This window comes from Streptomyces sp. NRRL F-5122 (assembly GCF_001507435.1).
GTDB classification, from domain to species: Bacteria; Actinomycetota; Actinomycetes; order Streptomycetales; family Streptomycetaceae; genus Streptomyces; species Streptomyces lannensis.
The window spans coordinates 115,344-173,014 of record NZ_LMWH01000302.1 but is presented as its reverse complement, the minus strand read 5'-3'; the positions used below and the strand labels follow the sequence as shown (position 1 = coordinate 173,014).

Annotated in this window: 43 protein-coding genes, 1 tRNA gene and 1 pseudogene (2 of these 45 cut by a window edge); 15 read left to right on the top strand and 30 right to left on the bottom strand. The window is 71.4% G+C overall.

The annotated features are described in order from the left end of the window. Together ADL25_RS44265 and ADL25_RS44260 are read right to left on the bottom strand one after the other, a co-directional pair. Positions 1–2,942, bottom strand: the 5' portion of a protein-coding gene (locus tag ADL25_RS44265) for an AfsR/SARP family transcriptional regulator (protein WP_059133625.1). The gene continues 172 nt to the left of window position 1, outside the view; only the first 2,942 of its 3,114 coding nucleotides appear in the window; it begins with the start codon at positions 2,940–2,942; its stop codon lies beyond the left edge, outside the window. A 474-nt stretch (positions 2,943–3,416) separates the two neighbouring features. Next, complete coding sequence (locus ADL25_RS44260) at positions 3,417–4,328, bottom strand: glycosyltransferase family 2 protein (protein ID WP_079051036.1); 912 nt, start codon at positions 4,326–4,328, stop codon at positions 3,417–3,419. Positions 4,329–4,951: 623 nt separating this feature from the next. On the opposite strand from ADL25_RS44260, the gene ADL25_RS44255 reads away from it, so the two are divergent. Then, entirely contained in the window at positions 4,952–5,782 is an 831-nt protein-coding gene (locus tag ADL25_RS44255; RefSeq protein WP_059133624.1) for a TrmH family RNA methyltransferase, read from the top strand. A 411-nt stretch (positions 5,783–6,193) separates the two neighbouring features. Next, positions 6,194–7,285 (top strand): lipase/acyltransferase domain-containing protein, encoded by a 1,092-nt coding sequence (locus ADL25_RS44250; RefSeq protein WP_059133623.1) that lies wholly within the window; start codon positions 6,194–6,196, stop codon positions 7,283–7,285. A gap of 192 nt (positions 7,286–7,477) precedes the next feature. On the opposite strand, the gene ADL25_RS44245 is transcribed toward ADL25_RS44250, so the two are convergent. Then, positions 7,478–9,691, bottom strand: a complete 2,214-nt coding sequence (locus tag ADL25_RS44245) for a PQQ-binding-like beta-propeller repeat protein (protein ID WP_059133622.1) — start codon at positions 9,689–9,691, stop codon at positions 7,478–7,480. Between the two features lie 280 nt (positions 9,692–9,971). Between ADL25_RS44245 and ADL25_RS44240 the strand changes: the two genes are divergently transcribed. Continuing rightward, positions 9,972–10,769 (top strand): SMI1/KNR4 family protein, encoded by a 798-nt coding sequence (locus ADL25_RS44240; protein WP_234381307.1) that lies wholly within the window; start codon positions 9,972–9,974, stop codon positions 10,767–10,769. 277 nt (positions 10,770–11,046) lie between these two features. On the opposite strand, the gene ADL25_RS44235 is transcribed toward ADL25_RS44240, so the two are convergent. The 11 genes from ADL25_RS44235 to bldG all read right to left on the bottom strand — a co-directional run bounded on the left by ADL25_RS44235 (position 11,047) and on the right by bldG (position 27,530). Next, a tRNA-Thr gene (locus tag ADL25_RS44235) sits at positions 11,047–11,123 on the bottom strand. Between the two features lie 107 nt (positions 11,124–11,230). Continuing rightward, positions 11,231–12,853 carry an alpha/beta hydrolase gene (locus ADL25_RS44230; protein ID WP_059133620.1) on the bottom strand — a complete coding sequence of 541 codons (1,623 nt, stop codon included), beginning with the start codon at positions 12,851–12,853 and terminating at the stop codon, positions 11,231–11,233. 199 nt (positions 12,854–13,052) lie between these two features. Next, complete coding sequence (locus ADL25_RS44225; protein ID WP_059133619.1) at positions 13,053–14,258, bottom strand: DNA polymerase III subunit delta'; 1,206 nt, start codon at positions 14,256–14,258, stop codon at positions 13,053–13,055. 155 nt (positions 14,259–14,413) lie between these two features. Further along, positions 14,414–17,617: a dTMP kinase gene (tmk, locus tag ADL25_RS44220; RefSeq protein ID WP_059133618.1), complete on the bottom strand. Its 3,204-nt coding sequence runs from the start codon at positions 17,615–17,617 to the stop codon at positions 14,414–14,416. A gap of 170 nt (positions 17,618–17,787) precedes the next feature. Continuing rightward, positions 17,788–20,628 (bottom strand): type I DNA topoisomerase, encoded by a 2,841-nt coding sequence (topA, locus tag ADL25_RS44215; RefSeq protein ID WP_059133617.1) that lies wholly within the window; start codon positions 20,626–20,628, stop codon positions 17,788–17,790. A 379-nt stretch (positions 20,629–21,007) separates the two neighbouring features. Beyond that, positions 21,008–21,205, bottom strand: coding sequence for a hypothetical protein (locus tag ADL25_RS44210; RefSeq protein ID WP_059133616.1), 198 nt, complete (start codon positions 21,203–21,205; stop codon positions 21,008–21,010). A 357-nt stretch (positions 21,206–21,562) separates the two neighbouring features. Then, complete coding sequence (locus tag ADL25_RS44205) at positions 21,563–23,083, bottom strand: DUF7059 domain-containing protein (protein WP_059133615.1); 1,521 nt, start codon at positions 23,081–23,083, stop codon at positions 21,563–21,565. A gap of 38 nt (positions 23,084–23,121) precedes the next feature. After that, positions 23,122–23,718: a hypothetical protein gene (locus ADL25_RS44200; RefSeq protein ID WP_059133614.1), complete on the bottom strand. Its 597-nt coding sequence runs from the start codon at positions 23,716–23,718 to the stop codon at positions 23,122–23,124. A 217-nt stretch (positions 23,719–23,935) separates the two neighbouring features. Next, positions 23,936–26,338: a sodium-translocating pyrophosphatase gene (locus ADL25_RS44195; protein WP_059133613.1), complete on the bottom strand. Its 2,403-nt coding sequence runs from the start codon at positions 26,336–26,338 to the stop codon at positions 23,936–23,938. Between the two features lie 312 nt (positions 26,339–26,650). Further along, complete coding sequence (locus tag ADL25_RS44190) at positions 26,651–27,082, bottom strand: ATP-binding protein (RefSeq protein ID WP_059133612.1); 432 nt, start codon at positions 27,080–27,082, stop codon at positions 26,651–26,653. Between the two features lie 106 nt (positions 27,083–27,188). Further along, complete coding sequence (gene bldG, locus ADL25_RS44185) at positions 27,189–27,530, bottom strand: anti-sigma factor antagonist BldG (RefSeq protein ID WP_010986038.1); 342 nt, start codon at positions 27,528–27,530, stop codon at positions 27,189–27,191. A 79-nt stretch (positions 27,531–27,609) separates the two neighbouring features. On the opposite strand from bldG, the gene ADL25_RS44180 reads away from it, so the two are divergent. After that, positions 27,610–30,153, top strand: coding sequence for a DEAD/DEAH box helicase (locus tag ADL25_RS44180; RefSeq protein WP_234381306.1), 2,544 nt, complete (start codon positions 27,610–27,612; stop codon positions 30,151–30,153). Between the two features lie 40 nt (positions 30,154–30,193). Here ADL25_RS44180 and ADL25_RS52555 read toward each other — a convergent pair. From ADL25_RS52555 to ssd, 7 genes and pseudogenes are all read right to left on the bottom strand, one after another. Then, positions 30,194–30,391: pseudogene (locus ADL25_RS52555) on the bottom strand (Rv3654c family TadE-like protein); the annotation flags it as partial. Between the two features lie 125 nt (positions 30,392–30,516). Continuing rightward, positions 30,517–30,909 (bottom strand): TadE family type IV pilus minor pilin, encoded by a 393-nt coding sequence (locus ADL25_RS44175; protein ID WP_059133611.1) that lies wholly within the window; start codon positions 30,907–30,909, stop codon positions 30,517–30,519. Continuing rightward, on the bottom strand, positions 30,896–31,114 hold the full coding sequence (locus tag ADL25_RS47660; protein WP_079051033.1) for a DUF4244 domain-containing protein: 219 nt from the start codon (positions 31,112–31,114) through the stop codon (positions 30,896–30,898). Before ADL25_RS47660 ends, ADL25_RS44175 begins: the two co-directional genes overlap by 14 nt. Before the next feature lie 159 nt (positions 31,115–31,273). Beyond that, entirely contained in the window at positions 31,274–32,188 is a 915-nt protein-coding gene (locus ADL25_RS44170) for a type II secretion system F family protein (RefSeq protein ID WP_059133610.1), read from the bottom strand. Continuing rightward, entirely contained in the window at positions 32,185–33,039 is an 855-nt protein-coding gene (locus ADL25_RS44165; RefSeq protein WP_199839316.1) for a type II secretion system F family protein, read from the bottom strand. Before ADL25_RS44165 ends, ADL25_RS44170 begins: the two co-directional genes overlap by 4 nt. 2 nt (positions 33,040–33,041) lie before the next feature. Continuing rightward, positions 33,042–34,322 (bottom strand): TadA family conjugal transfer-associated ATPase, encoded by a 1,281-nt coding sequence (locus ADL25_RS44160; protein WP_416070634.1) that lies wholly within the window; start codon positions 34,320–34,322, stop codon positions 33,042–33,044. Positions 34,323–34,325: 3 nt separating this feature from the next. After that, positions 34,326–35,417, bottom strand: a complete 1,092-nt coding sequence (gene ssd / locus ADL25_RS44155; protein ID WP_059133689.1) for a septum site-determining protein Ssd — start codon at positions 35,415–35,417, stop codon at positions 34,326–34,328. A 582-nt stretch (positions 35,418–35,999) separates the two neighbouring features. On the opposite strand from ssd, the gene ADL25_RS44150 reads away from it, so the two are divergent. Beyond that, complete coding sequence (locus tag ADL25_RS44150) at positions 36,000–36,824, top strand: HAD family hydrolase (RefSeq protein WP_059133608.1); 825 nt, start codon at positions 36,000–36,002, stop codon at positions 36,822–36,824. Between the two features lie 397 nt (positions 36,825–37,221). Here the strand turns inward: ADL25_RS44150 and ADL25_RS44145 are convergent, their stop codons facing one another. Next, positions 37,222–38,046 carry a hypothetical protein gene (locus ADL25_RS44145; RefSeq protein WP_059133607.1) on the bottom strand — a complete coding sequence of 275 codons (825 nt, stop codon included), beginning with the start codon at positions 38,044–38,046 and terminating at the stop codon, positions 37,222–37,224. 101 nt (positions 38,047–38,147) lie between these two features. Between ADL25_RS44145 and ADL25_RS44140 the strand changes: the two genes are divergently transcribed. Further along, a complete protein-coding gene (locus ADL25_RS44140) occupies positions 38,148–39,128 on the top strand; it encodes an ATP-binding protein (RefSeq protein ID WP_059133606.1) in 981 nt (326 codons plus the stop codon). A gap of 19 nt (positions 39,129–39,147) precedes the next feature. Here the strand turns inward: ADL25_RS44140 and ADL25_RS44135 are convergent, their stop codons facing one another. Next, the gene (locus ADL25_RS44135; protein WP_059133605.1) at positions 39,148–40,410 is read right to left on the bottom strand and encodes a hypothetical protein; all 1,263 of its coding nucleotides are present in this window, start codon (positions 40,408–40,410) and stop codon (positions 39,148–39,150) included. 328 nt (positions 40,411–40,738) lie between these two features. On the opposite strand from ADL25_RS44135, the gene ADL25_RS44130 reads away from it, so the two are divergent. From ADL25_RS44130 to ADL25_RS51430, 6 genes are all read left to right on the top strand, one after another. Next, positions 40,739–43,120: a SulP family inorganic anion transporter gene (locus ADL25_RS44130; protein ID WP_059133604.1), complete on the top strand. Its 2,382-nt coding sequence runs from the start codon at positions 40,739–40,741 to the stop codon at positions 43,118–43,120. Positions 43,121–43,406: 286 nt separating this feature from the next. Continuing rightward, complete coding sequence (gene acs / locus ADL25_RS44125) at positions 43,407–45,404, top strand: acetate--CoA ligase (RefSeq protein WP_181923122.1); 1,998 nt, start codon at positions 43,407–43,409, stop codon at positions 45,402–45,404. Positions 45,405–45,681: 277 nt separating this feature from the next. Then, the gene (gene nhaA, locus ADL25_RS44120; RefSeq protein WP_079051032.1) at positions 45,682–47,154 is read left to right on the top strand and encodes a Na+/H+ antiporter NhaA; all 1,473 of its coding nucleotides are present in this window, start codon (positions 45,682–45,684) and stop codon (positions 47,152–47,154) included. A gap of 124 nt (positions 47,155–47,278) precedes the next feature. After that, a complete protein-coding gene (locus tag ADL25_RS44115) occupies positions 47,279–47,758 on the top strand; it encodes a phage holin family protein (protein ID WP_059133602.1) in 480 nt (159 codons plus the stop codon). Beyond that, positions 47,755–48,693, top strand: a complete 939-nt coding sequence (locus ADL25_RS44110) for an alpha/beta fold hydrolase (protein ID WP_059133601.1) — start codon at positions 47,755–47,757, stop codon at positions 48,691–48,693. Before ADL25_RS44115 ends, ADL25_RS44110 begins: the two co-directional genes overlap by 4 nt. A gap of 189 nt (positions 48,694–48,882) precedes the next feature. Continuing rightward, positions 48,883–49,062, top strand: coding sequence for a hypothetical protein (locus ADL25_RS51430; RefSeq protein ID WP_079051031.1), 180 nt, complete (start codon positions 48,883–48,885; stop codon positions 49,060–49,062). Positions 49,063–49,111: 49 nt separating this feature from the next. On the opposite strand, the gene ADL25_RS44105 is transcribed toward ADL25_RS51430, so the two are convergent. The 3 genes from ADL25_RS44105 to nth all read right to left on the bottom strand — a co-directional run bounded on the left by ADL25_RS44105 (position 49,112) and on the right by nth (position 52,477). After that, complete coding sequence (locus ADL25_RS44105) at positions 49,112–50,311, bottom strand: MarP family serine protease (protein WP_059133688.1); 1,200 nt, start codon at positions 50,309–50,311, stop codon at positions 49,112–49,114. Positions 50,312–50,431: 120 nt separating this feature from the next. After that, positions 50,432–51,139 (bottom strand): NUDIX hydrolase, encoded by a 708-nt coding sequence (locus ADL25_RS44100; protein ID WP_181923121.1) that lies wholly within the window; start codon positions 51,137–51,139, stop codon positions 50,432–50,434. 135 nt (positions 51,140–51,274) lie between these two features. Continuing rightward, a complete protein-coding gene (nth, locus tag ADL25_RS44095) occupies positions 51,275–52,477 on the bottom strand; it encodes an endonuclease III (protein WP_079051030.1) in 1,203 nt (400 codons plus the stop codon). Between the two features lie 275 nt (positions 52,478–52,752). On the opposite strand from nth, the gene ADL25_RS44090 reads away from it, so the two are divergent. Next, the gene (locus ADL25_RS44090) at positions 52,753–53,427 is read left to right on the top strand and encodes a Crp/Fnr family transcriptional regulator (protein ID WP_030573597.1); all 675 of its coding nucleotides are present in this window, start codon (positions 52,753–52,755) and stop codon (positions 53,425–53,427) included. A 272-nt stretch (positions 53,428–53,699) separates the two neighbouring features. Here the strand turns inward: ADL25_RS44090 and ADL25_RS44085 are convergent, their stop codons facing one another. The 4 genes from ADL25_RS44085 to ADL25_RS48745 all read right to left on the bottom strand — a co-directional run bounded on the left by ADL25_RS44085 (position 53,700) and on the right by ADL25_RS48745 (position 56,200). Next, complete coding sequence (locus ADL25_RS44085; RefSeq protein ID WP_059133599.1) at positions 53,700–54,530, bottom strand: MBL fold metallo-hydrolase; 831 nt, start codon at positions 54,528–54,530, stop codon at positions 53,700–53,702. 25 nt (positions 54,531–54,555) lie between these two features. Beyond that, positions 54,556–55,428: an NUDIX hydrolase gene (locus tag ADL25_RS44080; RefSeq protein ID WP_059133598.1), complete on the bottom strand. Its 873-nt coding sequence runs from the start codon at positions 55,426–55,428 to the stop codon at positions 54,556–54,558. 146 nt (positions 55,429–55,574) lie between these two features. Continuing rightward, entirely contained in the window at positions 55,575–56,042 is a 468-nt protein-coding gene (locus tag ADL25_RS44075; protein ID WP_059133597.1) for a RidA family protein, read from the bottom strand. Continuing rightward, positions 56,039–56,200, bottom strand: coding sequence for a DUF4177 domain-containing protein (locus tag ADL25_RS48745; RefSeq protein WP_003975360.1), 162 nt, complete (start codon positions 56,198–56,200; stop codon positions 56,039–56,041). The genes ADL25_RS44075 and ADL25_RS48745 overlap by 4 nt, the downstream gene beginning before the upstream one ends. Before the next feature lie 139 nt (positions 56,201–56,339). Between ADL25_RS48745 and ADL25_RS44070 the strand changes: the two genes are divergently transcribed. Continuing rightward, positions 56,340–57,317: an ArsA family ATPase gene (locus ADL25_RS44070; protein WP_059133596.1), complete on the top strand. Its 978-nt coding sequence runs from the start codon at positions 56,340–56,342 to the stop codon at positions 57,315–57,317. Further along, positions 57,314–57,671, top strand: partial view of an ArsA family ATPase gene (locus tag ADL25_RS44065; protein WP_059133595.1) — the beginning only. The gene runs 1,031 nt beyond the window's last position; the window shows 358 of its 1,389 coding nt (coding positions 1–358); it begins with the start codon at positions 57,314–57,316; the stop codon falls past the right edge of the window. Before ADL25_RS44070 ends, ADL25_RS44065 begins: the two co-directional genes overlap by 4 nt.

The window sequence follows — 57,671 nt, the reverse complement described above, 5'->3', positions numbered from 1 at the left end:
CGGGCGGCGAGTGCCAGCAGCGCCTCGCACTCGTGCGTGGCCCGGTCCGCCTCCCCCCGCCCGCGCAGCGCCCGCACCAGCCCGAGCCGCGTCTGCGACTCGCCCTGCCAGTGCCCGTGCCCGCCGAGCACACGCAGACTCTCCTCGAAGTGCGGCAGGGCGGCGTCCGGTTCACCGAGGGTGAGATGGGCGAAACCGATGTTGCAGTGCGCGGAGTGGCGGACGACGACGTGCCCGATCCGCTCACCGATCTCCAGGCTCCGGCGGTGATGGCCGATGGCGGCCCGCGGATCCGTGTGTTCGTAGAGGTTGCCGAGATTGCTGTAGGTGATGGCCTCCTGCATCGGGTCGTTCAGCACACGTGTGTACTCCAGGCACTGGCGCAGTGCCTCGCCGGTCTCCTCGTACCGGCCGAGGCTCTCCAGGAGCAGCGCCCGGTTGTTGAGGCCGCGGCACAGGCAGGACAGGTGGTCGAGCCGCCGCCAGATCTCGAGCGCCTCGTCCAGCAGGGCCAGTGCGTCGTTCCCGTGGCCCTTCAGGAAGTGCAGCCCCGCCAGGTCCACCAGCGCGTAGGCCTCCGCGGGCGCGTCCACCAGCCGGCGCGCTCCGCGCAGCGCGGCACGCACCAGAACCTCCAGCTCCGTCACCCGTCCGCGGCGTTGGAGGTGCGAGGCAAGCCTGCGGACGAGCAGGGGCACGTGCGCGGAGGTGTCGGCGTGGCGCTCCACGAGCGCCACCATGTTCTCCAGCTCCAGGCCGAGCCAGTCGGTGGCGGCCTGCGCGGAGCCGAAGGCCGCGACGGCGGCCACGTCCGCGCGGTGCGTCCCGGGCTGTGACGGTGTCTCCCGGAGCCGGTCCTCGCGCTCCGCGCCCGGTGCGACGACGGCCTCGAAAGCCCGTGCGGCCACGGCGCTGTACCAGCGCAGGGCAAGATCGGCGGCGACGCGGTCGGTCTCCGCTGCGCCCTCACGCCTCGCGGTCTCACGGGCGAAGTCCCGGACGAGGTCGTGCGGCGTGTACCGCCCGTACGCGGTCTCCTCCAGCAGCGCGACGTCGACGAGCCGGTCGAGGGCGGCCTCGGCACGGCGTTCGTCCGTACCGAGAACGTGCGCGAGCAGGGGTGCCCCGTAGCCGGGGAGGTCGAGGACGCCGATACGGCCGAGGGCACGTGCCGCGTCCCGGTCGGCCTCCCGGTCGGAGGCGCGCAGTGCGTCGTGGGCGACGGCGAGCGACCTGCGGACGCTCAGGTCGTCGTACTCCAGGTGGTGCAGCCGCCCTTCCGTGGCGGCGAGTTGACCGGCCAGGACGTCCGGGGTGAGCGCGCGACGGGCGGCGAGGCGTGCCGCGACGACACGGAGGGCGAGCGGAAGCCGGCCCGTGAGTTCGACGAGCGGATGCCCGGCGTGCAGCCCGTCCCGGCCCGACACCGCGCGGAGGAGGGCGGCGCTTTCCTCGTCGGACAGCGGCGTGAGCGGAAACCGGTGGGCACCGTCGAGCGCGGTGAGCGGGGAGCGGCCGGTGACGATCACCGCGCAGCCCGGGCCGCCGGGCAGCAGCGGACGCACCTGGGCGGCGTTCGCGGCGTCGTCCAGGACCATCAGGGTGCGGGTGGGCGCGAGAAGCGAGCGGAGCAGCGCCGCTGCGGCGTCGGGGTGTTCGGGGATACGGCGGGGCTCGACTCCGAGGTCACGCAGCAGTGCCGTGAGTGCCTGCTCCGGGGTGAGCGGAACCCTGCCGGGCGTCGCGCCATGCAGATTGACGTAGAGCTGACCGTCGATGAAACGTTCCCGCAGGCCATGCGCGACATACAGGGCGAGTGCGCTCTTCCCGACTCCGGCCATACCGCTGAGCACGGCGACCCGGGGCGCGCCGCGTTCCAACCCGAGGAGTCGCAGGAGTTCCTCGGCCAGGGCGCCGCGCCCGATGAAATGGGCCGGCGGGCACGGAAGTTGGGCGGGGCGGGGCACGGGCGGGACGGGCCGGGCGTTCGCGGGACGGGTACCCGGTCCGCGATCGCCGTCCGCATCGTCCCCGGTTCCGGCGTCCGCAGCGCCCCCGGTCCCGTCGAGCGCGGTCGTTGCGCCCTCCGCCGCGCGGCCCGCGTCGCCCACCTCCGTGTGCTCCCGCCGTGCGCCGCCGGATCGCGTACCCTCGGCGGCCCCGCTTCGGCTTCGGGCTCCGCCACCGTCGTCCCGGAGTATCTCGAGATGGGCCTCGCGCACCGCGGCGCCCGGCTCGACACCCAGCTCCTCGATGAGACGTCCGCGCAGGTCCCGGTGGACGGCCAGCGCCTCGGCCGGGCGGCCCGTGCGATGCAGGACGAGCATCAGCAGGCGGTGGAAACCCTCCCGCAGCGGATGCTCGGCGACCAGAGCGGTCAACACCGGTACCAGACCGCCGAGTCGGGCGCCCCCGACGTGCAACTCGGCCTCACAGCGCCATTCCAGGGCGAGCAGCCGCGCCTCCGTCAGGCGCCGCACCAAAGCGCGCCCCCCGGCCTCCAGCGGCAGGCCGCAGAGCGGGGCCCCGCGCCAGAGCGCGAGCGCGGCCGTCGCCTCACGGACGGTGCGTTCCCAGTCGCCCTCGGCGTGTGCGGTGCGCGCCGCGGCGATGTGGTCCTCGAAGACGCGGACGTCCAACTCTCCGTCCTCGACCCGCAGACGGTAACCGGGGGCCACGGCGCGCAGACGCTCGGTGCCGTCGTCGCCGAGGAGGCGGCGCAGCCGGGTGACGTGGTTCTGCAGGGAGGCCTGCGCCGAGGCCGGCGGCGTCCCGCCCCACAGCGCGTCCTTGAGCGCGTCGACCGAGACGACCCGGCCCGGTTCCAGCAGCAACGCCACCAGAAGAGCCCGGGCCTTGGCACTGCCGATCGGCCGGACCCCACCGTCGGCCTCGTACACGACAGGCGGACCCAGCAGCCCGAACCGGAGCTCGTACCGCATAGCCGCTCCGCTGCCCTTCCGCGCGGCCGGAGCGCCGCGCCTGCGTCACCTTGCGGCACGACCGCCGCGTGCCGCCTCTTCACGCGGCCAGACGGCCGCGGCCCGTCGTCGACTTCACGGACTTCACATCCGCATACGACGGGTTCCAGCCGTCCGGCACGCGTCTCCTGCGGAAACCGTCCGGCTCACGGCCCCTCAGCAGCCGTTGGGCACATGTTAGCGATCCGTTGGCGTGGCCTGATGTGATCCCTTCAACGGATCTGGCCCGACGGTGCGCGCGTTGACGCGTAGCTCGGGGGAGTGTCGCCGCCGTGGCCGGATCCGGGACCACGCAGGGGCCCGGTCGGCGGAGGTGACGACCGGGCTCTTCGGCGTCCCGCGCCCGCTCGCCGGCCAGGGTCTGCCGTGGGGATCAGATCGGCCGGGAGAGACCGCGCCTTACGGTCGACGCCGGCATGATCCCGACGACGGGCCCTAGATCACCGGCGGCCGGCCGAGCCTGGTGAGCCGCCACACCGTGCGCCACCGCATGGGGCGCCGCTCCCCCGCCGAAGCCCGCACACCCTCCACGAATCCGCCGAACCACGCCTTCAGCCCGGCGACGGACCGCGTCCTCAGCAGGGTCACCGCGATCCACACACCGAGGTGGACGGGGACGAGCGGGAGGGGCAACCGCCGGCGCACGAGCCAGACTCGGTTGCGTGCCGTCACCCGGTAGTAGATGGCATGCCGCGCGGGCGAGGTCTTCGGGTGCTGGAGCAGCAGTTCGGGCGCGTACAACACCGTCCAGCCGCCGTCGACGGCCCGCCATGCGAGGTCCGTCTCCTCGTGTGCGAAGAAGAACTCCGCGGGCCAGTCGCCGGTCTCCGCGAGCATCGCCATCGACAGGGCGTGGCCACCGCCGAGGAAGCCGGTCACCGGGCCGCCGCGCAGCGGGTCGGCGGCCCCCACCCGCGGCACGTGCCGTCGCTGGGTCTCACCGTGCTCGTCGGCGATGCGGAACCCGACGATGCCGAGCCTCGGCTCGGCGGCGTACAGATCCCGTACACGGCGCAGCACGTCGGCGTCGACGAGCAGCCCGTCGTCGTCGAGTTCCACCACGACGTCGACGTCCCCGAACTCCCGCAGCCGGGCGAGGGCCACGTTGCGGCCGCCCGGGCAGCCGAGATTCTCGTCCACCTCCACACAGGTGACCTCACCGGGCAGGCCGAGGCGATCGGCGAACTCGGGAAGAGGACAGCCGTTGCCGACGACAACGATGCGGGAGGGGGCGAGGTCCTGCTTGGCCACGGACGTGAGGAGGGCGTCGACCTCGGTGGGCCTGTTGCCCATGGTCACGACGGCGACCGCGACACGAGGTCCCGGCTCCCGCTCCGCCTGCGACACGACACCCTCCCCATCCCGGCCGACGACTGTGGCGCGATGCTAACCGTTAACCAAGAGGACGTCTCAAAGACGCCGGTTCTCCTCGCCCTGGATGATTTTCAGGTACGAGTACGGGTTCGCGCCATCCCTGTCACCACGGAACACGCCCGTCTTTCGCCGCGCGCACCGCTGCGCCCCCGTCAGCCCACCCCGGCCTACCGGCGGTTCCAGTGCGGAGGGCGGACCGAGGCGCCTGTGCAGGGTGCCGGCAGGTGGCGGTCCGAAGCGTCCGAGACGGGGGCCGGCGCGCGGCCGCAGCGGTCCGCATTCCCGTCCCGCCACCGTCTCCACAGGCCCCGCATTCCACCCCTCTTCCCGTCCGCCGTCCGGAACGGGAATCGATGAATTCCCCGGCGAATGCAACTCGCCCCGGTACGCGAGCCCGGCCCGCGGAATTCGCCCCGGGCCGGACCGCCTTGCGGCCGCGCCCGGCGCAAGCGGCCGGGCCGGAAGGCCGGTTGACGGGCGCGGAGCAGGCCTCCGACGGGTCCGGTACCCTGGCCACGACCGCGCGCAGCACACAGGAAACACGAGAAAGGGGGCGGAGGATCGGGGCCGGAAAGGCGCCGTGATTCCCACCGCCGATGCCGTCCATCCCGAGGGTTGGTTCGCCCAAGGAAATCTCCAGCCCGAGCAACCCTCATGTAAAGGAACTCGCCGCCCTCCGCCGCCGGCGGAACAGGCAGAATTCCGGAGTGACCCTCGTGGAGGGTTATGAGGAACTGGATCTCGCCCTGCGGGCCGGCGTCCGTCCCCGTGAGCTGTACTACTGCCCCGCACTGACCGGCGGGTCCGACCCGCGCGACGTCGTGGCCCGGGCCGCCGAGCGCGGATCAGCCCTGTTCAGCCTCAGCCGGCAGGCCTTCGACAAGGCCGCCTACCGGGAGGGTCCGGACGGCTGGCTCGCCGTCGTACCGGACATCGAGACCGATCTGTCCCGTATCGAGGTCGACGACCGGGCCCTCTTCCTCATCTGCGAGAGCGTCGAGAAGCCGGGCAATCTCGGCTCGATGCTGCGCACCGCGGACGCGGCGGGCGTGACCGCCGTCATCTCGGCCAATCCCGTGACGGACTGGGGCAATCCCAACGTGATCCGGGCCAGCAAGGGCACCGTCTTCGCCGTCCCGATCGCCTCGGCCGAGTCGGTGGACGTCGTGCGCTGGCTCGCAGAGCACTCGGTGAACGTCGTCGCCACGACCCCCGACACGGACCTCATGATGGCGGACGTCGACATGACCGGGCCCACGGCGATCCTCGTCGGCAGCGAGAAGTACGGCCTGTCGGACCAGTGGCTGGCGGGCCGCCACACCAAGGCGAAGATCCCGATGTTCGGTCAGGTGGACTCGCTCAACGTGGCGGTGTCGGCCGCCCTCTTCACCTACGAGGCCGTGCGCCAGCGCATGGCGTCCCGGTAGCGCCGGGGCAGGTGCGGACAAGCACCGGTGTCACCGCCCGGGGCCCACGGGCCCGGATGGCGATCGGCCGGGGCGGAGGTCACACTGGCGTGACGGCCGGCCACGGTGGGTGACCGCCCGTACGTCCGGATGGGTCGGGCCTGCTCTCCCACCGGTCGCCACACGGAGGGGATCCCTGTCCGCGTGTGCCGCAGTGCCTCCGCGAGGAGCGGCGACCGCAACCACGATGGGACGGTGTCGGATGCGTGAGGCGTCCTGGCTTCGCATCGTGCTCGCCGCGCTGGTCGTACTGACCCTGTTTCCCGGCACGGCCGGTGCGTCCCCGCCGGGCAGGACACCTGTCGTGCTGTTTCCCGCGTTCCATCTGACCAAGCTCCAGGTCGTCGTCGATCACCAGACGGCGGCGCCGGGATGCCCGCGGTCGGCAGCTTCGAGGACTGGTACCGCAACGATCACCCGAGCCGGACATTCAGCCAGCTCTGCCAGGACAGGCTGCTGACACTGCGGTGCGACGCGAACCCCTCGAAACCGATGGCCTCACGCTTCTCGAACGCGCCCGGGGTCGACGTACGGCTCCTCGCCTACGGCAGGACGGACAGCGCATCCTTCTACGAGCCGCTCTACCGGGCACTGGAGGCCCACGGCTACCGCCGGAACACCGACATCCGCGTCGCCGGCTACGACTCCCGGCTCACCCCGGACATGGGCGGCTTCCTCGAGCGGACCCGGGAACTCATCGAGAAGACCTACCAGGACAACGGCAACCGGCCGGTCCACCTGGTCGGCCACTCGAACGGCCCGCTCTACGCGCAGTACCTGCTCACCCATATGCCGCGCGCCTGGCGGGACACGTACATCCAGGGGTTCACTCCGATCGCGGGCAACTTCCCCGGACAGGGCCTGCTGTACCCGGTCCTGTTCACCGGCCTCGACATCCAGGACTTCGGTTATCCGACGACCAAGGAGAACGCCGAGAGCAGCGCGCGTCTGTACCGGAGCGCGCCGTCGAGCTACATGAGTGCGTCCGACCCCAGGATCTTCAAGAACCGTGAGGTCGTCGTCCAGGACACCTCGACCGGCCGCAGCTACACACCGCGCGACTACCCGGAACTGTTCGCCGACGCGGGGATGCCGACGGCCAGGGAGATCACCGACCACTACATCGGTTTTGTCCACTTCGCCGACGCGCGGTCCTTCCCCGACGTGGATGTGTACGCGGAGCGGGGATCAGGGCTCCCCACGGTGGTGGGCGCACGCCTGCCGAACCTGTCCGCCGGGCAGATCGCGCAGTCCGGCCGATTCCTGTACCGGGACGGCGACGGCAACCAGGAGGACATCACCAACGAAGCGGTCCTGGCCTGGCGGGCCATGGCCTGCCATCGCTTCGGCCTCACCGACAACCCGGGCGTTGACCACTTCTCGCTACCGGGAGACCGGCACCTGCTCGACCGACTGCTCGCCCATCTGGCGCAGCCGCGCTCGGACTGTCCGGCCGGCGGCTGACGCTCGGCGCACCCGACCGCCGGCCGGTGGTCGGCCGACGGTCGGCTTGCTCCGGCGGGCCGGGCCCACGCCCCCGGGCCCGGTCGGTCGGTCCCTGCGTTCCGCGCGGAGATCCGGTTGATGTGCGTCTTCACCGTGGCCCGGCCTCGTCCCCGGTCGGGCGAGACCGGCTCGCCCGGCGTCCGCGGAGCACTACGGCAGGTCGATGCCTGCCACGATGCCGTTCTGGTCGCCGACGACCAGGATCTCGCCGACGATCGCCGGTGTGCTGAAGGAGTACGCCAGGCTGTGCTGGAGGCGTCCCCGCGGTGTCCCGTCGGTCAGGTCGACTCCGAGCAGCCGACCGTCGACCGACTGGGCCCACGCCGTGGCACCGTTGACCACCACGCCGGCGTTGAAGACGCGTACGGCCAGGTCGGTCCGCCAGCGCTCGGCACCCGTCGCCAGGTCGATCCGGGACATCACGCCCCACTCCGTGGTCAGCAGCGCCGATCCGTCGCCGAGGAGCACGGCCGGCGCGTACATCGCGCTACCGGCAAGCTTCCAGAGCACCGCGCCCGTGGCCGCACTCAGCCCCCAGGAACCGGCGACCGACCCGACGACCACAACACCGCCGTCGACCGCAACAACGTTGTCCCAACCGCTGTAGAGAGCCACGTGGTTCTCGGTGCCCGTCGCCATGGCGAAGGCCCACAGTTCCTCTCCCGTCGTGGCGTCGTGGGCACGCGCGTAGCCGTCGTCCGCGGCCGTGTAGACCCGCAGGCCGTCGGAGGCGGCCCGGCCCGACGAGAATCCTCGGTCCGGCACCGACCAGAGGCGATGTCCGCTCCGCGCGTCCACCGCGAACAGTGACCGCCCCGCGGAGAAAAACACCCTTTCCTCGCCGTCGACTTCAGCGACCAGAGGCGCACTGAGCACCGGTGCTCCCGCCTCGAAGCGCCACTTCTCGTGGCCGTCGGCCGCCCGCAGCGCATAGAGCCGGTGGTCCGACGACGGAACGAAGAGGGTGCGGGCCGCGGCGTCGACCGCGGGCCTCCGGTACACCGGGCCCACCTGCGCGGACCACAGACGGGAGGGAGACCCGTGCCCGTCGGGGCGCAGTGCGACCACCGTGCCGCCGGAGGACCCGGCCACCACCGCACGCCGGGAGCCGGAACCGATCACGGCGATGCCACCCTGAACCGCGCCGGGCAGCCGGTACCGCCACCGTGCTCGGGGGTCGGCGGCGGTGCGGTCCATCTCGAACCGCGCGGTGTCCTCCCACCAGGTTCCGTCCGCGCCGGTGACCTGGAGGCGCAGGCGCTGGCTGCCCGGTGCGAGCGAAGAGACGTCGATCGAGCCGTTCCACTCGTGTCCCTCCCCGGCAGAGAGGTTCTGCCACACCGGCGTGGACGTCCCGCCGAAGACACTCTGCGGATAGAGGTCGACCGCCACTCGGGCGGGCCGGGCCGCCGACTGAACCTTGACCGTGACCGGCAGACGCCCGGCGGCGACCTTGCCGAGGGCGACCTGCTGCGGGCGCTGCGCGCGGCCGGGACCTTCACCGGCGAGCGGCAAGGCCGTCACGGGTACTTCGGTCTCCGTCCCGTCGGCGGCGACGTTGATCCGGCTCACCCGGAGCACCGGCGTACCGTCGGCGGACCGCTGCCGCTCGACCCAGTAGTACAGAGCGCCGTTCTTCACCGCGTTGAGCCCGACCTGGGTGAGGCCGTTGAACCCGGTGACCACTTCCCTGTGGATATGGCCCGCGAAGATGCCACGGACGTTGTGGTCGGCGAGCACGTCCAGCACGGCGGTCTGGTCGTCGGCGTAGTAGAAGGTGTTGCCCAGCGGGAAGTGCTGGAAGAGCACCGCGGGCGTACCCGGCCGCATCCGCCGCAGATCGTCCTCCAGCCAGTTCAGCCCACCCGGACCGTAGTGCCCGGGTTCCTGGAGGACCTGGGTGGGGTCGAAGCCGATGAAGTGGACCCCGCCCGCGTCGAAGGAGTACGGGGCCGGGCCGAAGTGCGAGTGGTACTCCTCCTTGGCGGACGGATCCCAGCGCACGTCGTGGTTCCCGGGTGAGTAGTGCATCTTGCCGTGCAGCTCGGGCGGGAGGATCTCGGCGTAGCGGTCGAACTCGTCGGGCCGCCCGGTGTCGGTGATGTCCCCGCAGTGCAGCACGAGATCCGGGGTACGGGCGGCGATCGAGGCCCATACCTGGGTCAGCCACTGCGTGGTCTGGGGCGAACCCACATTCACGTGTGTGTCCGTCACCAGCGCGAAACGCAGGGGCGAGTCCGGATCGTTCGCAGGAGAGGCATGTGCCGGTGCGGCCGCCGCCGGTGCGGCACCCAAGAGGGAGCCGATCCCGGCCGCAGTCAGCGTGGCACCCGCCGCGAGTCCGAGAAAGTCACGACGCCCCACATGGGCGTGACGGCACTCATCATGAAGGCTGAACAAGATGTCCCCGATCGAACAGGTTCATTGACGGGGCACAGAGTGATCCGACCGGGCGACGGAGCCGTGGATTTGGATGGTCCACGAACGCAACAACCAGTGGCCCCGGCACGATCCACCCGCGGGCTCGGCCCTCCCATCGGGGTCCTCCCGAAGTCCTCGGCGTATGCGCGTACTCGCTGCCGCAGCGCATCAGGCGCGTAGGCCTGCGCGGGGGTTGTCAGTGCGGTGCGCTTCACTGTTCGCTGTGGAGCTCACCCAAACGACCGTCAACGACCTGCTGGCCCGGCTCGGCCCGGGCGACGGCCATATGTACCTGCCGGACGACCTGGACCCGCAGGCTCTGACCGACCTGCTCGACGGCAGGTACGGCGCCCCGCGCACCCTCGTCCTCGACGGTTTCACCGACCCGACGGTCGACGAGTCCAAGGGCGCGGCTCTCCTCGCCCCCTTCGAGGGCCGGGCCGTCAAGATCCGGGCGTGGGCGTACGGGGACCAGTGGGTCGGCACGGGTACGGCGCGGGACACCGGGGGAGTCGAGCGCCCGGTGCTGGTGGTCGCTCACCGGGAGGTGCCGGAACCCCTGGCGGTCGCTCCGGACGAGGACGTCGACTGGATGGAGCGGCTCAAAGGGATCACCGGCTGGACACAGCCCGCCCGGCGGCCGGACATGGACTGGACGGAGGTGGAGTCACGCCTGGGCACTGCGCTGCCGAGCGACTACAAGCGCATGGTCGAAACGTTCGGCGAGGGCGCCTTCGACGGATATCTGGACCTGAACCAGGAGCCGTGGCCGGGTCTCAGGGAGGACGGCCTGCTCATCTGGGCCGGCACTGAGCACGAGGACCTGTACTGCTGGCGGGCCGACGGCGACGACCCCGATCGTTGGCCCGTCGTGGTCCGGTCCTTCGACGGCAAGGACGTCCCCTTCGACTGCCGGGCCGCGGAGTTCGTCTGCCGCATTCTCGTCGACCCGCATCACCGCTTCACGATGGCCCGCTATTTCGACACCCACTGGTTCATGAACTACCGGCAGAGCGACTGACCGGATCCCCGTGGCCAACGGCATCCGCAGCCGACTCGGCCGGAGCCTTCGGGGAACAGGGCAGAAACGCTCGTCCGCCACGACAGACTCGCGGCGATCCACAGCGACGTGAGGCGCCACCGGAGAGCTGCGACAAGAGCATGTCACCCGACCTGAACTAGCTGGGCGTGGACATGCCTACGTTCATACACATCGGCACCGCCCGTGCGCGGCGGCGTCGCCGCATCCGCTGAACGCAAAAACCCCAGCTCAGAGTCACTCTGGGCTGGGGTTTGGGTGGAGCCGCTTTCGGGATTCGAACCCGAGACCTACGCATTACGAGTGCGTTGCTCTGGCCATCTGAGCTAAAGCGGCGCGCTGTCCGCACTATGGTGCGATCAGCAACGTCGGTAAGTCTACACAGTTTCCCAGGGTGCTCCGACCATGCCTCCCGGGCGCCGCACAGCAGTGTGCCACAGCACCTATGAGCAGCGCTTTCCGTCCTCCGGTGGCGTGCCCCGCAGGAGATAGGTGTCGACCGCCGCCTCGATGCACTTGCTGCCGCGGCCGTAGGCCGTATGGCCGTCGCCCTCATAGGTGAGCAGCCTGCCGGAGGAGAGTTGGGCGGCCAGGGACTGCGCCCAGGGGTACGGAGTCGCCGGGTCGCGAGTCGTACCCACCACCAGGATCGGCGCGGCCCCCTTGGCCTCGATGCGGTGTGCCTGTCCGGTCGCCTTGACCGGCCAGTACGCGCAGCTCAGTGACGCCCAGGCCAGCCCTTCCCCGAACACCGGTGACGCCTTCTCGAACGACGGGAGCGCCCGTTCCACGTCCTGCGGGCTCGAGAACGCCGGTGGCAGGTCCAGACAGTTCACGGCCGCGTTCGCGAACATGAGGTTCGCGTACTTGCCGTCCGCGCCCCGCTCGTAGTAGCTGTCCGACAGCAGGAGCAGTCCGGCGCCGTCGTTCTTCTTCATCGCCGAGGTCAGCGCCACCCGCAGTTGGGGCCAGGCCGCCTGGTCGTACATCGCGGCGATCACTCCGGTGGTGGCGATGGCCTCGCTGAGCTTGCGGCCGCTCGTGTCGCCGGTGGGGATGGGGGACGCGTCGAGCTTCTTGAAGAACGCCTTGAGGTTGTCGCCCACCCGCGCGGGCGGGGTGCCCGGTCCGCCCAGCGGGCAGTTCGCCTGCCGTACGCAGTCCTTGGCGAAGGACTGGAACGCCGTCTCGAAGCCCGCCGTCTGGTCCTCGTTGAGCCGGAGCGCCGAGATGGACGGGTCCATCGCGCCGTCGAGCACCAGGCGGCCGACCCGCTCCGGGAACAGCCCCGCGTACGTCGCCCCGAGGAACGTCCCGTACGAGGCTCCGACGTAGTTCAGCTTCTGGTCACCGAGCACCGCCCGCAGGATGTCCATGTCGCGGGCCACCTCGACCGTGGACACATGGCGCAGCAGGTCCGCCGACTGCCGGCCGCAGCCCTCCGCGAACCGCTGGTACGCATCGACCAGCAGGTTCTTCTCCTTCTGGTCGTCGGGGGTCATGTCTGTCTGCGCATAGGCGTCCATGCGGGGCCCGTCGAGGCACTCGATCGGCTCGCTGCGGGCCACACCGCGCGGGTCGAAGGCGACCATGTCGTAGCGGGCCCGGATCTCCGCGGGATAGCCGATCCCGGCGTACTGCTGCAGATAGCCGACCGCCGACCCGCCCGGCCCGCCCGGGTTCACCAGCAGGGAGCCGAGCGGCTTGCCCTGACCCGCGGCCTTCTTGCGGGTGACGGCCAACTTCACGTCCCCGGAGGCGGGTTTGCCGTAGTCGCGGGGGGCCTTCATCGTGGAGCACTCGAAACCGGCCGCTCCGCAGCTGTGCCAGATCAGCTTCTGCGCGTAGTACGGGGCGAGCACCGACGGCGTCGACCGTGGCAGCGCGGCCAGCGCCACCTCCGCCGTGGTGGTCGTCGAACTCCCCGACGAACAGGCCGAGATGAGCAGCGCGGTGGCGGCCAGCAGGGTACCGCGCGTCCGTGTCGGGCGGAACGGGCGCAGGAGCGACAGGAGGCGGGAGGGGTGGGGACGGCGGGACGGTCCGGGAATGCGCCTGATGTGCATCTGGTGAGCGTAACCCTGAGCGATCAATTGGTCACGTTAGGTGGAATAGCCACTTCGTACGAGTGATCGCGTCGGTCTGCGGCGAGCCGTTTCCGCCTGTCCCGGGCTCGCCGCCGTCCTGCCGCCTCCGCTGCCCGGTCGGCTCTCACCGCCACGACCGGGAACGCGCTCCCCGGCGTACCTCTCCGCCCTCGGCGCCTCACCCCGCCCGCAGCGCCATCGTCATCGCCTCCACCGCCAGCAGGGGCGCCACATTGCGGTCCAGGGCGTCCCGGCATGCGGCGATCGCCTCGATACGGCGCAGTGTCGACTCCGGGGTGCTGCCACGGGCCAGTCGGTCCAGGGCGTCCTCGGTGTCCGTGTTCGCCAGGGCCACGCGGGAGCCGAACTGGAGGGCGAGGACGTCGCGGTAGAAGCCCGTGAGATCGCTGAGTGCCTGGTCCAGGCTGTCGCGCTGGGTGCGGGTCCTGCGGCGTTTCTGCTTCTCCTCCAGCTCCTTCATCACACCCGCGGTGCCGCGTGGCATCCGGCCGCCCTGAACCGCGCCGAGTGCCGCCTTCAGCTCCTCGGTCTCCTTGACGTCGATCTCCTCCGCCAGCTCCTTGGAGTCCTCCGTGGCCGCGTCGACCAGCTCCTGAGCGGCTCTGAGGCAGGCTCCGACGTCATCGACCCGCAGCGGGAGTCGCAGTACCTCGGCGCGCCGTGCGCGGGCCCGCTCGTCCGTGGCCAGCCGGCGGGCGCGGTCGACATGGCCCTGGGTGGCGCGGGAGGCGGCCGACGCGATCCCCGGCTCGATGCCGTCGCGCCGCACCAGCGTGTCCGCGACCGCCTCCACGGAGGGAGTGCGCAGATTCAGGTGGCGGCAGCGGGAGCGGATCGTCGGCAGCACATCCTCCAGGGACGGGGCGCACAGCAGCCACACCGTCCGCGGAGCGGGTTCCTCGACGGCCTTCAGGACCGCGTTGGCCGATTTCTCGTTCAGACGCTCGGCGTCCTCGACCAGAATGACCTGCCAGCGGCCGTTCGCCGGCGATGTGAACGACTTGCGTACCGTGTCACGCATGTCGGCGGCGAGGATCTGGGCGCCCACGGCGGCGACGGTCGTCACGTCCGCATGGGTGCCGATCAGGGCGGTGTGGCAGCCGTCGCAGAAGCCGCAGCCCGGAGCGCCTCCGAGCGCACGGTCCGGGCTCACGCACTGGAGCGCCGCGGCGAACGCCCGCGCCGTCTGCGAGCGCCCCGCGCCTGGCGGCCCCGTGAACAGCCAGGCGTGCGTCATCCTCGAGGCCTCGGGCAGCGGCCCGTCGGCGGCGGCCGCGGTGACCAGGGCGTCGGCGTCACGCGCAGCCGCGTCGAGCTGCTCGCTCACCTTCTCCTGGCCCACCAGGTCGTCCCACACCGTCACGGGACACCGCCCTTCCCTCGCACTTCGCCCTTCCGGCGTCCATTGTGCGGCCCGCCACTGACATCACGCGGACGCACCGGCAGGGAGCAGGCCGGCGACATCGCCGGGACGAACGGCGGCGCCGTGCCGTGGCACACGCCGCCGGCGTCTCCGTCTCAGCGGCGCCGTCCGCGCCCCGGGCCGTCGTTCCAGTCCTCGTCCTCCTGCGGGCCGAGCAGCTCGTCCGCCAGGGTCGGAAGGTCGTCCAGCGGCGTCTCCTCCGCCCAGTCCGGACGGGAACGGCGCTGGGGACGGCCGCCCGCGTCCATCTGCGGCAGCTCGCGCGTGCGGTCCTCGGCCCCGTCCGGTCGCGGCGCCGGACGCTCGTCGCGGAAGAAGCCCGGCGGCACCCGGTCCGAAGGATCGGCGGCATCGGCGTCCCGTACGGGCGGCAGCACCGCCGTCTCGTCCGCCGCGCCAGGCACCACGGGCGGCAGCACCGCCGTCTCGTCCGCCGCACCCGGCACCACAGGCGGCTTCGGCAGTTTCGCCGTGGTCTCCGCTTCGGTCTCCCGCGGGCGCACCGGCGGCAGGACGGCGTTCTCGTCCGCCGGCCGGCCCGGAGCGTCGTCCGGCGTCACGATCGGCGTCGGAACCGTGATCTCGCTGTCCGGCGAGGCCTCGGTGGGGGAAGCCGCGCCGGCCTCGGTGGGAGCGGACGAGGCACCCCCCGTTGCGCCGGAGCCGACCGGACCCGACACCGCCGTGGCGGCCGAAGCCGCCGCCTCCGAAGCGGCCCGGCGTGCCTCCTCGGCCCGCAGCAGCGCCTCCTCGGCCCTCCGCTGCTTCTCCAGCCGGCGCGCGTCGGCCTCGGCCCGAAGCCGCGCCTCGTCCTCGGCCTGCTTGCGCCGCCGCTCCTCCTCGGCGCGCCGACGCGCCTCCTCGGCCGCCCGCGCCTGTTCCTCCGCGAGCAGCCGCGCCTGCTCCTCCTCGGCACGCCGACGGGCTTCCTCGGCCCGCAGCCGGGCCTCCTCGGCCTGCCGCTCGGCCTCGCGGCGCTGCGCCTCCTCCAGCTCGTGCCGCTTGCGCTCCTCCTCCTCGGCGCGCAGCCTGGCGAGCTGCTCCTTGCGCTCGCGCTCCAGCCGCTCTTCCTCGGCCTTGCGCTCGGCCTCCTCCTCGGCCCTGCGCAGAGCCTCCTCCTCGGCCTTCCTGCGCGCCTCCTCCTGGGCCGCCACTTCGGCCTCGGACAGCGGAAGCATCTGGTCGAGCCGGTGCCGGATCACGGTGGTGACCGCCTCGGGCTCCTGCCCGGCGTCGACGACCAGATAGCGGCCGGGGTCCGCCGCGGCCAGCGTGAGGAATCCGGAGCGCACACGCGCGTGGAACTCGGCCGGCTCCGACTCCAGCCGGTCGGGAGCCTCCGTGAACCGCTCGCGCGCCGTCTCGGGCGCCACGTCCAGCAGGACGGTCAGATGGGGCACGAGACCGTTGGTCGCCCACCGGTTGATGCGGGCGATCTCCGTCGGGGACAGATCGCGACCCGCCCCTTGGTAGGCCACGGACGAGTCGATGTACCGGTCCGAGACCACGACCGCGCCCCGTTCCAGGGCCGGCCGGACGACCGTGTCCACGTGCTCAGCACGGTCCGCCGCGTACAACAGCGCCTCCGCGCGATGCGACAGACCGGCGCTGGAGACGTCCAGCAGGATCGACCGCAGCCGCTTCCCGACCGGTGTCGCGCCGGGCTCCCGGGTCAGCACCACCTCGTGTCCCTTGCCGCGGATCCATTCGGCGAGCGCCTCGGCCTGGGTGGACTTGCCGGCGCCGTCGCCGCCCTCCAGGGCGATGAAGAATCCGTTCGTGCCCGGCGCCTCCACCGGGTCGTCCCCCCCGCGCAGCGCATCACGCAGGTCGTGCCGAAGCGGCACTCCGGAGCGGTCGTCCGCCTTGGCGAGGACGAACGCGGCCACGGGCAGCAGCAGCGCGCCGACCAGCATCAGCGTGAACGAGGCACCGCCGTGCGCGAAGACGAACCTGCCGTTCTCCAGCCGGTGCGGTCCGATCGCGCCCGCCACGACCGGGGCCACCAGCGCGCCCAGGGCCACGACGACGCGGACGACGGCGTGCAGATGCTCGGTCGTCCGCGTCCGCCGGTGGTCCTCCGCCTCCTGGTCGAGCAGCGTGTGCCCGGTGTTGGCGGCGACACCGGCGCCGACGCCCGCGAGCGCCACGATGAACAGCACGGTGGAGACGTCCGGGACCAGCCCCGCGGCGAGCAGCGCGACGCCGGTGAAGGCGGTCGCCAGCGCGAGCAGCCGGCGCCGCGACAGCGACGGCAGCATGCGGGGCGCCGTACGGATGCCGACCGCGGCGCCGCCGGTCAGCGCGAGAACCAGCAGGCCGTACAGCACCGGGCCGCCGCCCAGGTCCTTGGCCTGCAGGACGCAGACGGCGACGACCGCCGCGACCGCCCCGGCGACGGCGGCGCAGGCGAGCACCAGTAGCGGTATGGCGCCCGTGCGGCCCTTGTCGGCGCCCGTGCCCGTCCGGGGAAGGCGCAGTCCCTCCAGCGGAGACCGCGGGCGCGGAGTGCGGGTGTCGGGCAGTTCGAGGGAGGTGACCACCGAGAGCGAAGCGGCGAACAGACCGGCCGCCACGTACGAGGCGAGGGCCACCTGGTGCTGGTCGAACCAGGCGAGGCCGGTCCCCAGCAGGTTGTTCACCAGCGACACGACGACGAGTCCGGCGGCGGCCAGCGGGACCGCCATGAATCCCGTGCGCAGCGACAGGCGCCGCAGAGCGTCCATGTGGTCCGGCAGCGGGCGCACGGTCGCGCCCTCCAGGGGCGGCGCGGGCAGCAGGGCGGGCGCCGCGCTCTCGCGGCACACGGCCCAGAACCGCTCGGCGACACCCGTCAGGAAGGCCGTGACCAGCAGAACCGGAAGCGCGTTGTCCGGGGTCCAGTCGATCCACAGCGGGGCGACGATCAGCAGGGCCGCCCGCAGTCCGTCCGCTCCGACCATGGTCCAGCGGCGGTCGAGGGGACCCTCCTGGGACGTCAGCGCGCTCAGCGGACCGAGCAGGACGGCTCCGAAGAGCAGGGTGGCGAGGAGTCGCGCGCCGAAGACGGTCGCGATCGCGAACGCCACACCCCGGTAGCCGCCGCCGAAGGAGCCGGCGGCGATGGCCGCCTGAAGAACGAGCGTGACCAGGACGAGCAGGGCGAGGAAGTCGCCGACACCCCCGACGAGCTGGGCACTCCACAACCGCTTCAGCTGCGGCCGGCGCAGCAGAGCACGGACGGCGCGCTCACGGGAGTCGGCGACGAGGGCGTCGTCGGGGGCCGGGTGGTGGGCCGTTGGCTGCTCGGCTCGCGTCATGCTTTCAGCCTATCGGCAGCGGCGGACGACCCGGGGCAGCCGCCCGAACGTACGCCCGCCCCGACACCAAACTGATGCCTGGGCGGGCGTCGTGCGAAGCCCGCGCGACGGCCTCGGCCGCCGGCTGCGGACCAGGTGCCGGGTCCGCAGATCCGGACCGGACGGCGCACTCACTCCTGGCCCGGGTCCTCCGGTGCCGCAGCCCTCGCGACGGCGGTCTTCTTCGACGTCGCCTTCGCGGCCGCCGTCTTCGCCGTCGTCTTCTTCGCGGTGGTCTTCTTGGCCGCCGTCTTCTTCGCCGCGGTCTTCTTGGCCGGTGCCTTCTTGGCTGCGGCCTTCTTCGCCGTCTTCTTGGCGGGCGCCTTGGCACGCTTCTCCGCGAGCAGCTCGAAGCCGCGCTCCGGGGTGATCGCCTCGACGCTGTCGCCGGAGCGCAGGGTCGCGTTGGTCTCGCCGTCGGTGACGTACGGCCCGAAGCGACCGTCCTTGACGACGACGGGCTTGCCGCTGACCGGGTCCTCACCCAGCTCCTTCAGCGGCGGCTTCGCGGCTGCACGGCCACGCTGCTTGGGCTGGGCGTAGATCGCCAGCGCCTCCTCCAGCGTGATCGTGAAGAGCTGGTCCTCGGACTGCAGGGACCGCGAGTCCGTGCCCTTCCTCAGGTACGGCCCGTAGCGCCCGTTCTGCGCGGTGATCTCCACGCCCTCCGCGTCCGCGCCGACGACGCGCGGCAGGGACATCAGCTGGAGCGCCTCCTGCAGGGTCACCGTGTCCAGGGACATGGACTTGAACAGCGAGGCCGTGCGCGGCTTGATCGCGTTCTTGCCCGTCTTGGGCGTGCCCTCGGGCAGGATCTCCGTGACGTACGGGCCGTAGCGGCCGGCCTTGGCCACGATCGGCCGGTCCGTCTCCGGGTCGGTGCCCAGCGGACGCTCCCCGCTCGGCTTGGCGAGCAGTTCCTCGGCCAGTTCGACGGTCAGCTCGTCCGGCGCCAGATCGTCCGGGATGTCGGCGCGCTGGTGCTGCTCGGTGTCCTTCTCGCCGCGCTCGATGTACGGGCCGTAGCGGCCGACCCGCAGCACGATCTCGTGTCCGACGGGGAACGAGGACACCTCGCGCGCGTCGATCGCGCCCAGGTCGGTCACCAGTTCCTTGAGGCCGCCGAGGTGGTCCCCGTCGCCGTTGCCGGCGTCGGCGGCACCGCCCGCGCCGGTGCCCTCACCGAAGTAGAACCGCTTCAGCCACGGCACGGACTGCGCCTCGCCGCGGGCGATGCGGTCGAGGTCGTCCTCCATCCGGGCGGTGAAGTCGTAGTCGACGAGCCGTCCGAAGTGCTTCTCCAGGAGGTTGACCACGGCGAAGGACAGGAAGGACGGCACCAGGGCCGTGCCCTTCTTGAACACGTAACCGCGGTCGAGGATCGTGCCGATGATCGACGCGTACGTCGACGGGCGGCCGATCTCGCGCTCTTCCAGCTCCTTGACCAGCGAGGCCTCGGTGTAACGGGCCGGGGGCTTGGTCGAGTGGCCGTCGGCGGTGATCGCCTCGGCGCTCAGCGCGTCGCCCTCGGCGACCTGCGGCAGCCGGCGCTCGCGGTCGTCCAGCTCGGCGTTCGGGTCGTCGGCGCCCTCGACGTACGCCTTCAGGAAGCCGTGGAAGGTGATGGTCTTGCCGGACGCGCTGAACTCGGCGTCCCGGCCGTCGGCCGCGGTGCCGCCGATCCTCACCGTGACCGAGTTACCGGTCGCGTCCTTCATCTGGGAGGCGACGGTCCGCTTCCAGATCAGCTCGTAGAGCCTGAACTGGTCACCGGTCAGGCCGGTCTCCGCCGGGGTGCGGAAACGATCACCCGAGGGCCGGATCGCCTCGTGCGCCTCCTGCGCGTTCTTGACCTTGGCCGCGTAGGTACGCGGCTGCGCGGGCAGGTAGTCGGCGCCGTACAGCTGTGTGACCTGGGCACGGGCGGCGGTGATCGCCGTGTCCGACAGGGTCGTGGAGTCCGTACGCATGTAGGTGATGAAGCCGTTCTCGTACAGCTTCTGCGCGATCTGCATGGTGGCCTTCGCGCCGAAGCCGAGTTTGCGGCTGGCCTCCTGCTGCAGCGTCGTCGTACGGAACGGCGCGTACGGCGAGCGACGGTACGGCTTGGACTCGACCGACCGGACCGAGAACCGCGTGTTCTCCAGGGCGGCGGCCAGGGCGCGGGCGTTCTGCTCGTCGAGGTGGAGGGTGTTCGCGCTCTTCAGCCGGCCGACCGAGTCGAAGTCACGGCCCTGGGCGACCCGTTTGCCGTCGACCGCCGCGAGCCGTGCCACCAGGGACGACGGGTCGGAGGGGTCGCCGGCGCGGCCGGTGCCGAAGGTGCCGGTCAGATCCCAGTACTCGGCGGAGCGGAACGCCATGCGCTCCCGTTCCCGCTCCACGACGAGCCGGGTCGCGACGGACTGGACGCGACCGGCCGACAGGCGCGGCATGACCTTCTTCCACAGGACCGGCGAGACCTCGTAGCCATAGAGGCGGTCGAGGATGCGACGGGTCTCCTGGGCGTCGACGAGCAGTTGGTTCAGCTCGCGCGGATTGCGCACGGCCTGCTGGATCGCGTCCTTGGTGATCTCGTGGAAGACCATCCGCTTGACCGGGACCTTGGGCTTCAGCACCTCCTGGAGGTGCCATGCGATGGCCTCGCCCTCGCGGTCCTCATCGGTGGCGAGGAAGAGCTCGTCGGAGTCTCGCAGCAGATCCTTGAGCTTCTTGACCTGCGCCTTCTTGTCGGCGTTGACGACATAGATCGGCTGGAAGTCGTGTTCGACGTCCACACCGAGGCGGCGCACCTCACCGGTGTACTTCTCGGGCACCTCCGCGGCGCCGTTCGGAAGGTCGCGGATGTGCCCGACGCTCGCCTCGACGATGTATCCGGGGCCGAGATAGCCCTTGATCGTCTTCGCCTTGGCAGGCGACTCGACGATGACGAGTCGGCGGCCGCCCTGTGCGGTCTCGCTGGTCGGGGACAACTTCGCTCTTCTCTCCGGTCGGCTGTGGCCTCCCCAGGCCTTCTTCCCGGGGTGGGGTCGTTCTTGTCCGGCTCGCTCGCCTCCGGGGGGCTGCGGCCGGTGTCGACAGGGCGACCGCGCCCAGCCCATCGGGGCTGAAGCGCCTTCGCCCTCTCGACACCGGCGCGTCCCTTCGGCTCACTCGCTGGTGACGCTGCGGAGTGTGACGGTACATCCCGCCCCCGTGTCAAACGGGAAAAGCCCGCAACGGCCACTCGAACGGTAACCCGACTACCGGCATTCCTGCCGCCCGGACCGGCGAGCAGGTCTTTCGTCCGTGTCCGGAGGGTGATCCCCCGGTTACCGGGGCCGCGGGCGCCCCGCGGCCCGGAACCTCACGTCACAGGCGCAGGAAGCACCAGGCGCCGGCAGCGAGCGCGGCCACCGCGGCGAGGACCGCGAGGGCGGCGGACGCGACGGGACTCACACCCTCGGCGACGGATTCGCGCCGGCGCACCCGGGTCGCCGTCCAGATCATCAGCCCACCGCCGAACAGGGCGAACACCGTCCCCGCGAAGATCGCCGGTCCGCTCTCCATGTCCCGTTCCTCTCCCATCCCGGGCCACCCGAAGACGGGAGGCTGACATGTCCGGGCGGCCGACGGACGACCCCCGGGTGAACGTGCGGCGCACGGCCCCGTCCGTGCCGGCCGCGCACCGCCTCGCGGACGACGCCTGCGGCCCGCGGTCACGCGCCCGGGGTCCGACGCGGCCGGAACTCGCCGTCGCGCCGCTTCCTCCCCCGCCGATCACGGCAGGCGGATCAACTACGGGACATGACGTACCGCCACTCGTCACGGCGTCCCTTCCCTGGTTGGCGCGGCGCGTGGACGTCCGCGACGTCCGAAGAGGCCCCGGGCCGGAGCGGGCGCCTCGGCCCGGGGCCGGCGCCACGCCTACCGCGCGGGCTCGAGAAAACCCTGCTCGACCAGCAACCGGATCTGAGCAGGCGTCCGGTCACGCAGCAACACCGGGTCCTCGCCGACCAGTTGTGCGATGGCGTCGAGGATCCGTCCCGCGCTCAGCGTGCCGTCGCACACACCGGCGAAGCCCGCGCCGACCGTGTCCACCCTGGTGGCACGGCGCATCCCACGGTTCTGGCGCAGTACGACGTGCTCCGGGTCCTCGGCGCCCGGCAGCCCCACCTGTTCCTGGACGACCTCGGCGGCGAGCCTGAAGTGCCCCGCGAGCAGCGCCGCGTCGTCGTGCGCCCGCAGGTAGTCGATGCGGTCGAAGTGCGCCCGGACCGTGTCACCGAGCGGCTGTTCGACCGGATGCGGCCACTCCTCGACCGTGATGCTGGGCTCGACGGCCTCGGTCCGGTGCAGCGCGATCCAGCCGAAACCGACCGCCCGCACCTTGCGTGCCTCGAACTCGTCCAGCCATGCGTCGTACCGCGCCTGGTACTCCGCGGTGTCGCCGCGGTGGTCACCGGCGTCCCGCAGCCACAACTCCGCGTACTGGGTGATGTCCTGGACCTCGCGCTGCACGATCCAGGCGTCGCAGCCGCGCGGTACCCACGAGCGCAGCCGGTCCTGCCAGTCCTCCCCCTCGACGTGCTGCCAGTTGGCGAGGAACTGCGCGAACCCGCCCCCGTTCAGCCGCTGCCCCGACTGCTGGACGAGCGTGCGGCACAGATCGTCCCCGCCCATGCCACCGTCGCGATAGGTGAGACGGGCGCCGGGGGAGATCACGAAGGGCGGGTTGGAGACGATCAGGTCGAACGTCTCGTCGTCCTCGATCGGCTCGAACAGCGAACCCTGGCGCAGGTCCGCGGCCGGCGCGCCGGACAGCGCCAGTGTGAGCGCGGCGATGTCCAGGGCTCGCGGGTTGACGTCGGTCGCCGTCACCCGCGTGGCGTGCCGGGCGGCGTGCAGCGCCTGGATCCCCGAGCCGGTGCCGAGGTCGAGGGCGGCGCCGACGGGGGCGCGGACGGTGATGCCCGCCAGCGTGGTGGAGGCGCCGCCGACCCCCAGGACGACTCCTTCGTCCCGGCTGCCGATGCCGCCCGCACCGCCGACCGCGCACCCGAGGTCGGAGACGATGAACCAGTCCTCGCCGCCGGGTCCGCCGTACGGCCGGATGTCCACGGTTGCGGCGACCTCGTCCCCACCGGTGCGGACGAGCCAGCCGCCCTCCACGCACACGTCGACGGGCAGCACACCCGTCACGCGGGCGTGCGGCACGGGCTGTTGAAGCAGGAACAGCCGTACGAGCGACTCCAGCGCCGTGTCCCCGCGTGTGGCCCGGAGCGCGGGCACTGTCTCGCTCCGCGCGAGCGCCGCGTACGCGGGCGCCCCGAGCAGATCGAGCAGCCCGTCGGCGGTGAAGGAGGCCGCGAGGAGGGCGTCCCGCAGCCGCAGGGTGACATCGACGCGGGCGGTGGACGGCAGTGTGGCCGGACTGGAGTTACTCACGCCCCCATTGTGGCGCGGGCAGGCGTTCGACGCGCCGCTCAGGCGGCCGTCGGCGAGGCCGAGGCGGACGCGGACTTGCAGCTCGCCTGCTGCGACATCGCCTTCCCGACGTCACCCGCCTCCAGCTCCTTCAGCGCGTCGTTCCCGCTCTGGCTCAGCGTGTCGAGCTTGGTCGCGATCCCCTTGAGGCCGTCGGCGAACTTCGCCTGGTCCTTGGTGTCGAGGCCGTCCACCTGCTTCTGCAGATCGCCGTAGGCGGTGGAGATGTCGTTGAGCTCCTTGACCGCGTTCTTCTGTTTCGTCGCGCCGTTGTCGACGTCCGGCGCGCCCGCCCTCTGGACGGCCGCCCCGATCGCCTTGTAGGCGTCGGCCATGTCCCGGAAGGCCTGGGAGTCGGTCTTCCGGACCTGCTCCGGCGCGCTGTTGTCCGAGGTCTCCTTCTGGATCGCGGAGCTGGCGGCCGCGATCTTCTTGGCCTGCGGCTGCACCGACTCGCACACCTGCTTGGCCCAGGAGCCCAGCTTGTCGTCGACTGCACCGCTGCCGCTGGTGCATCCCGACAGCGCCAGTACCAGTACCGCACCGCCGGACAGTGCGGCCGCGAGCTTCTTGTTCACCGGTTTGGTCCCTTCCATGGCTCTCTCGGCCCCGGAACATACACGCCAACCGGGTGACAGCCGCACGCTGAATATTACTTATCTCTGCTCTTGCGGCCATTTGCACCAAGCGAGAGAAGGCTCACGGAGCGGGCTCGAACACAACAGGGCGGGCGCACGGCGTCGCGAAGAGCACCGTACGCCCGCCCATTGACCCGTACCTGACCAGGTCGAAGTGCGGGTGCTGTGGAAGCGGCTAGGAAACCACCGCCGGATCCGCCGACTTGGACACTCGTTCGGCGTTGTCTTCGTCACCCACCGCGATACCGCGGCGCTTGGAGATGTAGACCGCCACCACGATCACCAGGATCGCCAGCACGGCGATCAGGATCCGCAGGGCGAGACTCTTGTCACTGCCGTACGAGAACTTGATCACCGCGGGTGCGATGAGCAGCGACACCAGGTTCATCACCTTGAGCAGCGGGTTGATCGCCGGCCCCGCGGTGTCCTTGAAGGGGTCGCCGACCGTGTCGCCGATCACCGTCGCGGCATGCGCCTCGCTGCCCTTGCCGCCGTGGTGGCCGTCCTCCACCAGCTTCTTGGCGTTGTCCCAGGCACCACCGGAGTTGGCGAGGAACACCGCCATCAGCGTGCCGGTGCCGATCGCGCCCGCCAGATACGCGCCGAGCGCACCCACACCGAGTGTGAACCCGATGGCGATGGGTGCCATGACGGCGAGCAGGCCGGGTGTGGCCAGCTCCCGGAGGGCGTCCTTGGTGCAGATGTCGACGACCTTGCCGTACTCCGGCGTCTCCGTGTAGTTCATGATCCCGGGCTTCTCCCGGAACTGCCGGCGCACCTCGAAGACCACCGCGCCCGCGGACCGCGACACCGCGTTGATCGCCAGCCCCGAGAAGAGGAAGACGACCGCCGCGCCCACGATGAGGCCGACCAGGTTGTTGGGCTGGGAGATGTCCATGACCAGGTTCAGCGGCCCGCCGTTCCCGACCTTCTCGCCCACGTCCTGTGCGGCCGTGGTGATCGCGTCGCGATACGAGCCGAAGAGCGCCGAGGCCGCGAGGACGGCGGTGGCGATGGCGATGCCCTTGGTGATCGCCTTCGTGGTGTTGCCCACCGCGTCCAGATCGGTCAGCACCTGCGCGCCGGAGCCCACCACGTCGCCGGACATCTCGGCGATGCCCTGCGCGTTGTCGGAGACCGGACCGAAGGTGTCCATGGCGACGATCACGCCGACCGTGGTGAGCAGGCCCGTACCGGCCAGCGCCACCGCGAAGAGGGCGAGCATGATCGACGTACCGCCGAGCAGGAACGCCCCGTACACACCGAGCCCGATCAGCAGCGCGGTGTAGACGGCCGACTCCAGACCCACGGAGATGCCGGCGAGCACCACGGTGGCGGGGCCGGTCAGCGAGGTCTTGCCGATGTCCCGCACCGGACGGCGCGTGGTCTCGGTGAAGTAGCCGGTCAGCTGCTGGATCAGGGCCGCGAGCACGATGCCGATGGCCACCGCCACCAGCGCGAGGATCCGCGGATCCCCGTCGTTGGCCCGGATGGCCGCGTCGGAGATGCCCTTGAGATCGGCGTACGACGACGGCAGATAAATGAACACGGCCGCCGCGACCAGCGCCAGCGAGATCACCGCGGAGACGAAGAATCCGCGGTTGATGGCGGACATACCGCTGCGGTCGGTGCGACGCGGGGCCACCGCGAAGATTCCGATCATCGCGGTCACCACCCCGATCGCAGGCACGATCAGAGGGAACGCCAGTCCCGAGTCGCCGAAGGCCGCCTTGCCGAGGATCAGCGCCGCGACGAGCGTCACGGCGTAGGACTCGAAGAGGTCGGCTGCCATGCCGGCACAGTCGCCGACGTTGTCGCCCACATTGTCGGCGATGGTCGCGGCATTGCGCGGATCATCCTCCGGAATGCCCTGCTCGACCTTGCCGACCAGGTCGGCGCCGACGTCGGCGGCCTTGGTGAAGATGCCGCCACCGACACGCATGAACATGGCGATCAGCGCCGCGCCCAGGCCGAAGCCCTCCAGGACCTTCGGCGCGTCCGCCGCGTACACGAGCACCACACAGGAGGCGCCCAGCAGACCGAGCCCCACGGTGAACATGCCGACGACGCCACCCGTGCGGAAGGCGATCTTCATGGCTTTGTGCGAGACGGCGGTGAGATCCTTTTCCGGCTCACCTTCTGCAGGCGTCGCCTCGCGCGCCGCCGCAGCAACCCGCACATTGCTCCGCACTGCGAGCCACATGCCGATATAGCCGGTGGCTGCCGAGAACAGCGCGCCGATCAGGAAGAACACCGATCGTCCGGCGCGCTGATTCCAGTCGTCCGCGGGCAGCAGCAGGAGCAGGAAGAACACGACCACGGCGAATACGCCGAGCGTGCGAAGCTGCCGGGCCAGATAGGCGTTCGCGCCTTCCTGCACCGCCGCAGCGATCTTCTTCATACTGTCGGTGCCCTCGCCTGCCGCGAGCACCTGACGGACCAGGACCCCGGCGACCGCGAGGGCCGCCAGGGCGACAACCCCGATGACCACCACGATCAGGCGGTTGCTGTCGGTCAGTACTGCGGCTGCGAGGGTTGTGGGGTGATCAAACTGTTGAGGGGTAGAAAGCCCCGCCATTCGTCCTCCTTGACGCTTGGGCTGAGCTCAAGATGTGGACGGATTGTAGGTAGCGGACCCTGATCAAAACAGTGCGCGGTAAACGGAATTGGCCTTCACCTCCTCTTCAGCAAAAGATCGCACGTGCGCCACAGAACCCGAAAGAGGTAATGCCTCAAAACCATTGACTGGATCAGAACTTGATCAAATCATCACGCGATTGATCGTGAAGCGATTCACGAATTCCGGTGCGACTGTACAAAAAGAAGGGCCCTGTACAGGCAGGGCCCTTCAAAAACGTATGAAAAGCACAGAAAGGGGGTGCGAGAAGGATCAGGCAGGGAGCGTGGCGGGCGGCACGGTCGGCCAGCTCATCCTGATCTGTCCGCCGTTCTCCCCGGCGGTGACCTCGACGTCGTCGACAAGACCGCTGATGACCGCGAGGCCCATCTCGTCCTCCTCGGCCTCCGCGTCCGCCTCGTCGGCACCCGGCGTTCTTCCACCGAGCGCCACGTGCGGCGCCTCGTCACCGACCTCGATGGAGAACTGCTTCTCCTCCTCGGTCAGCAGCACCCGCACCGGCGCCGAGATGCCGTTGCTCTGGTGCAGTCCGACGGCCCGGGTGCAGGCCTCACCGACGGCGAGCCTGACCTCGTCGAGCACGGCCTCCTCAACCCCAGCTCGGCGCGCCACGGCCGCCGCCACGAGTCGGGCGGTCCTGACATGTTCTGGCAGCGCGCTGAAGAGGAGTTCAACGGTGGCCATGCATCCCCCTCGGAACTTCGGGCGTGCGGTCGGGGGGCCGGGCCGCAAGGACCCGGCCCCCCGTCTCTTGCTTCTGCCGTCCGGGCACTACGGCCCTGGAACGGAGTCAGTCGGTGGCCGCCACCGCTTCCTCGACCGAGGTGTGAATGGGGAACACCTTGGTGAGGCCGGTGATGCGGAAGATCTTGAGAATGCGCTCCTGGTTGCACACCAGGCGCAGGGACCCTTCATGGGCCCGAACGCGCTTCAAGCCACCCACCAGCACGCCGAGCCCGGTGGAGTCGAGGAAGTCCACGCCCTCCATGTCGACGACGAGGTGGAAATTCCCGTCGTTCACCAGCTCGACCAGCTGCTCGCGCAGCTTGGGCGCGGTATATACGTCGATTTCGCCACCGACCTCGACGACCGTACGATCGCCGACGGTACGGGTCGACAGGGACAGGTCCACGGATCCTCCAGCACCTTGCTATCGAGCGGTCGCCCCTCGGGACACCTCGGCAGACCCCCGGGACGGTTCGCCAGCCGCGATGGCATTCAATCACTTACCGGCAGGCGTGCACGACGCCTTGGACCCATTGTCCGTCACTCCGGTGACACACTCGGTGCCGATGGCCAAGAATCACCGATCCGATCGAACCCTGTCGGGCCCCGTGTCCCGCGTCTCTCCGGGCACGGTCCTGGGCCGGCTCGCCTCGGGACCGAGCCGGGCTGCGCGCATCACTCATACGGAGCACTTGCCCCCGAGAGAGGGCCGCCATGCCGTCTGGCCGGACCGGATCCGCGCCGAGGTCATAGCCGCCGTGCAGGACGCGGGCATCGAGCACCCGTGGGCCCATCAGGCCCTCGCCGCCGAGCACGCGCTGGACGGCGATTCCGTGATCGTCGCCACCGGCACGGCGTCCGGCAAGTCGCTCGCCTATCTCGTGCCGGTGCTCTCCCGCCTGCTGGACGGCGCGGAGGCCCCGAACGGCCGCGGCGGGACCGCCCTGTACCTCGCCCCGACCAAGGCGCTCGCGGCGGATCAGTGCCGATCCGTGAAGAAACTTTCACAACCTCTGGGCACGGCGATCCGCCCCGCGGTGTACGACGGAGACACACCGCCGGAAGAACGCGAATGGGTGCGTCAGTACGCCAACTACGTGCTCACCAACCCCGACATGCTGCATCGCGGCATATTGCCCTCCCACCCGCGCTGGTCCTCCTTCCTGCGCGCCCTGAAGTACGTCGTCATCGACGAGTCCCACACCTACCGGGGCGTCTTCGGCTCCCACGTCGCCCAGGTCCTGCGCCGTCTGCGGCGCCTGTGCGCCCGCTACGGAGCCTCACCCGTGTTCCTGCTGGCCTCCGCGACCGCCGCCGAGCCCTCGGTGGCCGCGCGCCGCCTCACCGGCGTCCCCGTGGTCGAGGTCGCCGACGACGCCTCCCCGCGCGGCGAGCTCGTCTTCGCCCTGTGGGAGCCCCCGCTCACCGAGCTGCACGGCGAGAAGGGCGCACCCGTCCGGCGTACGGCCACCGCCGAGACCGCCGATCTGCTGACCGACCTGGCCGTGCAGGGCGTCCGCTCGGTCGCCTTCGTCCGCTCCCGCCGGGGCGCCGAGCTGATCTCTGTCATCGCCCAGGAGCGGCTGGCCGAGGTCGACCGCTCCCTGGCGCGGCGCGTGGCCGCCTACCGCGGCGGCTACCTCCCCGAGGAGCGCCGCGCCCTGGAACGCGCCCTGCACTCCGGAGAACTGCTCGGCCTCGCCGCCACCACCGCCCTCGAGCTCGGGATCGACGTCTCGGGCCTGGACGCCGTCCTCATCGCGGGCTACCCCGGCACACGGGCGTCGCTGTGGCAGCAGGCGGGCCGCGCCGGCCGCGCGGGTCAGGGCGCCCTCGCGGTGCTGATCGCCCGGGACGACCCACTGGACACGTTCCTCGTCCACCATCCCGAGGCCCTCTTCGACCAGCCGGTTGAGTCCACCGTCCTCGACCCGGACAACCCCTACGTCCTGGCCCCCCATCTGTGCGCGGCGGCGGCGGAGCTCCCGCTGACGGAGGAGGACCTGGAGCTCTTCGGCCCCACCACCGAGGGACTGCTCCCCCAGCTGGAGGCCGCGAAGCTGCTGCGCCGCCGGACCAAGGCCTGGCACTGGACCCGCCGGGAGCGGGCCGCCGACCTCACGGACATCCGCGGGGAGGGCGGGCGGCCCGTCCAGGTCGTGGAGGCCGGCACCGGACGACTGCTGGGCACGGTCGACGCCGGCTCCGCGCACACGACGGTTCACGAGGGCGCGGTCCATCTCCACCAGGGCCGCACGTATCTGGTGCGGACCCTCGACCTGGAGGACTCCGTGGCCCTGGTCGAGGAGGCCAGCCCTCCCTACTCGACGGTCGCCCGCGACACGACGGCCATCTCCGTCCTGGAAACGGACGTCGAGATCCCCTGGGGCGACGGACGGCTGTGCTACGGCTCGGTCGAGGTCACCAACCAGGTCGTCTCCTTTCTGCGTCGGCGTGTCATCACCGGTGAAGTGCTGGGTGAGACGAAACTCGATCTGCCTCCCCGTACGCTGCGCACCCGTGCCGTGTGGTGGACGGTCACCGAGGACCAGCTGGACGAGGCCCGGATCAACCCGGAGATCCTCGGCGGCGCCCTGCACGCCGCCGAACACGCCTCGATCGGCATGCTCCCGCTCTTCGCCACCTGCGACCGCTGGGACATCGGAGGCGTCTCCGTCCCGCTCCACCCGGACACCCTCCTCCCCACGGTCTTCGTCTACGACGGCCACCCGGGCGGCGCGGGCTTCGCGGAACGCGCCTTCCACACGGCCGGCGCCTGGCTGACCGCCACCCGCCAGGCCATCGCGTCCTGCGAGTGCGAGGCGGGGTGCCCGTCCTGCATCCAGTCCCCCAAGTGCGGCAACGGCAACGATCCGCTGCACAAGAGGGGCGCCGTGCGGCTCCTCACGGTGCTGTTGCGCGGGGCGCCGGAGAACGCTGCCGAGGCCGCGGAGCGGAAGGAGAGCGAGGCGGAGGTTCCGGGCGTCCGCCCTGCGCCGCCGGTTCGGCCGGGCCCGCCCTCGCCCTGACCTCGGCGGTGAACGGTCCCGAGGCCGACGCCGCCGTGACGTCGGAGACCTCGCCCACGACCGCGCACCGCACGAGCCGGCTGCCCTGGGCCGCCGCGACACGTCCGGCCGTGTCGCACGCGCTCTCCTCCCCGTCCGCCCAGTGGTCGGCGGCCGCGAGCGCCGCCAGATCGGCCGCGCCGGCCGCACGGTGGCGGGCCAGCACGGCCTCGCCCTGCCCCAGCAGCGCCCCGAACACGGCACACAGGGCACCGATCACACAGACGCACCAGACAGTCGCCGAGCCGCGGTCTCCGGCCGGCCGGCGCCCCGGCCACGTCGCCTTCAGCAGTCGGCGCAACCTCACCGCTCCGCCCCGGTGTCTCACCGGTCCTCCCCCGCGATGTCCTCGGCCGACGCCACTGCCTCGTGGCGCAGTTCGAGCCGAAGTGCGTCGGGGCCCGGTGGGTGGGCGACGACCAGCACATGCACCAGCTCGCCCCGCCGGTTCACCGTCACCCTCGCCCCGTCGGGCGCGGCCTGCCGGACCATCTCCGCGACCACCTCCGGCGGCTCCTGCCGAGCCGCCGCCCGGGCCCCCGCCCGGGCCGCGTCCACGCACTGGATCTGCGCGGACACGGCCAGCAGGGCCCACACAAGGGCCATGGCGAAGAGCACCAGGGCGGGCAGTACGACCGCGGTCTCCGCCGTCACGAACCCGCGGTCGCAGTCCGGGCCCGACCCGCCGCGCCCCGCCGCCCGGTCACATCCGGACATCGAGCGCCCGCCTCACGATGTCCTGCAGCTCCCCGCTGACCTGCCCGCTCGTCACCACCTTGTAGAGGACCGTCGCGAAGGCCACCGCGGCGATGACCCCCATCGCGTACTCGGACGTCACCATGCCCGCCTCTTCGCGCATCGCCGCCCGTACCCGGCGCACCAGCGCACGCGCCCGGACCCGTACTCGTACCGCCTTGCCCATGCCGACCCCCGTGAGGTTCTCGTCCGTCGATCTGTCCGATCCGGTTCGCCGGAATCGGTCTGCTTGTGTTGATCTGCTTTTTTGGTCTGCCTGTATCGGTCTGCTGATGTCGGTCTGCTGATGTCGGTCTCGTTCGTTCGGTTCGTCAGGTCCGGTCCGTCATCGGCCACCTCCTCCCAGCAGCCCTCCCGCGAGCCCGATCACCACGGGAAGCACCCCGACCGCGATGAACGCGGGCAGGAAGCACAGACCCACCGGAGCGGTGACCATGACCCCCGCCCGGCGCGCCCGCGCCGTCGCCGTCCGGCCCCACTCGGCGCGGGCCTCGGCAGCGAGCCGGCCGACCGGCGCGGCCGCCGGCGCGCCGGAGTCACCCGCCCGTTCCAGGAGTCGCGCCAGCGGCGCGGCGCCGGGGAGGGATGCCAGCCGCCGCCATGCGTCGGCCGGTTCTGCCCCGAGCCGCACTTCGGCCGCGCCCCGCGCCAGCCGCTCGCCGACCGGTCCCTCCAGTGCTTCACCCACCGCCTGTGCGGCCGCCACGGGGGTCGCACCGGCCGCGATGCACGCCGCCAGCAGATCGGCCGCCGACGGAAGCCGACGGGCCGCCACGGCGGGGTTGTACTCCTCCGCGAGCCGGTCGGCTTCCTGCCGGTCCCGCCATCGCCTCACACCGAGCCCGACGACCAGACCCGCCACCGGTCCGCCGAATCCGCCGAGCAGCACCCAGCCGGCGCACAGCGCCCCCGCGACGGGCAGCCACCGCCGCGCGGTGTCCCGCGCGTCGCCCCGCCGGCCTGCGGCACCCGGAGCCCCCGTCGACAGTTCCCCCGCCGCGGCACCCGGCGCCCCGGTCCATCGGCCGACCGGCCCGGCACCCGCCGCGCGTCCCCACCCGGCCACCAACAAGGACGCCGGGGTCCGCCGCACCTCGGCCGGGCCGCCCGCCCCCAGCACCGCGGTCAGCCGACGCCGCGCCCGACGCTCACGCCGCGCCGCTGCCATCAGGCGCATCGCCCACCACAGCGCCGCCACCCCACACAGCACCCCCAGCCTGTGGACAAGGCCGACGCTCATGCCGCCTCCGCTCCGCGCACGATCCGCATGGCCCACCACAGCCCCGCCCCTTCCAGAACACCGCCCACCAGGAGACAGCCGAGGCCCGCACCGGTGTGCAGCAGCACATGCAGCGGGCGTGCGCCCAGCAGGGTGCCGAGCAGCAGGCCGAGGACAGGCAGCCCCGCGAGAAGTACCGCCGTCGACCGGGCACCCGCCAACTGGGCACGGAGGTCATCCCGTTGATCACGCTCGGCGCGAAGAGCGCCCTCCAGCCGATCCAGTCCGGCGGCCAGTCCCGCCCCCCGGTCCACGGCCACCCGCCAGCACGCGGCCAGCCCGGACAACCCGTCGGCCCCGGGCTGTCGTGCCGCGGCCGCGAGCGCGCCCGGCACATCGCCGCCGAACCGCGCGGCCGCCAGCACCTGTGCCTGCGCTCCGCCGAGGCCGCCCGCGTCCCGCGCCGCTGACAGCAGTGCCTCGCCCGGCTGACGGCCCGCACGCACCTCCCCGGCGAGCGCCCCGCACAACGCGATCACGGCAGCGCCACGCGCTTCCCGCACCTTCCGTGCCTCGCGTGCCCGCCGCACCCGGCGCAGCAGCGGCACCCCGACCACCCCGGCCGCCAGCGGCAGGGCGGAAGCACCGAGCACCGCGATCAGCACACCCCCGACGACCGACCACCATTCGGCCGGCAACCGGCGCACCCGTGCCAAGGCCCGCTCCCAGTGCGGCGGACCGATCCCCGCCGTCGGACCGCCGTCCGCGAACAGCGATCGGGCACGACGCGCCCGCTTGCCCGAGCCGCTCATCAGCCAGGCCGCCGCCCCGGCACACGCCGGCCCGACGGCGAGTGACATCTGACCGATCATCGTCACCACACCTCATCTCCGTCACTCGAGCCGCTTTCGTCCCTTCCGTGCCGGAGCAGTTCCCTCAGTCGCTCCCAGCCCCGCTCCCGCGTGAATGCCTCCCGGCCCCATCTCAGAGCGGGCACCGTCACCACGAGCCCCGACGCGTCCCGCTCCAGCACATGCACCTCCGCGATACGGCGGCGCCCGCTCCGGTCCCGCACGAGATGGAGGACCACTGACAGCGCGGCCGCCAACTGGCTGTGCAGCGCCGCCCGGTCCAGACCCGCCGCGGTGCCCAGCGCCTCCAGCCGTGCGGGCACCTGGGCCGCCGCGTTCGCGTGGAGAGTGCCGCACCCGCCCTCGTGGCCCGTGTTCAGCGCCGCAAGCAGCGACACCACCTCGGGCCCGCGGACCTCGCCGACGACCAGCCGGTCGGGGCGCATCCGCAGCGCCTGCCGCACCAGGTCCTGGAGCTCCACCAGCCCCACGCCCTCCTGGTTCGCGGGCCGTCCCTCGAGGCGCACCACATGGGGGTGCTCGGGCCGCAGCTCCGCCGAGTCCTCGGCCAACACGATCCGCTCCGACGGCCCCACCACGCCCAGCAGCGCGCTCAGCAGGGTGGTCTTCCCCGTGCCGGTCCCGCCGCTGATCACATAGGAGAGCCGGGAGGCGATCAGCGCCCGCAACACCCGGTCCCCGCCCGGCGGCACCGTCCCCTCCGCCACCAGTTCGTCGAGGGTGAACGCCCGCGGACGCACGACCCTCAGCGACAGGCACGTGCAACCGACGGCGACCGGCGGGAGCACCGCGTGCAGCCGCGTCCCGTCGGGCAGGCGGGCGTCGACCCACGGTCTGGCGTCGTCGAGCCGCCGCCCGGCCACCGCGGCGAGGCGCTGCGCAAGGCGTCGCACCGCCGCGGCGTCCGGAAAGGACACATCCGTCAATTCCAGTCCGCCGCCCCGGTCCACCCACACCCGGTCGGGTGCCGAGACCAGGACGTCGGTAACGGAGGGATCGGCGAGCAACGGCTCCAGAGGGCCGCTGCCGACCAGTTCCGAGCGCAACTGCCGGGCCGCTCCCAGCACTTCCGCGTCGCCGAGCACCCGCCCCTGCTCGCGCAGCGCCTGTGCCACGCGCGCGGGGGTCGGCTCGGCCCCGCTCTCGGCCAGCCACTGGCGCACTCCGTCGAGCAGCCGCGTCCGTTCGCCGAGCACGGCCGCACGCTCGGCGCCCTCAGCCAGCTCCGGACCGAGTACCGTGCCGCGATCCGCCGCGGTCCTCCGGGTCCATCCCGCCTCCATGGATCAGTCACCCGCCTCGGCCGAGGCCCGCTGCCAGAAGGCCGAGCAGAACCGGGCGAGCGGCCCCCGCGCCGCTCCCCCGGGCGGTGCGCAACCATCGCGCGGGGTGTCCTCGGAGGGCACCTCGCCGACCAGCGGCAGTCCCATCAGCCGCGCCACCTCGCGGTCGTCGAGGCCGGGCGCGAACGGCCCCCGTACCGCGATCCGCAGATCGCCCAGGACCATGCCGACGGCCGACGCCACCCGCCGCGCGGCCGCGACGGCGCGCAGTTCGGCCGGGACGACCAGCACCCCGACGTCCACCTGGGCGAGCACTTCGGCGACACCCTCGTCGACGCGGCGGGGCAGGTCGACGACGACCGCTCCGCCGCGCCGTCTGGCCGCGGCGAGGACCGCGCGCACCGCCTGGGGCGGGACCGCCACGGTGTCGCCGCGGTCCCAGCTCAGCACCCGCAGGGCATGCAGCTTCGGCAGGGACTCCTCCAGGGCACCGCCCCCGACGCGGCCCCGCGAGGCGGCGAACGCGGGCCAGCGCAGCCCTTCGGCGGTCTCGCCACCGAGGAGTACGTCGAGTCCGCCGCCCAGGGGATCCGCGTCCACCAGCAGCGTGCGCCTGCCCTCGCGCGCCGAGGTGACGGCCAGGGCGCAGGCGAGCGTGGACGCTCCGGCCCCGCCGCGGCCACCGATCACGCCCACGGTGAGCGCGGGCCGTCCGACGCCCTCGGCGACGTCGGCGATGCGGTCGACGAGCCACTGCTCACCGTCCGGCAGGACCAGGACGTGGTCCGCGCCGATCTCGACGGCGCGCCGCCAGACACCTGGATCGTCCTGATCCCGCCCGACCAGCACCACTCCGCGTCTGCGCGCGGCCCCGCGCACACGGCGTGCCGCGTCGTCGCCGACGAGGACGAGAGGAGCCGCCTCCCAGCTGCCCCGGTGCGCCGGCACCCCCGGATGGACCTCCGGTCTGGCGCCCGCGGCCGCGCACAGGCGCAGCAGGTCGTCGAGGAGTTCGGCGTCCTCGGTGACGATCAGCGGCCCGCTCCGCCGCCCTTCCACGACGGTCGACCCGTCGTGCGCAATGGCTCCCGCCACGATCTCCAGCCCCCTTCGCTGCTTCTTCCGCGCGGTCCGCCGGGCCCACTGCGGCCCCGCGCTTCCCGCTCGTGTGAAGAACCGGCAACCGGTCTCCATATGAACGGCCGATACGAACCGGCCAAACGCGCCCGGCAAACCGAACCGGCCATGAACTCGCCTCCGGTGGACGCGCTGGAATCACGGTGCGGGTGATCCTGGAAATCGTGTGGATCTTGGTCGATAACTGTGGACGACTCAACGGTTGTGAATATCGCCGTCACTCAAACGGACGAGGCCCGGGAAACCTCCTCAGCGCACTCGATCCACTACACGCCGTGACGAATCATGGGCATGGAGAAGCGGAGCCCGCCGCACCGCAGCAGGGGCCCGAGATCACACGGAGAAGGACGAAAAACCCACCCGGACATGCGACGACCCCCGCCGGGGGGGAGAGCGGGGGTCGTCCCCACGGCCGACTCGGGGGGGGAGGAGTCGGACCGGGTTAGCACGGTCGCGAACGATCCGTGACTTCCATGGTGTACCCGAGAGGCCTCTCAGGCAAACCCACGCGCCACACCTTACGCCGAATGGTGGGCGCCTATGCTCGGGCCCGTGGAAAACCACTCCTTGCCCCGCACAGCGGCCTTCTTTGACCTGGACAAGACGGTCATTGCGAAGTCGAGCACACTCACCTTCAGCAAGTCCTTCTACCAAGGGGGGCTGATCAACCGCAGGGCTGCGTTGCGTACCGCATACGCGCAGTTCGTGTTCCTCGCGGGCGGCGCCGACCACGACCAGATGGAGCGGATGCGCGAGTACCTGTCCGCGATGTGCCGCGGCTGGAACGTCCAACAGGTCAAGGAGATCGTCGCCGAGACCCTGCACGACCTGATCGACCCGATCATCTACGACGAGGCCGCCTCCCTCATCGAGGAGCACCACACCGCCGGACGCGACGTCGTGATCGTGTCCACGTCGGGCGCGGAGGTCGTCGAACCGATCGGCGAACTGCTGGGCGCGGACCGCGTGGTGGCCACCCGTATGGTCGTGGGCGCCGACGGCTGCTTCACCGGCGAGGTGGAGTACTACGCGTACGGGCCGACGAAGGCGGAGGCGATCAGAGAGCTCGCCGAGACCGAGCGGTACGACCTCGCGCGCTGTTATGCGTACAGCGACTCGGTGACCGATCTGCCCATGCTGGAGTCGGTCGGCCATCCGCACGCCGTGAATCCGGACCGGACCCTGCGGCGCGAGGCGCTCGCCCGCGGCTGGCCGATTCTGGACTTCCACCGCCCGGTCCGGCTCAAGCAGCGGCTGTCGGTGCCTCCGCGGCCCGCGTTGCTCGCGATGGCGGCCATAGGCGCTGCCGCCGCCACGGCGGGGCTCGTCTGGTACACCAGTCGGCGCCGCGCTTCGGCCGTGTGAATCGGCGGCAGGTGCGTCGACTTCGCATCGGCGCCCGATTCATGCCCATTTGAACGTGAAAGTAAAGAAGTGCAGCCGGGGGTTCCGCATGGCCCGGGGCTGGAGTACAAAAGGATTTAGTGGCCCGCGAGACCAAAGGACATCCGAAGGGATCACCTTTAAGAAACGCAATTGGCCCCACGGACCCAGCATGAACACGGAGCACCCACGCGACGTCGACCCGTCGATTACGGGCCAGCCGCACCAGGTGACGGGCAGAAGTTCCCGACCTGATGGGCGACACTTCGAGGACGCCTGGTAACCCTGTGAGCATGCCAGCGGCGGTACGAGCCTTCGTACCGCCGCAACCATGTGCAGGGGCCGTGCAGGACCGTCGGGGACCGGGTCCTGCACGCCGCTAGGCCGCTCCGCGCTGCAGCGCCTCGCAGACCGCGGTCGACTCGCGCACTCCCAGTTCGACGGCCTTCCCGCAGTGGGCGATCCACGCCGCCATGCCTTGGGGGGTGCCGGACGCATAACCGTCGAGGGCGGCGGCATAGGCCGCGGGCCCGAGTTCGGCGTGGCCGACCTCGGCGGAGCAGATCGCCTTGGGATCGAGACCGCTGCCCACGAGGACGATGCGCTGGGCCGCGCGCGCGACAAGGCCGTTGTGCGATCCGAAGGGGCGCAGGGCGAGCAGCTCGCCGTGCACCACGGCCGCGGTCACCAGGGCCGGGGCCGAGCCTCCGGCGATGATCAGCTCGGTGAGGCCTTCCAGACGGCCGGCGACCTCGGACGCGCCCGGCAGCGGCAGTTCCACGAGCGGCTCGTCGACCGGCTCGCCGTCCTGCCGCGGACGCCCCACTCGGGGGTCGTCCGCCGCGGCCGCCACCAGGTGCAGACGCGCCAGCACCCGCAGCGGCGACTGCCGCCAGATGGAGAGCAGTTGCCCTGCCTCTGCGGTCAGCCGCAGGGCCGCACCGACGGTGCGGGCGCCGTCGTCGCCGCTGAAGTCGGTGCGCCTGCGCACCTCTTCCAGAGCCCAGTCGGCCCCGGACAGGGCCGCCGAGCCACGCGCTCCGCGCAGCGCCGCCTCGGAGGTGACCTCGTTGCTGCGGCGCCGCATGACCCGGTGTCCATAGACCCGGTCCACGGCCTTGCGCACGGATTCCACGGACTCGGCCACCCCGGGCAGTGTCCCCAGGGCCGCTAGCGGATCGGCGGTCGCACCTGTCGTACTCATGAGTACGACACTACGCACCTCCGTGCCCCCTCCTTCGATGGAGTGGTCTTCTTCATAGAGTGCTGCCACTCACAGCAATCATGCGATTACTGTTGGTGAACATGAAAATTGCTTTCGTCGGGAAGGGCGGCAGCGGCAAGACGACCCTGTCCTCCCTCTTCATCCGCCATCTCGCCGCCGCGGGGGCGACCGTCGTCGCCGTCGACGCCGACATCAATCAGCACCTGGGCGCCGCGCTCGGACTCGAGGAGGACGAGGCCGCCGCGCTGCCGGCCATGGGCGACCGGCTGGGGCTGATCAAGGACTATCTGCGCGGCTGCAATCCCCGGATCGCCTCCGCTGACACGATGATCAAGACCACACCGCCCGGCGAGGGCTCACGGCTGCTGCGGGTGCGGGAGGACAACCCGGTGTACGACGCCTGCGCGCGCCCGGTGGAGCTCGGCGGCGGCGCCGTCCGCCTGATGGTCACGGGGCCTTTCACGGACGCCGACCTGGGGGTCGCCTGCTACCACTCCAAGACGGGAGCGGTGGAACTCTGCCTCAACCACCTGGTGGACGGCCAGGACGAGTACGTGGTGGTCGACATGACGGCGGGGTCGGACTCCTTCGCCTCCGGGATGTTCACCCGCTTCGACATGACGTTCCTCGTCGCCGAGCCGACCCGGAAGGGGGTCTCCGTCTACCGCCAGTACAAGGAGTACGCCCGTGACTTCGGGGTCGCCCTGAAGGTCGTGGGAAACAAGGTGCAGGGCCAGGACGACTTCGATTTCCTCCGCACCGAGGTCGGCGACGACCTGCTGGTGACGGTCGGTCATTCGGACTGGGTGCGCTCCATGGAGAAGGGGCGTCCACCGCGGTTCGAACTGCTGGAGGACGCCAACCGCCGTTCCCTGCACACGCTTCGGGCCGCCGCGGACGCCATGTACGAGGTGCGCGACTGGCAGCGCTACACACGGCAGATGGTGCACTTCCACCTGAAGAACGCGGCGAGTTGGGGCAACGAACGCACCGGGACCGATCTGGCGGCGCAGATCGACCCGGGGTTCGTCCTGAACGAGGGTCTGGCGGCCGCCGTGTGAGCGCTGTCCGGTCCGGGGCCTACGGTCGCACCGACGGGGAGTGCGGGGCGCCGCCGGGTGCCGCCGGGACGGGGGAGGCACCCAGGAAGGACCCCCATCCCTCCGCCGGGCCCCGGCCGACCTGGAGTGTGCGGAGCTTCTCCAGGACCCGCGGGTCCTGCGCCTCGAGCCAGTCCACGAGCCGGCGGAAGGAGACACAACGCACCTCGGGCCGGGTGCAGACGCGTTCGACCACCTCCTGGACGGCACGCATATAGGTGCTGCCGTTCCAGGACTCGAAGTGGTTGCCGATGACGAGGGGCGCCCGATTTCCGCCGTACGCCCGCTCGAAGCCCTGCAGCAGACCGTCCCGCAGCTGATCCCCCCACGCGTCGAACTTGTCGGGGTCCCCCTGGCCGCGGGTCCCGGACTGGCCGGTCATGAAGTCGTAGTCCATGGCCAACTGGTCCACGCCGTGCCCGGGAAAGGGCACGAGCTGCATGGGCAGGTCCCACAGGCCGCCCTGCTTCCTGGGCCATAGCTGCCGGCCGATACCGGAGGAGTCGTAGCGGAAGCCCAGCTCCCGGGCGGTCCTCACGAAGTTCTGCCGCCCCTCCAGGCACGGGGTGCGGGCTCCGATGAGCTCCTTGTCGTAGTCGAAGGGCAGCGGAGGCTCCTTCGTCAGGCCGGAATTGGTCTTCCAGGACTTCACGAACGCCTTCGCCTGGGTGACCTCGTCCTTCCAGTCCTCCACCGACCACTGACCGACACCGCCCCTGCCGCGACAGAAGTGGCCGTTGAAATGTGTGCCGATCTCATTGCCGTCCAGCCAGGCCAGCCGCAGCTGCTCGGCGGTCTCCTTGACGCCCTTCCTGTCGTTGAAGCCGATCGCCGAACGGCCCGGCGGGTGTCCCGGCGGCCTGTACAGGACGCGCTTGTCCTGCGGAAGCATGTACACGCCGCTCAGGAAGTAGGTCATCGTCGCGTTGTTGGCCTTGGCCACCTTGCGGAAGTACGAGAACAGCCTCCGGTCGTCCTCTCCCGCCCCGTCCCAGGAGAAGACCACGAACTGCGGGGGCGCGTGGCCGGGCGCGAGCCGGTCGGGCCGCGGCAGATGGGGCTGGGCGCCGGTGTAGGAAGTGGAGCCGTCGCCGATCAGGCGGACCGCACTGCCCGGGGCATGGGCTCCGAGCAGTCTTCGCGCGCCGTCGCCGGGACGGGGTGCGCCGAAGGAGCACCCGGCGAGCGCGGCGCCGGCCCCGGCCAGGGCGACACCCGCCGCGATCCTCCGGGTGGCGGTCATCTCGGCCCACCTTCTTCCTTCAGCCGGGGCCACGCCGATCAGGTGCGGACGAATCACGCAGCGACGCGTGCGGCCCGGCCAAGGTCACACGGGATACTGCCGAAATTTGTATGACAAGCCGATGAGGCTAGTGATTCACCCCACTGGGTGACGTAATGATCTATTTGCTCTCCTATAGAAGAAGTTTTCCTTTACCTCGCATTACGGTTCATTTACCGAGTGTTGAGATCCCGCCGCTGTACGCCGTGACCCACGGCCGCGCCCGACCCGGGTCCCCGCCGGGGACCACCAGTTCCGCGACCGCGCCACACCGGAGGAGACGGGAACCATGCCCGCCTGCGTCCCTGCCCGCGCCGCCGACTCGACTCGGCCGAAGCGTGCGCACCAGCCCCACAGTCCCCCGCCGACCCCACCCCGCCGCTTCCGTATCGCGGGTGCCGACGTGTCGGCCTCGATCGCGGTCTTTCTGATCGCCCTCCCCCTGTCCCTCGGAATCGCCCTCGCCACCGGCGCCCCGCTGCAGTCCGGCCTCGTGGCCGCGGCCGTCGGCGGCATCGTCGTCGGATGGCTCGGCGGCTCCCCGCTCCAGGTCAGCGGGCCCGCCGCCGGTCTCACCGTGGTCACCGCCGACCTCATCCACCGCTACGGATGGCGTACGACATGCGCCATCACGGTCCTCGCCGGACTCGCCCAACTGGGCCTAGGCTGCCTGCGCGTGGCACGTACGGCGCTCGCCGTCAGCCCCGCGATCGTGCACGGCATGCTCGCCGGTATCGGCGTCACCATCGCCGTCGCGCAGCTGCACATCGTGCTCGGCGGTACCCCGCAGAGCGCCGTCCTCGACAATCTCACCGCGCTGCCCGCCCAGTTGGCCCGCCTGCAACCGGCCGCGGTCTCGATGAGCGTGCTGACCCTGACCCTCCTGCTGGCCTGGCCGCGGCTTCCCGGACGTGCGGGACAGCTCCTGCGCAGGATCCCCGCCGCGCTCGTCGCCGTCGCCGGGGCCACCGTGACCGCCTCGTTCGCCGGGCTCACCCTGCCCAAGGTCGAGCTGCCGTCCTGGCGCAGCCACGCGCTTGCCGGACTGCCCGAGGGCCCCGTGCTCGGCATCGCCGCCGCCGTCCTCACCATCACGCTGGTGTGCAGCGTCCAGTCGCTGCTCGGCGCGGTCGCGGTGGACAAGCTGGCGGCCGGGCGCCACCCTCACATGGGCCGTTCCGACCTGGACCGCGAGCTGCTCGGGCAGGGCGCCGCGAACATCGTCTCGGGGACACTGGGCGGGCTGCCGCTCGCGGGCGTGGCCGTCCGGAGTTCGGCCAATGTGCAGGCCGGCGCGATCAGCCGGAACTCCACGATGCTGCACGGCGTCTGGGTGGTGGCGGCCGCACTGGTGATGGTCCCGCTGCTCGAGCTGATCCCTCTCGCCTCGCTCGCCGCCCTGGTGATGGCCGTGGGCATCCAGATGGTGTCCCTGCACCACATCCGCACGGTCACCCGCCACCGAGAGGTACTGGTCTACGTCGTCACCACGCTCGGCGTCGTCTTCCTGGGCGTTCTGCAGGGCGTGGCGCTGGGGGTCGCCGCCGCCGTGGGCGTCGCCCTGCACCGACTCGCCCGCACCCGTATCACGAACGAGGAGCGTAGTGGGGTTCATCTCGTACGCGTCCGGGGCCAGTTGACGTTCCTCGCGGTGCCCCGGCTCACCCGTGCCCTGCACCTGGTGCCCGCATGGGCGGACGCCGTCGTGGAGCTCGACGGGTCGTTCATGGACCACGCCGCGTACGAGACGCTGCAGGACTGGCAGCGCACACATCGCGCGCGCGGTGGCACGATCGCCCTCACCGGCCGAGCGGGAACGCCCATCACGATGCCGTCGCCGGACTCCCCCGCGCGCACCGGGAACCGAGGACCGACGGAGGCGTCCACCTGTCGGTGCAGGCCCTGGACACCGTGGCGCAACCACCAGTGCGAGCAGCCGGCGGCGGCGCCGCCCGAGGGTGATCCGGGTGAGCCGGACGGCGGATCGGGACCGAGCGGGGGACAACTCGCGCGCGGCATCAGCGCCTTCCAGCGGAACACCGCTCCGCTGGTGCGCGGCGAGCTGGCCCGGCTGGCGCGCGAGGGCCAGCGGCCGTCGCAGCTCTTTCTGACCTGCGCCGACTCGCGGCTCGTGACATCGATGATCACCTCCAGCGGACCCGGCGACCTCTTCGTCGTCCGCAATGTCGGCAACCTGGTGCCCCTGCCCGGCGAGGAGAGCGGGGACGACTCGGTGGGGGCCGCCATCGAGTACGCCGTGGACGTGCTGAAGGTGCGCTCCATCACGGTGTGCGGGCACTCCGGGTGCGGCGCGATGCAGGCGCTGATCGGTTCCGGGGCGAACGGAGGGAACACCCCTCTGCGGCGCTGGTTGCGACACGGCCGGCCGGGCCTGGAGCGGATGGCCGACACGGGACGCCCGCTCCCCCGGATCGCCGGGCGGCAGCCCGCCGACGCGATCGAGCAGCTGTGTCTGACCAACGTGGTGCAGCAGTTGGAGCACCTGCGGGAGCACGAGTCCGTGGCCCGGGCGCTCGCTGAGAACGCGCTCGAACTGCACGGGATGTACTTCCACGTCGGCGAGGCGCAGGCGTATCTGCTCGAGCCGTCCGAAGAGGGCGGTGTCTTCGGGCAGGTGGCGGCGGCCGGGGAGGTGCGCAGCCCCGCGTGACGGAGCATGCGGTGCGGGGTCCGGCCACCGGGCCCCGCACCGTCATGTCCGGACCGGACGGCTGCGCCCGGCCGCGGGGCCGTCGTCCTGCCCGCCGCACGGGTCGTACGCCGGTGATCTGCACGATGCGCCGCCTTCCGTCCCGGGCGGCAGGTGCGAACATCACCGGATGAACCAGGCCGGCGATGCATACGTGACCTCAGGTGACCTGGTCGATGACAGCCCGCAACAGGTCTAAACCAATTTCCGGTCGGCCCTTGTCACCGAGCCCCCGGTCTGATGAGCTGTGGCACGGGACACAACGGACACCCTGGGAAAGGGAGATGTCGTGAGCAACGAAAGCCTGGCCAACCTGCTCAAGGAAGAGCGCAGGTTCGCGCCCCCCGCCGACCTGGCCGCGGGCGCCAACGTCACGGCGGAGGCGTACGAGCAGGCCAAGGCTGACAGGCTCGGCTTCTGGGCCGCGCAGGCCCGGCGGCTGACCTGGGCCGTGGAGCCCACCGAGACCCTCGACTGGACGAACCCGCCCTTCGCCAAGTGGTTCAAGGACGGCAAGCTCAACGTCGCGTACAACTGCGTCGACCGGCACGTCGAGGCCGGCCACGGCGACCGCGTCGCGATCCACTTCGAGGGCGAGCCCGGCGACAGCCGCGCCATCACCTACGCCGAGCTCAAGGACGAGGTCTCCAGGGCCGCGAACGCCCTGCTGGAGCTGGGGGTCCAGAAGGGCGACCGGGTCGCCGTCTACATGCCGATGATCCCCGAGACCGCGGTCGCGATGCTGGCCTGCGCCCGCATCGGAGCCGCGCACTCCGTCGTCTTCGGCGGCTTCTCGGCCGACGCCCTCGCCACCCGCATCAAGGACGCCGACGCCAAGGTCGTCATCACCTCCGACGGCGGCTACCGCCGCGGCAAGCCGTCCGCGCTCAAGCCGGCCGTCGACGACGCGATCGAGCGCGTGGACAACGTCGAGCACGTGCTCGTCGTGCGCCGCACGGACCAGGAGGTCGCCTGGACCGAGGGCCGCGATGTGTGGTGGCACGAGATCGTCGAGCGGCAGTCCGCGGAGCACACGCCCGAGGCGTTCGATGCCGAGCACCCGCTGTTCATCCTGTACACGTCCGGGACGACGGGTAAGCCCAAGGGCATCCTGCACACCTCCGGCGGCTACCTCACCCAGGCGTCCTACACGCACCATGCCGTCTTCGACCTCAAGCCCGAGACCGACGTGTACTGGTGCACCGCGGACGTCGGCTGGGTCACCGGGCACTCGTACATCGTGTACGGGCCGCTGGCGAACGGCGCGACCCAGGTCATGTACGAGGGCACGCCCGACACCCCGCACCAGGGCCGGTTCTGGGAGATCGTGCAGAAGTACGGGGTCACGATCCTGTACACGGCGCCGACGGCGATCCGGACGTTCATGAAGTGGGGCGACGACATCCCCGCGAAGTTCGACCTGAGCAGCCTGCGCGTGCTCGGTTCCGTCGGTGAGCCGATCAACCCAGAGGCATGGATCTGGTACCGCAAGCACATCGGCGCCGACCGTACGCCGATCGTGGACACCTGGTGGCAGACCGAGACCGGCGCGATGATGATCTCGCCGCTGCCGGGCGTCACGGAGACCAAGCCCGGGTCGGCACAGCGGGCGCTGCCGGGCATCTCCGCCACCGTGGTCGACGACGAGGCGAACGAGGTGCCGAACGGCGGCGGTGGCTACCTCGTGCTCACCGAGCCGTGGCCGTCGATGCTGCGCACCATCTGGGGTGACGACCAGCGGTTCATCGACACGTACTGGTCGCGCTTCGAGGGCAAGTACTTCGCCGGGGACGGCGCGAAGAAGGACGACGACGGGGACATCTGGCTCCTCGGCCGCGTCGACGACGTGATGCTCGTCTCCGGCCACAACATCTCGACCACGGAGGTCGAGTCCGCGCTGGTGTCGCACCCGGCGGTCGCGGAAGCGGCGGTCGTGGGAGCGGCGGACGAGACGACGGGTCAGGCGATCGTGGCCTTCGTGATCCTGCGGGGCACGGCGTCCGAGGACGAGAACCTGGTCGCCGAGCTGCGCAACCACGTCGGTGCGACGCTCGGGCCGATCGCCAAGCCGAAGCGGATCCTTCCGGTGGGCGAGCTGCCGAAGACCCGGTCCGGCAAGATCATGCGGCGGCTGCTGCGTGACGTCGCCGAGAACCGTCAGCTCGGAGACGTCACGACGCTGACCGACTCCACCGTCATGGACCTGATCCAGGCGAAGCTGCCCGCGGCGCCCAGCGAGGACTGAGCAGTCCGTCCCACTGCGCCCGAAGGAGCCCCGGCGGCGCGCCGGGGCCCCTTCTTCATGGGCTTTCTTCCTGATCCTGTGGCCCATGGCCGGGGCCTTTGCGGCCCGCGCCGCACCCGCCCCACGGGCACCTCTGCCGCTCTCGCCCGAAGCGCGCGATTCGCAATCGTAATACTCAGGTAAAGTGGTCTGCTCAAGGTGTGCCGGGAAGTCTGGTCGGCAAGCCGTCCGCATGTGACGGCCGTAACCACTCGTACCGACCCGGAGGTCCATCGCCGTGGCCGCGCCCAGCACCCGCACCCGTACGTTCTTCGGCCGCCTCCCCCTGCCCGAACGAACCTTCGTCGCGAACGCGCTGCGCACCGAGACCGTCGGCGGTGTGCTGCTCCTGCTGGCGGCGGTCATGGCGCTGCTGTGGGCCAATCTGCCCCCGCTGCACGGCAGCCACGAAACCCTCAGTCACTACCGCGTGGGTCCCGCCGCCCTCGGTCTGCAGCTGTCCGTCCAGCACTGGACCGCCGACGGCCTTCTCGCGGTCTTCTTCTTCGTCGCCGGGATCGAGCTCAAGCGCGAGCTGGTCGCGGGCGATCTACGGGACCGCCGCGCCGCGGTGCTCCCCGTCGTCGCCGCGCTCTGCGGTATGGCCGCTCCCGCAGCCGTCTACGCCCTCACAGCCGCCGCCGGCGGCGGCTCCTTCGCGGGGTGGGCGGTGCCCACGGCCACCGACATCGCCTTCGCCCTCGCGGTCCTGGCGGTGATCGGCACCTCCCTGCCGTCGGCCCTGCGCGCCTTCCTGCTCACCCTCGCCGTCGTGGACGACCTGTTCGCGATCCTGATCATCGCGGTCTTCTTCACGGACCGAGTGGACTTCGCGGCGCTCGGCGGTGCCGTCGCCGGGCTCGTGGTGTTCTGGATCCTGCTGCGCAAGGGGGTGCGCGGCTGGTACGTGTACGTCCCGCTCGCCCTGGTCGTCTGGGGCCTGATGCTCAACAGCGGCGTCCACGCCACCATCGCCGGCGTGGCCATGGGGCTCATGCTGCGCTGCCACCGCCGCGAGGACGAGCAGCACTCCCCGGGCGAGCACATCGAACATCTCGTACGGCCCTTGTCGGCGGGCCTCGCGGTGCCGCTGTTCGCCCTGTTCAACGCGGGCGTGGCCGTCTCCGGCGAGGCACTCGCGGATGTGTTCACCAAGCCGGTGACGCTCGGGGTCGTGCTGGGCCTGGTCCTCGGCAAGACGATCGGCATCTTCGGCGGTACGTGGCTGACGGTCCGTTTCACCCGTGCCTCCCTCGGCGAGGGCCTCGCCTGGGCGGACGTGTTCGCGGTCGCCTCGCTCGCGGGAATCGGCTTCACCGTCTCGCTGCTCATCGGCGAACTCGCGTTTGCCGGCGATGTCGCGCTCGCCGGCGAGGTCAAGGCCTCCGTCCTCACCGGATCGCTCATCGCGGCCGCATGCGCGAGCGTGCTGCTGAGGGTGCGGAACGCCAAGTACCGCGCCCTGTGCGCCGACGAGGATCGCGACGACGACCTCGACGGCGCTGCGGACGTCCACGAGGAGGGCGGCCCTGCACACCACCTGCGCATGGCGGAGATCCTCGGGCGCGGGGGCGCGCAGCACGCAGGGTCCGCCGCATGGAAAACCACCGAGCGGGGGAACCGGGCCGGACCGGGAACGGGACGTCGGGCGGAGGCCGAAGGAGACCGGCTGCCGAAGGCCGGCACAGACCGGTCGCCGGAGGGGAAGTAGGGCAAGCGTGCCGAAGTGGTGGGCGGGGCAGGCACGGAGAACCACCGTCCGGCATGATCTGACACATCCACAGAATTCCGCAGCCTAGGCAAAGCGGAAACACGCAGAGAACAGGGAGACCGCGATGAGCGCACCCGACGGCAGCCCGGTCGGCGCCGAACGCAGCATCGGCCAGCTGTTCGCCTCGGCGACGACCGAAATGTCCGCGCTGGTGCACGACGAGATCGCCCTGGCGAAGGCCCAGCTCAAGCGGGACGTCAAGCGTGGCGCGACGAGCGGAGGCGCGTTCTCCGCCGCGGGCGCCGTATTGCTGTTCTCCCTGCCCATGCTGAACTTCGCGCTGGCGTACGGGATCCGGACGTGGAGCGGCTGGAACATGGCCGTCTGCTTCCTGCTGTCCTTCGCCGCCAACGTCCTGGTCGCCGGACTGCTCGCGCTCATCGGCCTGCTCTTCGCGAAGAAGGCCAAGAAGAGCAAGGGTCCGCAGAAGGTCGCCGCGTCGATGAAGGAGAGCGCCGGGGTGCTGCAGCACGCCAAGCCGCACCCCCGTCAGCCGAGCCCGGCCGACAAGGACGTCGACGCTGTGGCACGCTCGTCCTCATGACGGACCCCGCCCCCCATTCGGCGCAACCCACCTCGGTCGTGCGTCCCGACGGGCCCTGGACGCATCGGGACGTCGCCGCCAACGGCGCGCGTTTCCACATCGCGGAGCTGGGCGACGGGCCCCTGGTACTGCTGCTGCACGGCTTCCCGCAGTTCTGGTGGACCTGGCGGCACCAGCTGACGGCGCTCGCCGACGCGGGCTTCAGGGCCGTGGCGATGGATCTGCGCGGAGTGGGAGGCAGCGACCGCACGCCGCGCGGTTACGACCCCGCGAACCTGGCGCTCGACATCACCGGCGTCGTACGGTCCCTGGGCGAGCCCGACGCCGCGCTCGTCGGCCACGACCTGGGCGGTTACCTCGCCTGGACGGCGGCCGCCATGCGCCCCAAGCTCGTACGGCGGCTGGTGGTCTCGTCGATGCCGCACCCGAGGCGCTGGCGCTCGGCGATGCTCGGCGACGTCAAGCAGACGACCGCGGGGTCCTACATCTGGGGCTTCCAGCGGCCCTGGATCCCCGAGCGCCGGCTCACCGCCGACGACGCCGCTCTGGTCGGACGGCTGATCCGGGACTGGTCGGGGCCGCACCTGCCCGACGACGAGGCCGTGGACACCTACCGGCGCGCCATGAGCATCCCCTCGACGGCGCATTGCTCGATCGAGCCGTACCGCTGGATGGTGCGCTCCCTGGCCCGGCCCGACGGCATCCAGTTCAACCGGCGTATGAAGCGCCCCGTGCGGGTGCCCACGCTGCATCTGCACGGATCACTGGACCCCGTGATGCGCACGCGCAGCGCTGCCGGATCGGGTGAGTACGTCGAGGCGCCGTACCGCTGGCGGCTGTTCGACGGGCTCGGCCACTTCCCGCACGAGGAGGACCCGGTGGCCTTTTCCTCCGAGCTGATCAACTGGCTCAAGGACCCCGAACCCGACCGCTGATCCGGCCCCGGTACACCACCGACCCGGACGGCCGTCCGGAGCAATCCGACCCCGTTCAGTGATGTCCCGGACGCGCCCGGTATCCGGGCAGGAACGCCTGTTCCTCGAACAGCCACATGCCTGCCGCATAGGCCAATTGGGCGGCATGAGGGCGGTTATCGACCTTGGGGCGGGGGCAGACGTCGGGGTATGGGCTGGACGCACGACTACAGTGACGTAGCACGCACTCGCCGCTCGGCCGCCGCGCCGAGCTCCCACCAGGGGGGCGCCCCGCAACTCGCGGGCACCGACCCACGCGTGGGCATCCCACACATTCTTCGCCGCCGGGCCCGCTGGGTCTCGGTACGTCTGCGTCACCCGCGCGGCTGAGCCCGCCCCCGTCGAACCGGCCGACGACATCCGCACCAGCTACTGCGCCTCAGAGCGCACAGCTGTCGCTGTCCACCTGCTGGTTCGCGGCGCGGCCTCTGGCGATGTCCTCCTGGACCTCGTCCGCGGTGAGCGCGTACCCCGTGTTGGCATCGTCGAGGGACTTGGCGAAGACCACCCCGTAGACCCTGCCTTCGGGTGTGAGCAGCGGGCCGCCGGAGTTGCCCTGCCGCACGGTGGCGTACAGCGAGTACACATCACGGCGAACCGTGCCACGGTGGTAGATGTCGGGGCCGTTGGCCGTGATGCGACCGCGGACGCGGGCGGGCTGGACGTTGTACGAGCCGTTCTCCGGGAAGCCCGCGACGATGGCGTTGTTGCCGCCTGACGCGTCCGAGGACGTGAACTTCAGCGCGGGCGCGTTCAGATCGGGCACGTCGAGTACGGCGATGTCGCGCCGCCAGTCGTAGAGGACGACCTTCGCGTCGTACCGCCGGCCCTCGCCGCCTATCTGGACGGTGGGTTCGTCGACCCCGCCGACCACGTGCGCGTTGGTCATCACACGGCGCTCGCCGAAGACGAACCCGGTGCCCTCGAGCACCTTGCCGCAACTCTGCGCGGTGCCCATGACCTTGACGATGGACCGCTGGGCGCGCGTGGCGACCGCGCTCGACGCCAGGGCCTGATCGGGGGGCTGGACCTCGGTGATGGGTTCGTTCGCGAAGGGGCTGAAGACCTGCGGGAAGCCGTTCTGCGCGAGGACCGTGGAGAAGTCGGCGAACCAGGTGTCCGCCTGCGTGGGCAGGGCCCGGGAGACGCCGAGGAGCACCTTGGAGCCGCGGACCTCCTTGCCGAGCGTCGGCAGCGTCGTGCCGGCGAGGGCCGAACCGATCAGCCAGGCGACCAGGAGCATCGCCACCACGTTGACGAGGGCGCCTCCGGTCGCGTCCAGGGCACGGGCCGGGGACCAGGTGATGTACCGGCGCAGTTTGTTGCCGAGGTGGGTGGTCAGGGCCTGGCCGATGGAGGCGCAGACGATGACCACGACGACGGCGACGACGGCGACCGTCGTGCTCACCTTGTGGTCGCCGGTCGCCCTGTCCCACAGGAAGGGAAGCAGATAAACGGCGACGAGACCGCCGCCGAGGAAGCCGATCACCGACAGGATGCCGACGACAAAACCCTGGCGATAGCCGACGATCGCGAACCACACGGCGGCGACCAGCAACAGGACGTCCAGCACGTTCAACGCTTCCAGCCTCGCCTCATCACGTTCGGTCCGCACTCGTCCGGCCGGGGATCCGGACCGTCGCACGGCGGCAATGGGGCACGGCGGCACCCTGGGATACACAGCACGGGGGCCACCTTGTCATGCGCGCCAGTCGAGCGGGACCTGCTTGTCGCGGTCCCAGGGGCGCTCCCACCCCGCGAAGTGCAGCAGACGGTCGATGACGCCTGCCGTAAAGCCCCAGACAAGGGCCGATTCGACCAGGAATGCCGGACCTCGGTGGCCGCTGGGGTGGACGGTGGTGGCCCGGTTGGCCGGATCCGTGAGATCCGCCACGGGGACCGTGAACACCCGCGCCGTCTCGTTCGGATCGACGACGCCGACCGGGCTCTTCTGCCGCCACCAGCCGAGAACGGGGGTCACCACGAAGCTGCTGACCGGAATGTACAGCTTGGGGAGCACGCCGAAGAGCTGAACGCCGCCCGGATCGAGTCCGGTCTCCTCCTCGGCCTCGCGCAGCGCCGCCCGCAGCGGCCCCTCGGCCCGCGGGTCGCCGTCCTCGGGGTCCAGGGCACCGCCCGGGAACGCGGGCTGGCCGGCATGCGAGCGCAGCGAGCCGGCGCGCTCCATCAGCAGCAGCTCGGGGCCGTGCTCGCCCTCACCGAAGAGGATCAGCACGGCGGACTGCCGCCCTCCGCCGTCGGTCGGCGGCAGGAAGCGGCTGAGCTGAAGCGGCTCGACAGTCTGCACGACCCGTACGACCGGATCCAGCCAGTCGGGCAGACCCTCCGTGTTCAGCCGACCGCCGTCCGTGCCGCTCATGCGGTCCGTGTTGCTCGCGTGCGTCATCGCCACCCCGTTCTGCCGGTCCCAACGCCTGCCGGGCCCTCGATCGTTCCGCACGTCCCTCGTGCGGGTGTCCCGGCGTACGGCCTGCCGGACACCGTCCCCCTCCCGGGTGCTGCGCGAGCCCGCGCCGGCGCCTCACCCGGCCCCCAGGGGCGGGGCCGGCTTCCCGCCCGCGTCCAGATAGGCCTGCGGGGGCTTCAGACGCTGGCCCGGGAAGCCGCCCTTCTCGTACTTGAGCAGCTTCTTCGCCTTCTCGGGGTCCGTCTCGCCCTCGCCGTAGGCGGGGCAGAGCGGGGCGATCGGACAGGCGCCGCAGGCCGGCTTGCGGGCATGACAGATCCGGCGGCCGTGGAAGATCACGTGGTGCGAGAGCATGGTCCAGTCGCTCTTCGGGAAGAGCGCGCCGACGGCGGCCTCGATCTTGTCGGGATCGGTCTGATCGGTCCACTGCCACCGGCGTACGAGCCGCTGGAAATGCGTGTCGACCGTGATGCCGGGGTGACCGAAGGCGTTGCCCAGCACCACGAAGGCCGTCTTCCGGCCGACGCCGGGGAGTTTGACGAGGTCCTCCACGTTGTCGGGAACCTCGCCGCCGAACTGCTCCACCAGGGCCTTGGAAAGCCCGATCACCGACTTCGTCTTGGCCCGGAAGAAGCCGGTCGGGCGCAGGATCTCCTCGACCTCCTCGGGATTGGCCGCGGCGAGATCCTCGGGAGCGGGGTACCGGGCGAAGAGCGCCGGTGTCGTCTGGTTCACCCGCAGGTCGGTGGTCTGCGCGGACAGGACCGTCGCGACGATCAGCTGGAAGGGGCTCTCAAAGTCCAGCTCCGGGTGGGCGTAGGGATACACCTCGGCGAGCTCACGATCGATACGGCGGGCGCGGCGGACCAGTGCGGCGCGCGACTCGTTCCCGGGGGGCTTCGCGGCGATGGTCTTCGCGGGTGCGGCGTCCTTCACGGCGACCGTGGTCTTCTCGCCGACGACCTCCGGGTGAGCGGTCTTCCTCGCTCCCGTGGCCTTCCTCGTCCCCGTGGCCTCCTTCGCAACCGTGGCCTTCTTGATCGCGGTCTTCGCGGGAGCCGTCTTCCCGGAAGCCGTGGGTGCCTTCTTCGCCGCCGCCTTCTTGGGAGCAGCCTTCTTGGGAGTGGTCGCCGACTTCCCGGCAGCCGTTCCCGAAGTCACGCCCTCCCTGGCGGCGGCCTTCTTCGCAGGGGTCTTCCTGGCTGCGGTCTTCTTCGCCGCCGCCTTCCTGGCAGGCTGCCGCCGCGTCGCCTCCTCGGGCGCCGCTTTTGTCGACTTTGAACTTTTCCTTCCGCCACCAGGGTCTTGTTCGCCCACAGCGGAATCCCGACGTACAACCACCTGCCCGGCCCCCTCGGCCTGTGCTCTCACCGGCGTTTTGGACACCCGGCCAGCCTAAAGCCCGGCGCCGACATCCGCCCCGGAGCCAGCGGATCAGCCCCCGATTGGACCCCTGCCGCGTACCCCGCGGCGCCGGTGCGGCATCCTTGTGACAGATCACACTGTTTGGATCGTCCGGCAAAATGGGGAACACGGTCCCCTGGTACGTGGGGGAACGAGATCCCCTGAGCAGGTCGACAAGGAGAGAACTCGTGGACGACGTTCTGCGGCGCGCCCCGCTCTTCGCGGCGCTCGATGACGAGCAGGCCGCGGAGCTCCGCGCCTCCATGAGTGAGGTGACCCTCGCCCGCGGGGACTCACTGTTCCACGAGGGCGACCCCGGTGACCGCCTCTACGTGGTCATGGAGGGCAAGGTCAAGCTTCACCGCACTTCCCCCGACGGCCGCGAGAACATGCTTGCGGTCCTCGGCCCCGGTGAGCTCATCGGCGAGCTGTCGCTCTTCGACCCCGGCCCGCGTACCGCTACCGCGACCGCGCTGACCGAGGTCAAGCTGCTGGGCCTCGGGCACGGCGACCTCCAGCCGTGGCTGAACGCGCGGCCCGAGGTGGCCGCCGCGCTGCTGCGTGCCGTCGCACGGCGCCTGCGCAAGACCAACGACCAGATGTCCGACCTGGTCTTCTCGGACGTGCCCGGCCGGGTCGCCAGGGCACTGCTGGACCTCTCCCGGCGGTTCGGAGTGCAGTCCGAAGAGGGCATCCATGTCGTGCACGACCTGACGCAGGAGGAGCTGGCCCAGCTGGTCGGCGCGTCCCGCGAGACGGTCAACAAGGCGCTGGCGGACTTCGCCGGGCGCGGCTGGCTCCGTCTGGAGGCGCGCGCGGTGATCCTGCTGGACGTGGAGCGGCTGGCCAAGCGCTCGCGCTGACTCCGGTACTCCGGAGCCGGCCGCGCACAACGACCATCGGGCCCCGCCTCTCGAGAGGCGGGGCCCGTCGTCGTGCGGCCGCCGGGGCGTTCGCCGCGTTCCCCGCTGGGGCGTGGCGGACGCACTCGACGGCCGTGCTCCCGCGCGAGTCGAACGGCGGTCCGGCCGTCCGGCATCGCTCCGTCGGAGGGCCTTTGATCCCCGCTCAGGAGCACGCGCGCGTGCACGGTGTCAGGGTGCCGGGCCCGTACGGACTCCGATCGGGCGAACCTTCAGATGAGCCCGTGTTCCCTGAGGTAGTCCAGTTGCGCCCGCACGGACAGCTCGGCGGCCGGCCACAGGGAGCGGTCCACGTCCGCGTACACGTGGGCCACGACCTCGTCCGGCGTTCGGTGGCCGTTCTCGACGGCCGTCTCGACCTGGGCGAGCCGGTGGGCGCGGTGGGCGAGGTAGTACTCGACGGCACCCTGCGCGTCCTCCAGCACGGGCCCGTGGCCCGGCAGCACGGTGTGGACGCCGTCGTCGACCGCCAGCGACCTGAGCCGGCGCAGGGAGTCCAGATAGTCCCCCAGGCGGCCGTCGGGGTGGGCCACGACCGTCGTACCGCGGCCCAGGATGGTGTCCCCGGTCAGGACGGCCCGGTCGGCCGGGAGATGGAAGCACAGGGAGTCGGCGGTGTGGCCCGGTGTCGGCACGACGCGCAGTTCCAGGCCGCCGACCGCGACGACGTCCCCGTGGCCGAGACCCTCGTCGCCGAGCCGGAGCGCCGGGTCCAGGGCGCGCACCCTCGTACCGGTCAACTCGGCGAACCTCACGGCGCCCTCCGCGTGGTCGGGGTGACCGTGCGTGAGAAGCGTGAGAGCGATCCGCTTGCCGGACTTCTCCGCCGTGTCGATGACATGCCGCAGATGGCCGTCGTCGAGCGGACCGGGGTCGATCACCACGGCGAGTTCGGAGTCGGGCTCGGAGACGATCCACGTGTTGGTGCCGTCGAGTGTCATCGGCGAGGCGTTGGGCGCGAGGACGTTCACGGCGCGGGCGGTCGCGGGACCCGAGAGGACCCCGCCGCGCGGCTGTCCGGGGAGAGCTGTGGCGTCCGTCATGCGCCGGCACCTTCCTTCGCGTAGGTCATGCGGGCGCTTCCCCCGTCCGAATGTGCTTGGTGAACTCGTCGTGTCCGGGCCAGGCCAGCACGACCTCGCCGTTCTCCAGACGGGCCCGGGCCAGGACCGGCGTCAGGTCACGGCCGGGCGCGGCCTCCAGCGCCTCGACGGCGGTGGCGTAGGGGACGAGCTGACGCAGGGTCGCGACGGTGGGCGGCATCATCAGCAGCTCGCCCTTGTCGTACGAGGCCGCCGCCTCCGAGGGCCGGATCCATACCGTGCGATCGGCCTCCGTGGAGGCGTTGCGGGTGCGCTGGCCCTCGGGGAGTGCCGCCACGAAGAACCATGTGTCGTAGCGGCGGGGTTCGAACTCCGGGGTGATCCAGCGGGTCCACGCGCCGAGCAGGTCGGAACGCAGGACCAGTCCCCTGCGATCGAGGAACTCGGCGAAGGACAGATCGCGGGCCACCAGGGACGCGCGGTCGGCCTCCCACTCGGAGCCGGTGGTGTCGCCGACGACCGTCTCGGGGGTCGGGCCGGCGAGCAGCACACCCGCCTCCTCGTACGTCTCCCGTACGGCGGCACAGACGATCGCCTGGGCGGACGTCTCGTCGACGCCGAGGCGATCCGCCCACCACGCGCGCGTGGGGCCCGCCCAGCCGACCAGCCGGTCGTCGTCGCGCGGATCGACGCCACCGCCGGGGTAGGCGTACGCGCCCCCCGCGAAGGCCATCGAGGCGCGTCTGCGCAGCATGTGGACCGCGGGGGCGCCGTCGTCGGTGTCCCTGAGGAGCATGACGGTGGCCGCGCGCTTCGGGTCGGCCGGGGTGAGCGTGCCCTCCGCGAGCGCGCGGATCCGCTCTGGCCACTCCGGTGGGAACCACTGCCCATTAGCCATGGCCGGAGGCTATCCCGTACTGGGCGGATGTTCGAGTGGCAGTGATCGGCCCCCGGCCGCCCCACCGCCGGACGGGCGCGCTCTTCCGGGCCGGCCACGGGTTGAACCCGGGTTCCGCAGGTGCGGAGCCGTCCCGGAGAGCCCGACTACGCCTGGGTCAGCTCCACCTGGATCTCCACCTCGACCGGCGCGTCCAGCGGGAGCACCGCCACGCCGACCGCGCTGCGGGCGTGCACACCCTTGTCCCCGAGGACCTCGGCGAGCAGCTCGCTGGCGCCGTTGACGACCCCGGGCTGGCCCGTGAAGTCGGTCGCCGACGCCACGAAGCCGACGACCTTCACCACGCGGGCGATGCGGTCGAGGTCGCCGGCCACGGACTTGACCGCGGCGAGGGCGTTCAGCGCGCAGGTACGGGCCAGGTCCTTGGCCTCCTCCGCAGTGACCTCGGCGCCCACCTTGCCGGTCACCGGGAGCTTGCCCTCCACCATGGGCAGCTGGCCGGCGGTGTACACGTACACCCCGGACTGCACGGCCGGCTGGTAGGCCGCGAGCGGCGGCACGACCTCCGGGAGCGTCAGACCCAGTTCGGCGAGCCGGGCCTCGACCGCGCTCATGCCTGCTTCTCCCGCTTCAGATAGGCCACCAGCTGCTCCGGGTTGTTCGGGCCGGGCACGACCTGGACGAGCTCCCAGCCGTCCTCGCCCCAGGTGTCCAGAATCTGCTTCGTGGCATGGACGAGCAGCGGCACGGTTGCGTATTCCCACTTGGTCATGGGGCCGACTGTAGCCGCTGCGGCGTGCGGTGCATGTGGCCGCCCGGCACCGCGGAGGGGGGCGCCTGCGGCCGACTGTTGCCGCAGTTGTCCACAGCCTCCCGCGTAGGCCGCGCGCTGACTGGTTAGGCTCGAAGACGTGAGCAGGCTCCAGGTCGTCAGCGGCAAGGGCGGAACCGGTAAGACAACGGTCTCCGCCGCACTCGCGCTCGCCCTCGCGACCGAGGGCAAGCGCACTCTTCTCGTGGAGGTCGAAGGCAGACAGGGCATCGCACAGCTCTTCGAGACGGAGGCGTTGCCGTACGAGGAACGCAAGATCGCCGTCGCCCCGGGCGGCGGCGAGGTCTACGCGCTCGCGATCGACCCCGAGCTCGCCCTGCTGGACTACCTCCAGATGTTCTACAAGATGGGCGGCGCGGGGCGCGCCCTGAAGAAGCTCGGCGCGATCGACTTCGCCACGACCGTCGCGCCCGGCCTCAGGGATGTGCTCCTGACCGGCAAGGCGTGCGAGGCCGTTCGCAGGAAGGACCGGAGCGGCCGTTTCGTATACGACTACGTGGTGATGGACGCCCCGCCCACGGGACGCGTCACCCGCTTCCTGAACGTGAACGACGAGGTGGCCGGGCTCGCCAGGATCGGCCCGATACACAATCAGGCCCAGGCCGTGATGCGGGTGCTGAAGTCGCGGGAGACGGCCGTGCACCTGGTGACGCTGCTGGAGGAGATGCCCGTCCAGGAGACGGCGGACGGCATCACCGAACTGCGCGCCGCCAAGCTCCCGGTGGGCCGGATCATCGTGAACATGGTGCGCCCCACGATCCTGGACCAGGCGGACCTCGACCTCGCGCACGCGGTACCGCGGACCGCCGTCGCCAAGTCCCTGTCGGGTGCCGGACTCGGCGGAGCGCGCCGCGGCGGGCTTGCCGAACGGCTGGTGGACCCGCTGCTCCAGCAGGCCGACGAGTACGCGGAGCGCTTCGCGCTGGAGCGCGAACAGCGCGGCGTGCTCACGGAGCTGGGCCTGCCCCTGCGCGAACTGCCGCTGCTCGCCGAGGGAATGGACCTCGCGGGCCTGTACGAACTGGCCTCGGAACTGCGTCAGCAAGGGATCTCATGAGCTCGGACCCCTCCCCCACACGCGACGAATCGGCCTCCGCACCGGATGCGGCACTCCTCCACGACACGGGCTCCGTGCGCGCTTTGAACCCGGGTCCCGTCCTGGAGGTCGACCCCCTTCTCGACGACCCCGAGACGCGCATCATCGTGTGCTGCGGCTCGGGCGGCGTGGGCAAGACGACCACGGCGGCTGCCCTCGGGCTGCGCGCGGCGGAGCGCGGCCGCAAAGTGGTCGTGCTCACCATCGACCCGGCCCGCCGGCTCGCCCAGTCGATGGGCATCGACGCACTGGACAACACCCCCCGGAGGGTGAAGGGCATCGAGGACACCGCCGGCGGCGAACTGCACGCCATGA

What these genes read in the sequence shown, in the direction of transcription:
- ADL25_RS44255 (WP_059133624.1), top strand. Translation starts at nt 4,952, where the DNA reads ATGCCGTCCATCCCGAGGGTTGGTTCGCCCAAGGAAATCTCCAGCCCG.
- ADL25_RS44250 (WP_059133623.1), top strand. Translation starts at nt 6,194, where the DNA reads ATGCCCGCGGTCGGCAGCTTCGAGGACTGGTACCGCAACGATCACCCG.
- ADL25_RS44230 (WP_059133620.1), bottom strand. Translation starts at nt 12,853, where the DNA reads ATGCACATCAGGCGCATTCCCGGACCGTCCCGCCGTCCCCACCCCTCC.
- tmk (WP_059133618.1), bottom strand. Translation starts at nt 17,617, where the DNA reads ATGACGCGAGCCGAGCAGCCAACGGCCCACCACCCGGCCCCCGACGAC.
- ADL25_RS44210 (WP_059133616.1), bottom strand. Translation starts at nt 21,205, where the DNA reads ATGGAGAGCGGACCGGCGATCTTCGCGGGGACGGTGTTCGCCCTGTTC.
- ADL25_RS44200 (WP_059133614.1), bottom strand. Translation starts at nt 23,718, where the DNA reads ATGGAAGGGACCAAACCGGTGAACAAGAAGCTCGCGGCCGCACTGTCC.
- ADL25_RS44195 (WP_059133613.1), bottom strand. Translation starts at nt 26,338, where the DNA reads ATGGCGGGGCTTTCTACCCCTCAACAGTTTGATCACCCCACAACCCTC.
- ADL25_RS44190 (WP_059133612.1), bottom strand. Translation starts at nt 27,082, where the DNA reads ATGGCCACCGTTGAACTCCTCTTCAGCGCGCTGCCAGAACATGTCAGG.
- ADL25_RS44180 (WP_234381306.1), top strand. Translation starts at nt 27,610, where the DNA reads ATGGCATTCAATCACTTACCGGCAGGCGTGCACGACGCCTTGGACCCA.
- ADL25_RS44175 (WP_059133611.1), bottom strand. Translation starts at nt 30,909, where the DNA reads ATGTCCGGATGTGACCGGGCGGCGGGGCGCGGCGGGTCGGGCCCGGAC.
- ADL25_RS47660 (WP_079051033.1), bottom strand. Translation starts at nt 31,114, where the DNA reads ATGGGCAAGGCGGTACGAGTACGGGTCCGGGCGCGTGCGCTGGTGCGC.
- ADL25_RS44170 (WP_059133610.1), bottom strand. Translation starts at nt 32,188, where the DNA reads ATGAGCGTCGGCCTTGTCCACAGGCTGGGGGTGCTGTGTGGGGTGGCG.
- ADL25_RS44165 (WP_199839316.1), bottom strand. Translation starts at nt 33,039, where the DNA reads ATGATCGGTCAGATGTCACTCGCCGTCGGGCCGGCGTGTGCCGGGGCG.
- ADL25_RS44160 (WP_416070634.1), bottom strand. Translation starts at nt 34,322, where the DNA reads ATGGAGGCGGGATGGACCCGGAGGACCGCGGCGGATCGCGGCACGGTA.
- ADL25_RS44150 (WP_059133608.1), top strand. Translation starts at nt 36,000, where the DNA reads ATGCTCGGGCCCGTGGAAAACCACTCCTTGCCCCGCACAGCGGCCTTC.
- ADL25_RS44145 (WP_059133607.1), bottom strand. Translation starts at nt 38,046, where the DNA reads ATGAGTACGACAGGTGCGACCGCCGATCCGCTAGCGGCCCTGGGGACA.
- ADL25_RS44140 (WP_059133606.1), top strand. Translation starts at nt 38,148, where the DNA reads ATGAAAATTGCTTTCGTCGGGAAGGGCGGCAGCGGCAAGACGACCCTG.
- ADL25_RS44135 (WP_059133605.1), bottom strand. Translation starts at nt 40,410, where the DNA reads ATGACCGCCACCCGGAGGATCGCGGCGGGTGTCGCCCTGGCCGGGGCC.
- ADL25_RS44130 (WP_059133604.1), top strand. Translation starts at nt 40,739, where the DNA reads ATGCCCGCCTGCGTCCCTGCCCGCGCCGCCGACTCGACTCGGCCGAAG.
- ADL25_RS44115 (WP_059133602.1), top strand. Translation starts at nt 47,279, where the DNA reads ATGAGCGCACCCGACGGCAGCCCGGTCGGCGCCGAACGCAGCATCGGC.
- ADL25_RS44110 (WP_059133601.1), top strand. Translation starts at nt 47,755, where the DNA reads ATGACGGACCCCGCCCCCCATTCGGCGCAACCCACCTCGGTCGTGCGT.
- ADL25_RS51430 (WP_079051031.1), top strand. Translation starts at nt 48,883, where the DNA reads ATGGGCTGGACGCACGACTACAGTGACGTAGCACGCACTCGCCGCTCG.
- ADL25_RS44100 (WP_181923121.1), bottom strand. Translation starts at nt 51,139, where the DNA reads ATGACGCACGCGAGCAACACGGACCGCATGAGCGGCACGGACGGCGGT.
- ADL25_RS44085 (WP_059133599.1), bottom strand. Translation starts at nt 54,530, where the DNA reads ATGACGGACGCCACAGCTCTCCCCGGACAGCCGCGCGGCGGGGTCCTC.
- ADL25_RS44080 (WP_059133598.1), bottom strand. Translation starts at nt 55,428, where the DNA reads ATGGCTAATGGGCAGTGGTTCCCACCGGAGTGGCCAGAGCGGATCCGC.
- ADL25_RS44075 (WP_059133597.1), bottom strand. Translation starts at nt 56,042, where the DNA reads ATGAGCGCGGTCGAGGCCCGGCTCGCCGAACTGGGTCTGACGCTCCCG.
- ADL25_RS48745 (WP_003975360.1), bottom strand. Translation starts at nt 56,200, where the DNA reads ATGACCAAGTGGGAATACGCAACCGTGCCGCTGCTCGTCCATGCCACG.